The organism is Pelagibacterium nitratireducens (assembly GCF_037044555.1).
Taxonomy (GTDB): domain Bacteria; phylum Pseudomonadota; class Alphaproteobacteria; order Rhizobiales; family Devosiaceae; genus Pelagibacterium; species Pelagibacterium nitratireducens.
On sequence record NZ_CP146275.1, the window covers coordinates 2,638,432 to 2,694,039 of the forward strand.

Below are 55,608 nucleotides of genomic sequence, written 5' to 3' on the forward strand. Positions count from 1 at the left end.
AGACCTATTCGCGCGGCACGCCCAACATGTGGACCATCGCCGCGGCCGATGAGGAGCTGGGCCTGGTCTATCTGCCCCTGGGCAATTCGGCCGTCGATTATTACGGCTCGAACCGCTCGGACCTGGAAAACGAATACGCCACCTCGATCGTCGCCGTTGACGTGACCACCGGGGACGACGTCTGGCATTTCCAGACGGTCCATAACGATGTCTGGGATTACGATCTGGGCAGCCAGCCTGCGCTTGTCGATTTCCCCACCGGCGATGGCAGTGTCCCCGCCATCATCGTGTCCTCCAAGCAGGGCGATATCTACGTTCTCGACCGCGAGACCGGTGAGCCGCTGTTTGCCCCCGAGGAGCGCGAGGTGCCCCAGGGCGGCGTCGAACCCGAGTATCTTTCGCCCACCCAGCCCTTTTCGACCTATCACACGCTCGCCTTCGAGCCGCTGGAAGAAAAGGACATGTGGGGCATGACCCCGCTCGACCAGCTCTGGTGCCGCATCCAGTTCCAGCAGGCCCATTACGAGGGCATGTATACCCCGCCAACCTCCGATCAGCACTGGATCCAGTATCCGGGCTACAATGGCGGGCAGGACTGGGGATCGCTGGCCATCGACGAAGACCGCGGCATCATGATCGCCAATTACAATAACATGCCCAACCACAACCGCCTTGTCCCGCGTGAAGAGGCCGACGAAATGGGCGTGCAGGCCATTTTCGAGCCCGGCTGGGAGCGCGGGGCCGAAGGTCCGGGTCCGCAGCTCGGGTCGCCCTACGCCATCTCGGTCAATGCCGGCTGGCGTCAGTGGACCGGCCTTCTGTGCAGCGAGCCGCCCTATGGCGGCATCCGGGCCATCGATCTGGAGACAGGCGAGACCCTTTGGGACAAGCCCTTCGGCAGTGCCCGCAAGAATGGTCCCTGGGGCATCCCCTCCATGCTGCCCATCGATATCGGCACGCCCAACAATGGCGGCCCGGTCGTTACCGCCGGCGGTCTGATCTTTATCGCCGCCACCACCGACGATCTGATCCGGGCCATCGATATCGAAACCGGCGAAACGGTCTGGCAGGACACCCTGCCGGGCGGCGGGCAGACCACGCCCATCGTCTATGAAGTGGCCGGCCGCGAATTCCTGGTCGTCGCACCGGGCGGCCACCACTTCATGGAAACACCGGTCTCGGACGCCGTCATCGCCTGGGCCCTGCCCGAAACCGGCGAAGCGGTCGAGGGCGCCGCCAGCCAATAAACGAAAACACCACCCGCCTTGCCAGGCGGGTGGTCCCCCTGTCCTGTCCAGCCGCACAACCCGCTGACGCGTCCCTGCGCCACCAACGCCCCTTGACCGGCCCCATCAAATCCGATTTGGCTTGCCGCGCCCGAAATCACTTCAGGAACCTGTCCCAAGATGCGCGGCCAGCTCGCTCTCCTGCTCTCCTCCCGTCGTTGGGAGCAGTTCATCATCGCGGTGATTGTCATCAACGCCATCACCCTGGGGCTCGAAACCTCTCCCGAAATCATGGCCGCCATCGGCCCGGTGCTGATCGCGCTCGATGCGATCATCCTGACGATCTTCGTTGTCGAGATCGCATTGCGCCTTTACGCGCATGGGCTCAAATTTTTCCGCGACCCGTGGTCGATCTTCGATTTCGCCATCGTTGCCATCGCGCTCGTCCCGTCCTCGGGCCCGTTCACCGTGTTGCGCGCCCTGCGCATTCTGCGGGTGCTGCGCCTGATCTCGGTCATTCCCTCGCTGCGCAAGGTGATCGGCGGGCTCGTTGCCTCGCTGCCTGGGCTCGCTTCGATCTTTGTCCTGCTGCTGCTGGTGTTTTACGTTTTTGCCGTCATGGCGACCAAGCTCTACGGCCCGAGCTTTCCCGACTGGTTCGGCACGATCGGCGCTTCGCTCTATACCCTGTTCCAGGTCATGACGCTCGAAAGCTGGTCGATGGGAATCGTGCGCCCGGTCATGGAGGTCCATCCCGAGGCCTGGATGTTCTTTATCCCCTTCATCGCCTGCACCGCGTTCACCGTGCTCAACCTGTTCATCGGTGTGATCGTCTCGGCCATGCAGGAAGAACACGATTCCGAAGCCACCACGCAGCGCCAGGAACTGCGCGGCGAAACCGAACTCGTGCTGGCCGAAGTCCGCGCCCTGCGCGCCGAAGTCGCCGAGCTGCGCCGCGAGCGTTCGGCGGGGCAATAGCGGCGTCGGGCGCAAGTTTTCCACCGTCATTGAACCGTCACCGGCAGGTGACCTGACCGTCACACAAGCCAAATAGCGTCCGCATCGATCGAAACCCCATGGAGGCAACCATGTTTCGTCGGACGCTAGTGTCTACCCTTACCATCGCGCTTTGCGCATCCACCGCTCTCGCTCAGGACGTCGCCCAAAGCGGCAGCGAATATTTCACCGCCGGTCAGGACCAGATCGCCGAGCGGATCGCCGCAGAGCCCAATACCAACCAGGCCAAGAACGTCATCCTGTTCGTCGTCGACGGCATGGGCGTGAACACCAATTATGGCATCCGCCTGTTCCAGGGCCAGGAAATGGGCCTTCTGGGCGAAGAACATAACCTTCCCCATGATCTGTACCCGAACTCGGCGATCATCAAGACCTACAACATCAACGCCCAGACCCCCGATTCCGCACCGACCGCCGGCGCGATGAACACCGGCGTCAAGCAGGTCTTCAACACCATCAACATGGCCGACACCGTCATCCACGACGATTGCTCGACCGAAGCCCCGCTGACCCTGTTCTCGGAAATGCTTTCGGAAGCCGGCAAGTCGGTCGGCGTCGTTTCCACGGCCCGCATCACCCACGCCACGGGCGCTGCCGTCTACGCCAAGACCGCCAACCGCAACTGGGAAAACAACGCTCCCGAAGGCTGCGTTGATATCGCTACCCAGCTCGTCGACCAGATGGAAGCCGGCGTTATCGACATCGCTCTTGGTGGCGGCGCGCGTTCGTTTGCGCCCGAAGGCACCGAAATCGAAGTCGGCACCGGCAACCGCCCGGACGATGTGAACCTGATCGATCGCGCCACCGAAATCGGTGCCCAGGTCGTTTACAACGCCGAGCAGCTTTCTTCGACCGACATGACCGCTCCGGTCCTCGGACTGTTCACCAATTCGGACATGAACTACGAGCATGACCGTCCTGAAGGCGAGCCTTCCATCGCCGACATGACCGAAGCCGCCATCACGTCCCTGCAGGGCAACGAAGAAGGCTTCTACCTGATGGTCGAGCCGGGCCGCGTCGATCACGCCAGCCACGGCGGCAACGCCCACCGCACCTTCACCGACGGCGTCGCTTTCGCCGAGGCCCTCGCTCTGGCCGACGAAATGACCGATGACGAAGATACCCTCATCATCGTCACCGGCGACCACGAACACGCCATCGTCTTCAACGGCTATTGCGGCCGCGGCACGCCGATCACCGGTCTTTGCATGGACGTTGCCGCTGGTCAGGTCGAGCATTCGGGTGAACCCGTTCTCGCTGCCGACGGCAAGCCCTACACCGTCGTCGGTTTCGGCAATGGCGCCGGCTCGGTTCTGGTCGAACAGGAAGACGGCTCCTACTCGGGCGAACGTCCTGAACTGACCCAGGAAGAAGCTCAGGATCCCGATTACCTGCAGCAGGCGCTGATCCCGGCCTCCTCGGAAAGCCACTCGGGCGTTGACGTTGGTCTCTGGGCCAAGGGCCCCTGGGCGCACCTGTTCGGTGGCACGATGGATCAGGAAATGATCTTCCACGTCATGCACCACGCCACGCTGGATGCCGCTGCCGAATAACGGCCCCGATCACAAATTTCGGAGGGGCCGGATTTCCGGCCCCTTTTTCATTGGACTGTCACACAGCACGGCCCGCGACCTGTTAAAAGTGGTCTCGAACCGATTTCGTCCACTCCGGCACAAGGAATTTGAGTCATGAACAGACGCGGATTTTTTGCCACTGCCTCCGGCGCCGTTCTGGCCGCCCCCTTCATCGCCACGGGCGCCATTGCCGCCGAGCCTCAGGTGCGCCTGCGCGAACTCTATGAAAAAGACATGAGCTTTACGCCCTTCGCCCAGCAGAACGAGGGCGCGCGGGTCGCCATCGAGGGCTTCATGGCGCCCCCGCTCAAGGCCGATTCCAATTTCTACGTTCTGACCAACATCCCCATGGCGGTCTGCCCGTTCTGCTCGTCCGAAGCCGATTGGCCCAACGATATTCTGGCCGTCTATGCCCAGCGTGTGGTCGATACCATCCCCTTCAACGTCAAGATCATCACCCGTGGCACGCTCGAGTTGGGCACCTATACCGATCCCGAACTGGGCTTTGTCTCCCGCGTCCGCCTTGTCGACGCCGTGCAGGAACGCGCCTGACATGCGCCGGGCGCACCCAGCGCGGAGCGCGCCCGCCGGCTGGCTGACCGACGACATGCCGGCGCTCGTCGACATACCCGCATCGACCCCGCCCCCGCGCTTTCCGGGCGAGGGCCGGGATTCAAAGCCCGGTGCCCCTCTCAAACGGGTGCGCCGCCCGCAGCGTCGGGCCAGGCCCCTTTCGCCCTCCCGGCCCTTGTCCCTATCCGAACCGACCTGACCCCATGAGCATCGGCCTTTCCGTCAGCGGCCTCGAGGTCAAGGCACCTTCGGGCCGGACCCTTCTTGCGGTTCCCGATTTCGCGCTTGCCCCCGGCACCTGCCTGGGCGTGCGCGGTCCCTCGGGCGCTGGCAAATCGACATTTCTTTTCGCCCTTGCCGGTCTCGCGGAGAACGCCACGGGCTCGGTCGCCTGGGAGGCAACCGATCTGATGCCGCTATCGGCCGAAGCGCGCGCCAAATTCCGCCGCCACCATGTGGGCATGGTGTTCCAGGATTTCCTCTTGTTCGAGGAGCTCTCCGCCGCCGCCAACGCCGCCCTGCCCGGTGCCTACGCGTCCCGCGCCCGGCAGGCGGGCATTGCAAACACCGCCCGATCGGTCCTGACCCGCCTTGGCATCACCCATGGCGCGCGCACGGTCGAAAGCTTTTCGGGCGGCGAACGCCAGCGCGTCGCCATCGCCCGCGCCCTTGCGGCAAACCCGGAAATCATCCTCGCCGATGAGCCCACCGCCAGTCTCGACCGCAAGACGGCCGACGCGCTGATAAACGATCTGGTCGCCCTCGCCCGCGACGAGGGCAAGACCCTGATCGCCGTCAGCCACGATCCGGCCGTCTATTCGCGCATGGATCGGGTGATCGAAATCATCGATGGCCGCATCGCGTCGGACGAGGGCAATCCATGAAGCCCCTCGCCCCCCTTTTCCGCGCCATCGAATGGATGCCGGTGGTCTGGCAGGACGTTACAGTCCTTCTCGTCCTGCTGCTGCCCGCCCTCATTGTGGGCGCCCTTGTCCTGATCGGCTTTCGCCCCTTCACCCTGGTGCGCGCCATGCTGTGGCGCTTTCGCTGGACCAATGTGCTCTTTGTCACACTGATCGCCGTGTCCGTCGGCATCGGGGTGGGCCTGATCGCCCAGGAGCGGGGCCTGCGCCAGGGCACCGCGCGGGCCGCCGACCCGTTCGATCTGGTCGTCGCCGCACCGGGCAGCGAAATCACCATGCTGTTTGCAGCGGTCTATCTCCAGCCTTCGGACGTCCCCCTGCTCTCGGGCGAAATCTACGATACCGTCGCCACCGCGCCCGACGTATCGCTTGCCGCCCCCATCGCTTATGGCGACAGCTACAATGCCTTCCCCGTCGTGGGCTCGACCGCCCAGTTCGTCACTCACATGTCGGACACTCTTGCCGAGGGCGAAATGTTTGCCGCCCATACCGACGCTGTCATCGGCGCCCGCGTCGATCTTTCGATCGGCGACAGCTTCTCGCCCGCCCATGGCGTTGGCGATGCCGCCGAGGACGACGCGCACGCCCATTTCGAATATACCGTATCGGGCCGTATGGCGCCGACGGGTAGCCCGTGGGACCGTGCCATTATCGTGCCGGTCGAAGCGGTGTGGGAAATCCACGGCCTTGCCAATGGCCACGCCCCCGAAAATTCCGACCGGCTCGGCCCGCCCTTCGATCCCGATTATTTCCCCGGCACCCCGGCCATCCTGGTTTCCGCCGAACAGCTTTACGCCAATTACGCCCTGCGCGCCCAGTTCACCACATCGGAAACCATGGCCTTTTTCCCCGGCTCGGTTCTGGCCAGCCTGCACTCTCTGATGGGCGATGTGCGCCAGGTGATGAGCGTCATGGCGGTCGTCACCCAAATCCTCGTCACCGCCGGTGTCCTGACCGGCCTTGTCATCCTCACGCGCCTGTTCGCCCGCCGCCTTGCCCTCTTGCGCGCGCTTGGCGCCCCGGCCCGGTTCGTCTTTTCCGTCGTCTGGTCCTACGCGGCCACGTTGATCGTTGTCGGCGCCATTGGCGGTGTGGCCGTGGGCTATGCCGCTTCGGCGATCATTTCCCGCGTGGTGACAGAGCGCACCGATATTCTGGTCAATGCCACGCTGGGCTGGCCAGAATTCCATCTGGTTGCGGGCTTTGTCAGCCTCACGGTCATCCTGGCTCTCCTCCCTGCCTTCATCGCTCTGTCACGTCCCGTTGCTACCGATCTGCGCAGTTAAGATATAACATTCAGTCCCGGAGCCCGATCATGATCCGCGCCGCCCTCTTTTCCTTCGCCCTCATCGCAAGCCCGGCCTTCGCGCAGGAGGACCATGCCGACGAGCATCACGAAGAGCATGAGGACCGCGACGAGCACGGCCATGAGGATGGCGAACACGACGAACACGTCGCGCAAGCCAATGGCGTCCGCGCCATCCACGCCTGGGCCAACGCCACCGACGCCTCGGGTGCTCTTGTCTATGTCGATATCGAAAACACATCGGACGCGCTTGTGACCCTCGTCGGCGCGGAAACCGTCATCGCCACCTCAGCCGAAATCGTCGGGCTCGAAAACACCGGCGGAGAGCTCACCTTCACCGCCCTTCCCGCCCTGCCGATCCCGGCCGGCGCCGACATGGTCTTTGCGCCCAACGGTCTCGCCATCGCGCTTTCCGGTCTCACCGCGCCGCTTGCCGAAGGCGAGCATTTCGATCTCGAACTGGAATTCGAGAGCTTCCATCTCGACCTCGAAGTCGAAATCGAATCCGCCACCGCCACCCAGCACAGCCACGCCGGCCACAATCACTGAGAGGCAGCCGGTCTGCCCGTTTCGGCGATCACCGGATTTTCAGCCTGGTGATCGCGTCCCCATCGAGGGTGAACGAAAACGTCAGCTTGACCGGACTGCCGGCGAATTGGCCCGCCACCGGACCCTTGAGGATCCAGATTCCCGCCTCTTCGTGCGCTGTTTCCGGGGTGAATATCGCGCGCACCGCGATGGTGGCATTCTCTATCCATGCCGCGATTTCCGCCCTGCCCTGCGGATGGTGCCCGTCACCCGAATCGTCGACCACCGCATCCTCGGCGAAAGCGGCCGCCATGCCTTCGGCATCCAGCCTCTGGCCAGCGGCGATATAGGCGGCAATCGGGGCGGGCAAATCGAGGGTCATTTTCGTCTCCAGGTGGATCGGTGTTGCGGGAAAAAGAAGATGGCTCTAGGCTGTGCTTATGACAAGTACAGACGAAAAAGTAGGGTACTTACCAAAAGGTGAGCGTTATACCTATTCCGCGCTCAGCGGCGCCCAAAGCGTTCAGAACACGCTTCGGATCGTCGAGGGCCGCTGGAAGCTGGTCATTTTGTTCCAGTTGTTCGGCGGCCAGCGCCGCCGCTTTTCCGAACTCGAGCGGGCCATTCCCGGCATTTCCCAGAAAATGCTCATTCAGCAGCTTCGGCGGCTCGAAGAGGACGGGGTCGTGGCCCGCATCGTCCACCATCAGGTTCCGCCCAAGGTCGAGTATCACCTGACCGAATGGGGCCAGGCGCTCTGCCCGGCACTCGACGCGCTGCTCGTCTGGGCCGAAGGCGCACCCGAGGCCGTTCGCGATGCGCTGATATCGAGTGATCCAGCCTTGGCGCAAGAGGCCTGAAGTTCGCCCTGCGCGGTCCCCGGTTAACCCAGGCTGGGCGTGTGCAACGAAACAGCGGCCGGCCGTTTTCCCCTGCACACCGAACCTCACAAAAGGAGTTCGCGCCATGCAAGGCAAGAAAACCCACGAGCAGTTCAAAAGAAATCTCGAGCACAAATCCGACATGCCCAAACCGGGTGAGGTCGACCACCACCCCGAGCAGTCCCACGGCCGGGCTCCGCGCGACAAGGATGCCCGCGAGAGCGAGTACGCCGTCAGCCGCCACGGCATGGATCAGGAAGATCGCCAGCACAATTCAGGCGGCGATTCCTGAGGCCAATCAACTCGCTGGACGTTTGGCGAGGGTCAGCCCAACGCCAAGCGCAATCATAGCGCCCCCCGATCCCTGCCGCAGGCGGCGGATCAAGCCCGGATTGCGGGCGGCTCCGGTTCGTATGCCTCCGGCGGCGATGGCTACAAAGATATCGGCCAGTGTGTTGAGCGCAACCGATACGAACCCGAGCACAAGGAATTGCAGGGCTATACTGCCCGAAGCCGGGTCGACGAACTGCGGAATGAAGGCGAGGAAGAACGCCGCCGTCTTGGGGTTAAGCGCCTCGACCACCACCCCTTCGCGAAACGCCCGCCGCGGACCGACCGGAGGTTCGGCCGGGGCATCCGATAATGCCTTGGCCGCATCTCGGCGCGCCGAAAGAATGGTTCGGACGCCGATCCACACCAGATAGGCCGCGCCGATCACCTTCAGTAGGGTGAACAATTGGGCGCTGGCCAGCACGATTGCAGACACTCCCAAAGCGCCAGCCAGAACATGAACCATGCCGCCCAGCCCCGTGCCAAAACTCGAAGCAATCCCCTCGGCGCGCCCGCCAGCCAGCGTGCGCGCCGCAACGTAAAACAGTCCGGGTCCGGGCGTAATCGCGAGCAGGACGCACGCGCCGACATAAAGGGCAATCTGGGTCAAATCAGGCATCTCGGTCTGCACGCTCCATCACACGACAACTCGGTGGCCCTGCTCGCCAGAGCCACCGTCCATGCTAGGAGAAAATTGCGGGGGGCGAGACCTCCAGTTGCTGCAAATTTCAGGGAACCAGTTCGCACCTATTTTAAAGCGCCGAGGGGTGCCATTATTTCGCCTGTGATGCCCGGATCATCCCAATCCACCGCCCCCTGCATCCGCCAGAGCACAGCTCCTTCGCCATCGACCACCACAGTGCTCGGATACCCCAATATCGCGAACACGCCCCCCACATTCCCCTCGATCTGCTGATAGCTTTCCAACCCTACCCCCAGATCGTCCAGATACGTCGCGATCCGCTCATACCCGGCGGTATCGACCGAAACCACCACCAGTTCCCCCGGCTCCAGCCCCTGCGCGAAGGCATCGAGTTGCGGCAATTCCTCAAGGCATGGCGCACACCACGTCGCCCAGAAATGGATGATCGTCGGCCCGTCAACCAGATCGCCCAGCGCCGCCGTCTCCCCCGCCGCGTCGCGCACCGTGACCGCCGAAAGATCGACGCCCGTCTCCTGTCCCGCGGCAGGCGCCGGGACCGACATCACTCCGGCGATCAGCAGAAATCGAAAAATACTCATTGCCACACCCTACCCCTTCACCGTTTCACCCAAGTGACACACACGCCCATCGGCGCTATGTCGGGGACACGACGCGACCGAAGGCTTTGTCATGCACGAAATCATCCGCTCCATCCTCTCCTCGTCGGTCTATGACGTTGCGGTCGAGACCCCGCTCGAAAAGATGGGCCCGCTGTCCGACAAGCTCTCCCGTCCGGTGTTTCTCAAGCGCGAGGATCTCCAGCCGGTCTTTTCCTTCAAGCTGCGCGGCGCTTACAACAAGCTTGCCGCGCTCACCGATGCTGAGCGCGCAAAGGGCGTCATCTGCGCCTCGGCCGGCAATCACGCGCAGGGGCTCGCCTATTGCGCCACCCGCATGGGCACGCGCGCGGTCATCGTCATGCCCACCACCACGCCCTCGATCAAGGTCGAGGCGGTCAAACGCCTGGGCGGCGAAGTGGTGATAAAGGGCGACAGTTTCGACGATGCCCGCATCCACGCGCTGGCCCTGTGCGAAAAAGAAAACCTCACCTTCGTCCACCCTTATGACGATCCACAGGTCATCGCCGGTCAGGGGACCATCGGGGTGGAAATCCTGCGCCAGCACGGCGGCCCCATCGCCGCGATCTACCTGCCCATCGGCGGCGGCGGTCTTGCCGCCGGCGTCGCGGCCTACGCCAAATTCCTGCGCCCCGACATCAAACTGATCGGGGTCGAGCCCGAAGACGCCGCCTCGATGAAGGCCGCGCTGGCCGCCGGGCGCCCCGTGCCGCTCAACGAAGTGGGCATCTTTGCCGATGGTGTCGCGGTCAAACAGGCGGGCGCCCACACCTTCGAAATCCTCAAGGACACGCTCGACGACATCGTCACCGTCTCGACCGACGAAATCTGCGCCGCCATCAAGGACGTGTTCGAGCACACCCGCGCCATTGCCGAACCGGCGGGCGCGGTATCCCTTGCCGGCCTGCGCAAGCACGCCCCCGCCCTTGAAGCCCGCGGCGCGGCCATCGCCATCTGCTCGGGCGCCAACATCAATTTCGACAGGCTGCGCCACGTCGCCGAACGGGCCGAGTTGGGCGAGCGCGCCGAAGCGGTTCTGGCCGTTACCATCCCCGAAAAACCCGGCGCCTATCGCGCCTTCATTGGTCTTTTGGGTGACCGCGCCATCACCGAATTCAACTACCGGATCGCGCCGGGCAATTCGGCCAATATTTTCGTCGGCATCGGATTGAAGCGCGGCGAGGTGGAAAAGGCCGAGATCATCGCCATGCTGCGCGAGCATGGCCACAAGGTGCTCGATCTGAGCGACAATGAAGTCGCCAAGCTCCACATCCGCTACATGGTCGGCGGTCGCGTCGAGGGGCTGGAAAACGAACTTCTCTACCGCTTCGAATTTCCCGAACGCCCCGGAGCGCTGTTGCGATTCCTCGAGGGGCTGGCGCCCGACTGGAACATTTCTCTGTTCCACTACCGCAATCACGGCTCCGATTACGGCCGCGTCCTCACGGGCGTCCAGGTGCCCCCCGCCGAGCGCGAAGCCTTCGAGGCCTATCTCGATACGCTCGGCTATGCCCATTGGGACGAAAGCGAAAACCCCGCCTATGCGATGTTCCTCGCTGCCAGTCCGCCCTCGACTTGACCGGCCCGGCAATCTGATCCACACCCACCGCAGGGCTTCCGCCCGGCGCCAACCCCAGTCTTCCTATGTCCCTGACGTCACCATCACCCCCCTTGCGCGAACTCACCGGCCGCCAGCGAAGCTGGATCGGCGGCGGGTATCTGGCAATGTTTTCCTCGCTTGCCGGGCAGACCCTGTTCATTGCCCTTTTCGGCGCCGCCATCCGCGCGGAATTTTCCCTGACATCGGGCCAGTACGGGCTGATTTACACCGCGGCGACGCTGTGCTCGGCCATTGTCCTGATGTGGGCGGGCGGGCTGGCCGACAGGGTTCCGGCGGCCCATCTGGCTGCCGGCTCGGCCATCGGCGCCGCCATGATGTGCATCCTGATGAGCGTGGCGCCCAATGTGGCAATACTGGGGATCGCATTGTTCGGGCTGCGGTTTTTCGGGCAGGGCATGCTCACCCATGGTGCCGCGACCGCGCTCAGCCGGTGGTTCAACAGGTTTCGTGGCCGCGCGCTGGCCATTGCACAGCTGGGCCTGAACACGGGCGAGGCGGTTCTGCCGGTCCTTGTGGCGTTCGGGATCGCGGCGATCGGCTGGCGTCAGGTCTGGCTGGTCGCGGCCGCGGCACTGATCGTCGTGCTTGCACCGGTCATCGCCTATCTGTTCTCAAGCCCCCCGGACGGAAAACGCGCGCGGGCAGCCGGTGAGATCAATCCCGATCCCGCCGAAACCCACGCCACGGGAGAGCAGTGGACCCGGCGCAAGGTGCTCGCCGACCCCCTGTTCTGGCCGGTCCTGATCGGGCTTTTGGCCATGCCGGCGATTTCCACTGCGATCTTTTTTCACCAGTCGGTTCTGGTTGCCGAAAAGGGTTGGGGCCTTTTGACCTTCGCCGCCTTCTTTCCGGTCATGTCGGTCGCCTCGGTGATTTCCTCGATTGCCGGAGGCTGGCTCGTCGACAGGTTCGGCGCCTACCGGCTGCTGCCCCTTCTGCTGGTCCCGGCGAGCATGGCCTATATCGTCATCGCCACAACATCGGCCTTCTGGGCCATCCCGGCGTTCTTCCTGCTCTCGGGGCTGACCAATGGCGCGAATGGAACGGTGATGAACGCCATGTGGGCCGAACTCTATGGCACGCGCCATCTGGGGGCGGTGCGCGCCATTGCGACATCGGCAATGGTCCTGTCCTCTGCCGTCGGACCCGGGATCGTGGGCTTTTTCGTCGATGCCGGCGTTTCAATCGGCCAGCAGGCCCCCTTCTTTTCGGCCTATTGTCTGGGCGCTTCCCTGGTTTTCTTCATTTTGCAGAGCCAATTGGGTCGGCGCCGCGCTTCATTTATCGTTTGAAGGACCGGCCCCGGCGCAACACCGTCCCGGACGGGGCCTGCGCCCCGCCCGGTCCGTGATGGGCTCACCGCATAAGACCCGGCAAAAAGGTCACGATCTGCGGGAAGATCACCATCAGAATGGTAATCCCCATCGTAATCGCCACAAACGGCCAGATATCGACCTTGAACACCGAAATCTTGGCAATGTCGGCGGCGATGAACAATTGCAGCCCCACCGGTGGAGTAATCGTCCCCACCATGATGGTGATGATGACGATCATGGCGAACTGGAGCTGATCGATCCCGAAACCCGCCACGAGCGGCATGAAAATCGGCACGAAGATCAGCATGGCCGCCGTGCCTTCCACAAACAGCCCGATCACCAGAAACAGCCCGATGACGATCACCATGAACACCAGCGGATCGTCGGTCACCGCCCGCAGCCAGTCCTGCATCAAAAAGCCGAACCCCGAAGTGGTCAGCGCAAAGCCGAACACCGAGCCCGCCGCGATGATGAACACCGGCACCGCCGTTGCCTCGACCGTTTCGGCAAGGATGGGCAGCATGTCTTTGGGTTTGAGTTCGCGATAGACCACGAAACCCAGAAACAGGGCATAGGCGCACGCGATCACCCCGGCTTCTGTCGGGGTGGTGGCGCCGCTGAAGATTCCGCCCAGGATCAGCACCGGTGCCAGAAGCGCCGGGATCGCCGAAACCACAGGCCAGATACGCTTGGTCCAGGGCGTATAGTCGTCGCGCGGATAGCCCCGGCGCACCGCCAGAAACCACACCACCAGCATCATGCCGATGCCCACGATCAGCCCCGGCACGATCCCGGCCAGAAACAGGGCCCCGACCGAGATATTGGTCACCGACCCGTAGATCACCATGGTGATCGAGGGCGGGATGATCGCCCCGATGGTGGCCGAGGCCGAATTGACGCCGGCAGCAAAGCCCTTGTCATAGCCCTGCTGCTCCATATGCGGGATCAGGATGCGCCCCTGCGAAGCCGCGTCGGCGGTTGCCGAACCCGACATGCCGGCAAAAAAGATCGAGGCCAGCACGTCCACCTGTGCCGTCCCGCCCGGCAGATGCCCCACGAATACCTTGGCAACACCCAACAGCCGGTCGGTCAGCCCGCCCCGGTTCATGATGACGGCGGCGAAGATGAAAAACGGCACCGCCAGCAGCGTATAGGAGTTGACCGAGCCCAGCATGCGTTCGGCGACGATGGTGATGGGCAGCCCGCCCACAAACAGCGAGAGGACCCCCGATACCAGCATGGCGGCGGCCACCGAGGTGCCGGTGAGCAGCAACACGACAAAGGAGGCCAGAAGCACTGCGAGCTCCATCACAGCACCTCCATCTGGGTCGTCTCGGCCTTGGTGTGGCGGGTCATCAGCCCACGCACCACATAGACCAGCGCGATCAGCCCTCCCACCGGAACGGCGAGATAGAACACGACGCGGGGCACGCCCTGCACCGTATAAAATGTCGTCGTACGATACTGCCAGGCCACCAGCACGCCCGAATAGAGCATCATGACCATGGCCGCCAGCTCGACAAGTCGCCGGAATTTATCGAACACGCTCCATGGCCGCTCGGGCAACAATCCGACCAGCGCATCGAGACGGATATGGGAATCGCGTGAAAAGGCCACGGCGATGCCCAGAAAGGTAATCCAGACAAAAAGGTAGCGGCTGACTTCCTCGGCCCAGGCCTGGGGATTGCCGAAAAAGTAACGCAGGACAACCTGTATGAAGGTCAGAAGGACGATGGCTGCGACCAGCGCCGACCCGACCGCAAGGAGCAGCCGCACGGGGCGGCTGTCCTTTTTGTCGGAGACCGGCTCGGTCATTGGGCCGCCAGAAGGTCGAGCAGTTCGGCCGACCCGTCGCCACGGGCCCGGATTTCCTCGATCAGGGGGGCCATCGCATCGCGGAATTCCTGCGGATCGGCAGGATCGGCCACCGTCACGCCCGCTTCGGTCAGCCGGTCATAGGCCGCTTCTTCGGCCGGGATCGACACGTCTTGGTCGAGCCACAATGTCGTCTGCAATCCCGCTTCCTTCATGAGCGCCTGATCGTCTTCCGACAGCGCCTCGAATTTCTGCTTGTTCATGGCAAACAGCATGGCGCCGAACATGTGCCCGGTCTTGAGCAGGGAACCGGTCACTTCCTCGAAATGCATGTCGAGCGCCGTGGCGGGCGGAGAATCGAGCCCTTCGGCAACCCCGGTCTGCATGGCTGTATAAACCTCGCCCCAGGTCACCGGCGTGGGCCGGGCGCCCATCAACTCGAACATGCGGATAAAAACGTAGCTCTCGGGCGAACGGATGGTCATGCCGTCCATTTCGGCCATGGTGGTCGGCGGCGTATCGGCGGTAAACAGCAGATCGCGGAATCCGAGCCCGAAATAGCCAAGCACTTCGGTGTTGCTCGCTTCACGCAGGCCGTCGGTCAGCCTTTGACCGAATTCGCCGGCAAAGGCGTCCATGGCGTGGTCCCAGTCGCGGAACACGAAGGGCAGCGAGGTTATCGACATCGGCGCATAGGCGGAATCGATGATGCCGGTCGAGGTGATGGAAATATCGACCGCCCCCTGGTTGACCAGATCGTAGGCCTCGCGTTCCTGGCCAAGCTGTGCGGCGGGGAAAACCCGGATGGTGATCCGTCCGTCACTCATCTCCCCCACCAGTTCGGCAAAATGATTGGCCGCGAGATCGGCGGCGCCCCCAACGGCGTGGTGATGACCCAGCCGGAAGGTCTGGGCATTGGCCAGACCCGGCATCATGGCAGCAACCACAAGCGCGGCAGTGCCCAACAAGCGCGATAGACCCATGATATTCTCTCCTTTGATTTTGTTCTGATGTCCCATTCAAAAAGAGCCACGGCCCCTCAGCCGCAGCTCTTTGAAATTCAGTAGGTGATCGTCTGGCCGATCACGGGAAGCTCCCGTGGTGCCAGGCCGAGTGTGAGGAGCCTGAAGCCGGTATCGGTCACCACCAGAAGGTCTTCGGTGTGATACATCGCTCCATCCTCGTCTCGGGTGCCGGGCTCGATGTTGATGACCATGCCCGGCTTGAGCGGCGTCTTGTCGCCCGGTCGCAGCATCGGGGTTTCGTGCAATTCCACCCCGAAGCTATGCCCGATATGGGGCATGTGGAAAGGGATGCCGTGCTTGTCGAACTCGGCAACGCACAGGTGAAACAGATCTTCGGCCAGAACGCCGGGTTTTACCGCTTCGATTGTCGCCTTCTGGGCATCGCACAATGCGGCATAGGTCTGTTTCTGCATGTCGGAGGGTGAGCCGGCCGAATAGGTGCGGGCGAAATCGCTCGCATAGGCGCCATACGTGCCGCCCACGTCGAACCGGATCGTTTCGCCTTCCTGGGGGAATTTGTCGATCTCGGCGATGTGGTGCGGCTCGGCGGTGCGTTCACCGCTCGAAAAGCACATGAACAGCGTGCCGTCGGCGCCGCCCTGGATGATGTTGGTGGCGATCCGGTCGGCCATCCGGCGCTCGGAATCCCCGAGCTTTGCCGCGGCCATGGCATCGAGCACGGCCTGGTGGGTCTGCTTTGTGGTCTTTTCGAGCAGGTCCACTTCCATGTCGGTCTTGATGGCGCGGACGGCGGCGATCTCTTCTGTGGTGTTGACCAGCGTCAGCTCCGGCAGCGCCGCCATCAGCCGCGCATGCGAGCTGGCGGGCAGATAATCGAGGTCCATGCCAAGCCGCCCCTTGCCCAGGCCGGCGCCCTTGAGCGCCTCGATCAGCATGTCGATGGGATTGTCGGCAAATTCGATATAGGTGCGCAGGTCGGTGATCCAGCTTTCCGACCGGGTGGTTCCCTCCTCGATCTTGCAGATCACGGCGAAGGGGTCGGCGTTGACCGGCAGCACGGCGAAGGCCTGGCGCGGTCGGATCTGCTTGACGGTCAGCACATAGGCGCCGGTCACGTAGGTGAAATTTTCCGGGCTCATGGCAATCAGGGCATCAAGGCCATGTGCCTTTGCCAACTGCATCAAACCATCCCGGTTGGGTACAAACTTCATAGTCACTTTTCCTCGCTTTGCGACCCGAAGGCCGTGTACCTCCTTACGCTTGCATCATTCTAAATACATTTCAACGGTAATTTGCATTCAATAAGTGCCCAATATAGGTGCATAATGCTTATTGATTGCGCACCAAAAACAAACATTGTATGGCAGCGCAAACCACAAAAAATCTGCTAGAGGAGATGGTAAGTGTTAATCAGCCTGGAGGGTGTGATGTCTCCGAAGTCCGACCTGGACACCGATGCCGTGATCATGGAAAATTCCCAGCTCATGACCCAGTTCGAGCAGGCGCTCAGCGTCTCCAAGAACGCTTTCGAGCAGTGGGTCGTGCGCTGCGGCGCTGCGGCGGGGATGAAGGGCTATTCGGCTCTCGAACTGCTTGTATTGCACAAGGTATCGGGCAAGGAGCGTCCCAAGCGGATCGCCGACATCTGCTTTTCGATCAAGATCGAGGACACGCATCTGGTGTCCTACGCCCTGCGCAAGCTGGCCAAGGCCGGCTACGTCCAGAGCCGCAAGCAGGGCAAGGAAACCTTCTATTCGGCCACGCCGGCGGGCGGCGAGGTGATCGATCGCTACAAGGCCGTGCGGCGCAAATATCTCATCCGCTCGCTCTCGATGCTGTCCTCGAGCGAGGTCGATCTCGAACATCTCGCCTCGATCCTGCATGCACTTTCGGGCATTTACGAACAGGCCGCCCGCAACGTCGAGTATTCGCTTTAGCGTTTCAGCACAAAAAAGCCCCGCCGGAATTGCCGGCGAGGCTTTGTCGCTAGAGCGTGTCCAGCAAAAGTGGAAACGGTTTTGCGGTTCGGACACGCGATAAAACAAGGGTTTAGAGCAAAGGATTTGAGTCAATCAAATCCTGAACGGCTTGTCTTATGACAGATCCGGCTCTTGTGCGATTAAAGGGCCAGTGGGCGCCATCTGCTTTATGGCGCGCACTGGCGGCGGTTGGATCGGTGATGGCTTGGTCGTGATGGACCGTTTTAGAGTGTGATCGACCGCCGTCTTCGCCTGAGGCCTGAACGGATACAGAGCGGCGTAAAGCCCTCTAGGACAAGCATAGGACACGCGAAGATGACCAAGGATAGCATCGGCATTGATATCTCGAAAGCCAATCTCGACGCCCATCGCGCCAAGACCGGTGAGACGGCCCGGTTTGCCAATTCCCCCACCGGTCTGCGCGCCCTGCGCAATTGGATTGGGGCACAACGCCCCGATCTGATCGTCTATGAAGCGTCCGGTCCCTATCACGCAGTCTTCGAGCGCGCATTGGCCGCAAGCCTGCCCCTGGTCAAGGTCAATCCCCTGCAGGCACGCCGATTTGCCCAGGCACGGGGAACCCGGGCCAAGACCGATGCCGTCGATGCGCGTATGCTGGCTGCCATGGGCGTCGCATTCGATCTTATCCCCAATGGACCCCAGCCTGAAAATCAACACGTTCTCAAAGAATTGCAGATCGCGCGCATGGCGCTTATCAAGGACCGTACACGCCTGTTGAACCGGCAAAAGACACAGACCTTGGCCCTGACCAGGCGCCAGACCAAGTCAAGGCTCGATCAGATCAAGCGGCAACTCGCCGAGTTGGACGGTGAGGTGCTACGGCTCGTGCGCCAGTGCCCCAACCGGGCCCGGGCCTTCGATATCGTGCGGTCCATTCCCGGAGTGGGGCCGATCACCGCGGCTGCCATCCTGGTCGAATGCCCCGAAGTCGGAACCATGACCTCAAAACAGGCCGCAAGCCTCGCAGGTCTCGCCCCCATGACACGGCAGTCGGGACAATGGCGCGGAAAGGCCTTCATTCAGGGTGGACGCAAGATCCTGCGGGACGCCCTCTATATGCCAGCTCTGGTCGCAGCCCGATACAATCCCGACCTCAAACAAAAATACAACGCCATGATCGGTGCAGGAAAACCCCCAAAACTCGCCCTGACTGCCCTGATGCGAAAGCTCATCGAACTCGCAAACGCTCTCATCAAACAGGACCGCAACTGGCAGCCAAAAAGCGCTTGATCAAGACGGATACTCTAGACATGGTTCGCGATCAGCCCTCGGCGATCAGCCGCCGGATCTTGCCCAGCGCCGCATCGGGGTTTTCCTGATAGGCGATGGTGCCGAACAATTGCCCGGCACTGTCGATCAGGAACACGGACGCCGTGTGGTTGACGTTATACCCGCCGCCCTCGAGCGGCGCCTTTTCGGCAAACACGCCCCAGGCATCGATGATCTTGTCGACTTCCGCGGGCTCGCCGGTGATCCCGGTGATCCGCTCGGATACCCAGCCCACATATTCGCCCAGCACCTCAGGCGTGTCGCGTTCGGGATCGACCGAGACGAAAAAACCGTTCACCGCATCGGCGTCGTCGCCCAGTTCGGCGTACCAGTGCTGCATGTCGGCGAGCGTGGTCGGGCACACATCGGGGCAATGGGTGAACCCGAAAAACACCATCGAGGGCTTTCCGGTAAACACCGTCTGGTCCACCGGCGCCCCGGTATGGTCGACAAGCTGGTAGTCCCCGGCTCCGTATTGGCCTTCGGGCGCCGCCGCCAGCTGGGTGGAGGGGCCGGGACGCATCTGGGTCGAATACCACAGAACCCCTGCCCCGGCGGCCGCAACCACGACAAGGGTCCAGAGCACGATCCGCACTGTGTGAAGCATCGAATTGGCCATCGGATCAGTGCCCCTCATGGCTGGACATATCCATGCCCGATGCCCCGAAGGCCTGCACCGCCAGGTCGATCTCGACCGCCCCGGCCCTATCGAACACCAGCGTCACCGGCACGCTCTCGCCTTGAACGAAGGGCTGGGAAATGTTCATGAACATCATGTGCAGCCCGCCCGGGGCCAGCGTCACCGTCTCACCGGCCGGAATCTCGAGCCCCTCGGGCAATTGCCGCATGTCCATCACGTCGTTGACCACCGCCATTTCGTGGATCTGCACATCGGGCGAAAACGACGATTGCGCCGAGACCAGCCGGTCGGCCTCGTCCCCCGTGTTGGTGATCGTCACATAGCCCCCGCCAACCGGCGCGTTGGGCAATGTGGCGCGGGTAAAGGCGCCGGACAGTTCCAGAGCGCCAACCGTGATGGTGTCGCCGCCATGGTGTCCGTGATCGGCCGGTGCGTCGCCCAGGCTCACCGCCGGCTCCCATCCCAGCGCGACATCGCCACACATCTGCTCGACGGCAAACAGAATATCGGTCTCGGGCAGATCGTCCGCGAACGTGCCGGTAAAGGCGAAGGTCTCGTGCCCGTCATCGGGCACCGCACCGCCTGACCAGACGATCTGGCTGACGTCGCCATCATTGCCAGGCGTTTCCAGCGTCCAGCCGTCCTTGGCCTCGGCGCTCACATCGGTAAAGCCGTGAGGCAGCGTGACGCGAATTGTATCGGTTGGTGCGCCGTCGCAACCATGGGGCAGAACCAGCACACCCCGGAACTGTTCACCGGGCGCCGATTGCGCGGTCTCGAAACTCATATGCGCCATGGCGGGCGATGCGATGGCAAGTGCGGAAGCGGCGGCAAGCGCCGCGCGGGAAGCGATGCGGATCATGAGTGATCTCCAGCATAATAGAGGACTGAACGGTATTTTTGGGTTCAGGCCAGAGCCGGCGGCGCCCGCGACTTGTGGATCGAGAACGGGTGCTGTTCGACCACCAGATCGTCGGCAAGCGTAAATCGAGCCCGCGCAAACCGGGCATAGGCAGGCTCGGACACGCAGGGCACCGGCGGCAGATCGGCGATGCCGGCCCGGCAGGCATGGCATGGCGCGTGGCCGCCGCCGTCTTCGTCGGGCGCTCCGCCGCAGAACGAAAGATCGGCCACCGAGACTGAAAAACCGTCATCGGGCACGTCGAGAACAATGGGCTGATGGGCGAACGAGAGAAACACCACCGCCAGCACGGCCAGCGCCTTGATGATTTCTGTGCCAATGTCGCGTGCAAGGCCCATGCCCACGCTTTCCCGCCATTCCGATCCCAGCGCTTTTACAGCAAAGGCGAAAAAAGCCAATGCGGCTTTTTGTGCCCGCATCCCTGCGCTTGCGCGCTCAACGGCGCGACCAATTTAGTCATACTTTTTGACCTATTTTTGGCCTTTCCAATCGCTTTCCTCCTCCGTCTTCGGCGGCCCATGCCGGCCGCTATGGGCAAAATGTAACCGATAACAGGCCGCAATTCCGGGCTTTAATGTTCCCCGGTGCACAAGTTTTTCGGGCTTTACATATAGTAATACTATATGCAATCTTCCTTTCCGCGGCACGGCCAGGGGGAGGCTCTGGTCGGCGCCATCAGGAGGAAAAATTCATGAAATTGTTCAAGCAGCTTGCGCTCGGCGTGAGCACATTTGCCCTACTGGGGTCCGCCGCCATGGCGCAGGAAGGCCTTGAAGGCATGACCATCGGCTTCTCGCAGATCGGCTCGGAATCGGGCTGGCGCGCCGCCGAAACCTCGGTCACCCGCCAGCAGGCCGAAGAATGGGGCGTCAACCTGCAGTTCTCGGACGCCCAGCAGCGCCAGGAAAACCAGATTCGCGCCATCCGCTCGTTCGTCGCGCAGGGCGTCGATGCCATCCTGCTCGCCCCCGTGGTCGCCACCGGCTGGGAAGAGGTTCTGAGCGAGGCCAAAGACGCCGACATTCCCGTGGTGCTGCTCGACCGCGGCATCGAGGCGCCCGAAGATCTCTATCTCACCTCCGTCGCATCCGATCAGGTCCTTGAAGGGCGCGTTGCGGGCGAGTGGCTGGCCGAAACGGTCGGTGACGAAGACTGCCGCGTCGTCGAACTTCAGGGCACCGTGGGCTCCTCGCCCGCCATCAACCGCAAGCAGGGCTTTGAAGAAGCCATCGCCGAACACGACAATATCGAGATCGTGCGCTCCCAGACCGGCGATTTCACCCGCGCCCTGGGCAAGCAGGTGATGGAAGGCTTTTTGCGCGCCGAAAACGGCGGCCAGGACATCTGCGCCCTTTACGCCCACAATGACGATATGGCCGTGGGCGCCATCCAGGCCATCAGCGAAGCGGGCCTGAACCCGGGCGAAGACATTCTGGTGGTCTCGATCGACGCCGTCCCCGATATCTTCACCGCCATTGCGGCGGGCGATGCCAATGCCACGGTGGAGCTCACCCCCAACATGGCCGGTCCCGCTTTCGAGGCGCTGGCCGCCTATCTCAACGATGGTGTCGAACCCGAAAAGTTCATCATCACCGAGTCCAAGCTCTATACGGCCGAGGACGATCCTGAAGGCGAAGCCGAACGCCGCCGCGATCTGGGGTATTGATCCCAAGCGGGGGAGCCCTTCGCTCCCCCGCCCACACCTCGCCCGAGGCGAAACAGAGGTCCGATGAGGAGCGCGGCGCCCGCTCTTACGGCCAATGTCCAAATACGAGACCCTTATGCCCCAACCCGCCCCCATCCTCGCCGCCTCGGGAATTGCGAAATCCTTTCTCTCCCACAAGGTCCTCGACGAGGTCGGCATCGAACTGTTCCCCGGCGAGGTTCATGCCCTGCTCGGCGAGAACGGCGCGGGCAAATCGACCCTGATCAAGATCCTCACCGGCGCCTACACCCATGACGCCGGCACCATCACGCTCGATGGCGCCCCCATTCATCCGCGCGATACCCGCCACGCGCAGGAAATGGGCATCGGCACAGTCTATCAGGAGGTCAACCTCCTCCCCAATATGAGCGTCGCCGACAATCTCTATATCGGCCGCCAGCCCATGAAATGGGGACTGCTCGACACAAAAAAGATGCAGCGCGACGCCCGCGCCCTCCTCTCCCGCTACGATCTGAAAATCGATCCCGGCGCCCAGCTCGACAGCTTTTCAGTCGCCGTCCAGCAGATCGTCGCCATCGCCCGCGCCGTCGATATTTCGGGCAAGGTTCTGATCCTTGACGAACCGACCGCGAGCCTTGACCAGCACGAGGTCGAAATCCTGTTCGAGATCGTCCGGCAGCTCAAATCCCAGGGCATGGCGATCGTTTTCATCACCCACTTCCTCGATCAGGTCTATGACATCGCCGACCGTGTCACGGTGCTGCGCAATGGCCGCCGCGTCGGTTCGCGCCCCATCGAAGGGCTAGGCCGCATGGACCTTGTCACCATGATGCTGGGCGAGGCGCTCGAACACGAGGACGCCATGCGCATCGGGGTCACCCGCCAGCCCGGCGAACTTTACGCCTCGTTCAAGAACTATTCGCTTACCGGCAAGGCTGCCCCGTTCGATCTCGATCTGCACAGGGGCGAAATCGTTGGCGTTGCGGGCCTCCTCGGGTCGGGCCGCACGGAAATGGCGCGCCTGTTGTTCGGCATCGACAGGCCCGACAGCGGCCAATTGACCGTCGCGGGCCAGCCCGCCACGCTGCGCGAACCGCGCGACGCCATTGCGCTCGCCTTCGCCTTTGCGCCGGAGGATCGCAAGCTCGACGGCATCGTGGGCGATCTCACCGTGCGCGAAAACATCATGCTGGCGCTCCAGGCCCATCGCGGCTGGACCAGGCCCATGAGCCGCACCGAACAGGCCGAGTTGGCCGATCGCTACATCAAGGCGCTCGATATCCGCTGCACCGGCCCCGAACAGCCGGTCAAATTCCTTTCGGGCGGCAATCAGCAAAAGGTGGTCCTCGCGCGCTGGCTGGCGACAAATCCCAAGCTCCTGATCCTGGACGAACCCACCCGCGGCATCGACGTCGGCGCCCACGCCGAAATCATCAAGATGATCAACAGGCTGTGCGATGACGGCATGAGCCTGTTCGTCATTTCCTCCGAGCTCGACGAAATCACCGCCTATTCCTCCCGCGTTCTCGTCCTGCGCGAGCGCGCCATAGCCGGGGAGCTGACGGGCGAGGCAATCAACACCAAGGCGATCATGGAAATGATCGCCAGCGAGCCCGAGGCAAGGCCCCAATGACCCGCTCGATCTTTTCGGTCGTCAAACCGCAATTTGTTGCGCTGATCGCCATCCTGCTCATCAACTGGATCCTGTTTCCCGGGTTCTTCAACCTCTTCATCCGCGATGGCCGGGTCTATGGCTCGCTGATCGACGTGCTCAATCGCGGCGCCCCGGTCGCCATTCTGGCCATCGGCATGACCGCCGTCATCGCCACGCGCGGGGTCGATCTTTCGGTCGGGGCGGTGATGGCCATTGCCGGGGCGGTCGCCGCCACAATGGTGCAGGGCGATGGCAATGCGCTCATTGTCGTGGTTGGCGCCGCGCTCGGCGTCGGGCTTCTGTGCGGGCTGTGGAACGGCGCCCTTGTCGCCGTGCTCGGCCTGCAGCCGATCATCGCCACTTTGATCCTCATGGTCGCCGGGCGCGGCATCGCCCAAACCATCACCGAAGGTTTCATCGTCACCTTCAACGATCCGGGCCTGATCTTTTTAGGCTCGGGCTCCATCCTCGGGCTGCCGACCCCCATCATCATCATGTTGGTCCTTGCCCTCATCACCACACTGGTCATGCGCCTGACAGCTTTGGGCCTGTTCATCGAATCGGTCGGCATCAACCGTTCGGCCTCGTCCTATGCGGGCCTGCGCGCCCGTTCGCTGCTCATTGGGGTTTACGCCTTCGCCGGCTTCTGCGCGGCCATTTCCGGCATCATCGCCGCCGCCGACATTCGCGGCGCGGATGCCAACAATGTGGGGCTCTGGCTCGAACTCGATGCCATTCTCGCCGTGGTCATCGGCGGCACATCGCTGATGGGTGGGCGGTTTTCCATTCCCATGTCGGTGATCGGCGCGCTGATCATTCAGGCCATGAACACCGGCATTCTGGTCTCGGGCTTCCCGCCCGAATTCAACCTTCTGGTCAAGGCCGCGCTCATCATCATCATCCTGATCGTCCAATCGCCGCTGGCCGGTCGCCTCTGGCACTTCGCCACCCGCTCCCGCACCAAACGCCCTGAGGTCAGCTCGAGATGAACCCACGCTACTGGCCGCTGATCGCCACCATCACCATTTTCGTCCTCGCCTATGGGCTGGCCGTCATGCAGTTCCCGGCGCTGTTTTCCACGCGCGTTCTGGGCAATCTCCTGACCGACAACGCCTTTCTCGGCGTCGCTGCGGTCGGCATGACCTTCGTCATTTTGTCGGGCGGCATCGATCTGTCGGTGGGCTCGGTCATCGCCTTTTCCTCGGTGCTGATCGCGGTGCTGGTCACCCAGCTCGGCATCCACCCCCTGCCCGCCTTCGCCATAACGCTCTTGGCCACCACCCTGTTCGGCGCGTCGATGGGCGCCATGATCCATTATCTGGAAGTCCCGCCCTTCATCGTCACCCTGGCCGGCATGTTCCTGGCGCGCGGGCTGACGTTCCTGCTCACCCAGGATTCGATCTCGGTCAGCCATGATTTCTACACCTGGGTGCGCCAGTTCTATTACGTCATGCCCGGCGGCGGGCGCCTCACCTTCAATGGCGGGCTGATGCTTTTGGTCTTTGCCATCGGCATCGTGGTCTGCCACCGCACCCGGTTCGGCGCTTACGTTTATGCGCTGGGCGGAAATGCCCAGTCCGCCGCCCTGCTCGGTGTCCCCGTGGCCCGCACCACCATCGGGATTTATGCCGTTTCGAGCTTTCTCGCCGGGCTCTCGGGCGTGGTCTATTCGCTCTACACCTCCTCGGGCTACCCGCTGGCCGCCGTCGGTGTCGAACTCGATACCATCGCCGCCGTGGTCATCGGCGGCACGCTGCTGTCGGGCGGGTTCGGCTTCATGCTCGGTTCGCTGGTTGGCGTCTTCATCCAGGGGATGATCCAGACCTACATCGTTTTCGACGGGACGCTCTCGAGCTGGTGGACCAAGATCGTCATCGGCGGATTGCTGTTCGGCTTCATCGTCCTCCAGCGCGTCATCATCGCCGCCTCCAAACGCGACTGGCGCAAAAAGAAGGTGGAAGCCGTCCGGGCGTAGAGCGCCTGCCCTGGCCCCCGACACCGCCAACCCTTCCCTGTCACCCCGGCCCTGAGCCGGGGTCCAGTACACTCGGCGGCTATGACCGAACCACTGGCTCTGCCGGTCACCGGATCCCGGGTCGAGCCCGGGACAGCGAGGGGGTGTTACCGGTTTTTTATTCCCGCATCGTACCCCCGCACCACATCCTGCCATTCGGGATGGCGTTCGATCTGGGCCTTGGCGAACGGGCACAGCGGGATGATCTTGACCCCCTCGGCGCGCGCGTCCTCGATGCCGCGCAGCACCAGCGCCTCGCCCACCCCGCGTCCCCGCAGGGCATCGGGCACGCCGGTATGGTCGATAATCCGCTGGCGCGTGCCCACCATGGTATAGGTCATCTCCGCTTCATGCCCGTCGATGCGGACCACATAGCGCCCCTTGCCCTCACCATCCTCGCGCTCGATGGTAAATTCGCTCATTTGAAAGTCCTTTCAGATCGCCCGGATGGGCGTCGGAAAACAAGGCGGGATAATCGATCCCCCAGGATTTGGCGATGAAGATGCAGAGCCGCGGTCATCGGGTACACTCTTTTCGATTTCAGGAGCCGATTTTGCGCAGGTTGCAAAGGCGAGGGCAAGTCCACGGCCCGGCGCCGGCCTTGTGGAAAACCCGCCGCCGAATGCGTATCGGGCGCCATGATTTCCCCAGCCCGGAGCCCCCCGGATCGATAATTGAAGACTCCTGCGACAATTTGCGCTTAACTTGTCGTTAAGGGGTCAAAATGGGTATGCCGGGCTGTTGCGGATAATAGAAAACCAGATGGCGCCCTGTTGCGGCGCGAAGCCCCCTTCATCCGATCCGTACTTGTGCTGGCGAGTTGAGGGGAAAATGGATGTCGGACATCTATATAGTGGGCTTCGACGGGACCGAAGCTTCGGGGCGCGCCGCTGATCTTGCGGCCGATCTCGCCAAGACCTCGGGGGCCACGCTGCATCTTGTGCTGGTGCTCGAATGGTCACCTTACAGTTTCCTGAGCCAGGAAGAATTGGCCGAGCGTCACAAGCGGCGTGAGGAGGAACTGGTTCGCGCCGCCAAGGTCGTCGAGCCCATTGCCGCAAAATACCGCGCCATGAGCATCACCACCACCCATGAGGTGCGCTACGGCCATGCCGGTGAAATCATATCGGACATCGCCGCATCCTCGGGGGCAAAGCAGATCTTTGTCGGCCGCCAGGGTTCGCGAAAACTCACCGACCGCCTTTTGGGCGGGTTGACCATGGCGCTCGTCCAGATCGCCACGGTGCCGGTCACCGTGGTTCCGTAAGCGGGACACCCAAGACAAAACCAGACTTCGCCCGCGGCCGACGGCAAAACGGCCCGGAGTGAGCGTTCAAGGGGACATTGAAATGAGAAAACTGCTTTTGGCACTGGCGCTGCTGCTGCCGCTGTTCGCCCTCCCCGCCTTCGGGCAGGAAGCGGCCGGGGAGGCCGCTGAAACCGCCGTCGAGGCTCAGGAAACCATCGAGGAAACCACCCGCACCGTCGACATGATGGTCAACGACGCCATTTCGCCGATCTCCAACGCGGTCGTCAGCGTCATCTTCTATTCCGTGCCCATCGCCGGGGTCGACTTCCCCCTCATCGTGGGTTGGCTGGTGGTCGCTGCGACCATCTTCACGGTCTATTTCGGCTTCATCCAGTTCAGGGTGTTCGGTCACGCCATCGCACTTGTGCGCGGCGATTATTCCGATCCCAAGGATGCCGGCGAGGTCTCCCACTTCCAGGCGCTCGCCACCGCGCTGTCGGGAACGGTGGGGCTGGGCAACATCGCCGGGGTCGGCGTTGCCATCGCGGTCGGGGGGCCGGGCGCCACCTTCTGGATGATTCTGGCCGGTCTTCTGGGCATGGCGTCCAAGTTCACCGAGTGCACATTGGGCGTCAAATACCGCAACGAGCTGCCCGACGGGCGCGTCTCGGGCGGTCCGATGTACTATCTGTCCAAGGGCCTGGCCGAGCGCGGCATGGCCGGGCTGGGCAAGTTCTTCGCCATCTTCTTTGCCATCTGCTGCATCGGCGGGGCGCTGGGCGGGGGCAACATGTTCCAGTCCAACCAGTCCTTCCAGCAGCTCGTCAACATCACCGGCGGCAACGATGTCAGCCCGCTCGCCGGCTTTGGCTGGCTGTTCGGCATCATCATGGCGCTGATCGTCGGCGCCGTGATCATCGGCGGCATCAAGTCGATCGCCAAGGTCACAGAAAAGATCGTGCCTCTCATGGGCGTTCTCTATGTGGGCACGGCGCTGGTCATCATCTTGATGAACATCGGCTCGCTCGGCTGGGCCTTCTCCCAGATCATCGGCGGGGCGTTCTCGCCCGAAGGCGTTGCGGGCGGGGCGATCGGTGCGCTGATCCAGGGGTTCCGCCGGGCGGCGTTCTCCAATGAAGCAGGCATCGGCTCGGCGGCCATCGCCCACTCGGCGGTGCGCACCAAGGAGCCGGCCACCGAAGGCATCGTCTCGCTGCTCGAGCCGTTCATCGATACGGTGGTGATCTGCACGATGACCGCGCTGGTCATCATCTTCACCGGCGCGCTGAGCACCGGGCTTACGGGCGTGGAGCTGACATCGGCGGCCTTTGGCGCGCAGTTCAGCTTCTTTCCCTATCTGCTGGCTCTGGCCGTGCTGTTGTTCGCCTTCTCGACAATGCTCAGCTGGTCCTATTACGGGCTCAAATCGTGGACCTATCTGTTCGGCGAGGGCAAGACGAAGGAAAATGTCTTCAAGATCATCTTCTGCGTCTTCGTGGTGATCGGCGCCTCGATGAGCCTTGGCCCGGTCATCGATTTCTCGGATTCGATGATCTTTGCCATGGCCCTGCCCAACATCATCGGGCTCTACCTCTTGATGCCGGTCGTCAAGCGCGAGGTGAACCAGTACTTCGCCAAGATCAAATCGGGCGAGATCAGGAAGGTGAAGGGGCACTGAGCGAGAAAACGCCGGCCTCATAAGAGGGTTGCGAGGGGCGGGACAACACCCGCCCCTTTGCCATTGCATCAGCGCTCCTTGTAACGGCAGCGTCCGATCACCATATATTGCAATACGCTGTGCCGCTCATCGGAGCGCAATTCTGTCCGGCGTTGTCTCTTTGCGATCAGAAATAGATTTGATTGGTTTTCCTGAGACAGGAAACGCAATCGTTGTGCTCCAGGGTTTCGACAGCTGGGGGCGGCGATCTGTAGAGGTACGCCTGATGATCGCCTATTTTGTGCTGGTTCACCGTTATCCCGCGCAGTTCAAACGTCTCTTCAAGGCGATTTACCTGCCTGGCAATCAATATGTCATTCACGTGGACAAGAGTTCGGGCCCTGAGTTGGCAGAGGACATCGCAGCGTTCCTCAAGCCCTATCAGGACGTGGAACTGCTCGAGGCGCAAGATGCCCTCTGGGGTGGATACAGCCTGGTCGATGCAGAACTGCGTGGCATGGCCCGCCTGCTCGAAATGGACGGCCACTGGACCCATTACATCAATCTCTCTGGGCAGGATTTTCCGCTCAAGAGCCAGAATTACATCCGCGAGTTCTTCGCCGCCAATCCCGGCAAACAGTTCATTCGCGCGCTCGATCAGCGCAAGGAACGTCCCGACACTCTCAACCGCATCAGCCATCTCTTCGTCGAAGAGCAGGGAAAGATGACCGCAACCGGCGTTGCCCGCCCGTTCCTGTCAAGCGATACGCCGTTTATTGGGACTCAGTGGAAAGCCGTCACCCGCAGCTTTTGCGAATTTGTCTGTCATGATCCCCGGGCCGACCGGTTCAAGACGTTCTATCGGAACAGCTTCATCGCGGACGAAGCGTTTTTCCAGACCGTGATCATGAACAGCGGCGACCAGGGCATCGTCATGAACGACGATTTGCGCATGATCGACTGGGTTCCCGATGGCGATATCAAGCTGCGCCCGCGCAATTACGGCGAGAAAGATCTCGACCAACTCCAACAAAGCCCCGATCTTTTCGCGCGCAAATTCGATGCAGAGGACGACACAGCAATCCTTTCCCTGCTCGAACGCCATCTGCAATCGCCGGCGGCCAATACTTACCGCATCCCGGCGCCGGCACCCAGGACACCTTCCTATTCGAACACGGTGGACATGGCCTTCGTTGATCGGCCGACCCGTGATGATCGAGTGCACCCGTCGTCATTGACCAACTGATTCCAGTTGTGTCGCCTCTGGCATGAATGCCGGCGTTGGGGGCAAATTGTGCGATTGTTCCCTCGCCAACGGCCCACGCCTTCAAGCTTTCCATGCCTTGACGCTGCGCCGGTTTCAATCGCAACCGTCCGCGGCGGCGTATTTCAGGCTGGGATGCTCGAGTTCGGGTGGATCACCGTGCGAGCCTGCATTGATCCATTCGATTTTCTCATCAAGGTAGCGGGCGAGTCGCAGCAGGTCTTCGCCGCGCGCCCGCAAATCGTCGCGGCGCTCCTTGAGGATTTCGAGCTGGCTCTCGTAAGGGGCATGCAAGACCGCGGAAATTTCCTTGAGCGACATCCCCAGCGCCTGGCCAAACCTGATGACGTCGGCGACCCGGATGTCGGCCTCTGAGAACTCCTGATACGGGTTCCGCCCGCCCCTGGTGCCTTGCTGAGGCGTCATCAGGCCGGCCCGGACGTAATAGCGGACGGTGTCGACGCTGAGCGCCGTGCGGCGGGCAAATTCGGAAATAAGCATTTTCTTCCATTGACCATGGACCTTACTCCTGGGTTACTAGCTGGTCTCCAGTCCCGCCGCAAGGCCAATGGAGATCAGCATGCAACATCAACAGACCGTCATCATCACCGGGGGCAATTCAGGACTGGGCCTGGCGTGCGCCAAAGCTCTTCTAGCCAATTCACCCGACCTGCACGTGGTCATTGCCGCCCGGGACGCAGTGCGGGCCCGCGCTGCGGTCGAAGCGCTGCGGCAGGCAGCGCCGCAGAACGGCGCGAATGTCGAAGCGATGATGCTCGATCTGGCGTCGTTGGCTTCGGTGCGCGCCTTTGCCGAAGAACTGGATCGCCGGCTGGCGGCGGGCAGTTTGCCGCCCGTCAAAGGGCTCGTCTGCAATGCTGGCTTTCAGGGCGCTCGCGGGCTGACGGCAGATGGCTACGAGAGAACATTCGGCGTCAACCACCTGGGCCATTACCTGCTGGTCAATCTGATGCTTCCCCTGCTCGCCCCCTCGGCGCGCATCGCAATCGTGGCCAGCGGCGTGCATGATCGTGCCCAACTGGCGACCCTTCCGTCTGCCCTTGCAGCCACAATGCCCGGTCCGGCATGGAACGAACCCATAAAGCTTGCCCATGGAGAAATGGGTCCCGAGGCCGGAAATGACGATGAAGCCGCCGACCGGGGCCGGCGCTACTCAACCTCAAAGCTTGCCAACATCTACTTCGCCTACGAACTTGCACGGCGCCTTCCGGCTGGTACGACAGCGAACGCATTCGATCCGGGGCTGATGCCCGGTACGGGCCTTGCCCGCGAATATCCGGCGCCGGCCCGCTTTCTGTGGCGGGTGGTGCTGCCCAGGCTCCTGCCCCTCATGCGCCGGCTCGTCACACCCAACATCCATTCCACCACGGAATCGGGCGCAGCCCTTGCCCGGCTCATTGTCGATCCCGCCCTGGAAAACACCAATGGCCGCTACTTTGAAGGCCTGCGGGAAATCCGCTCCTCGACAGAATCCTACGACCCACAAAGGGCCCGGGATCTGTGGGACACCAGCGCTCTTCTGACCGGTCTGGCCCCCGTTCCGGCATAGGGGTCAAGAGCCGTTGACCCTGCTCAGTCAGGCGCTGTTGAGGTGCAAAATGTTCCCGTCGGGGTCCTTGAACCAGACCATCTTGAACCCGCCCGCGCTGTGGATGCCGTCCTTATAATCGACGCCCATATCGGGATAGTGCTCGAAGGTGACGCCCTTGTCGCGCAGGTCGGCGACAATCGCCTCGATATCGCCACCGCAATCGAACACCACCGCGTTGGCCTTGTTGGTACCGGCAAAGTCCGAAGGATAGACGAGCAGGTGGGTGCTGCCGGTCCTGTAGACCAGAACGCCGCCCATTCCGTCCTCCTTTAGGTCGAGGCCGAGTGTTTCGCTGTAGAATGTGCGCGCCCGTTCGATGTCGCTGACCGCGACGATGGCCGACGAAACCTTGTCTTTGAGCTGGGCCATGATGGTTCTCCTGTGTGATTACCCTTCAAGGACGCAGAGTGCAGGACCGTTCCGACACGGACCAAAAAAAAGGCGGGATCGCTCCCGCCTTTCAGAACTGAGGTTCAAAAGCGTTCCGCCTCAGCGGGCCGCCGCAACGTCTTCGGTGGTCAGAATACCGAAATCATTGCCGAACGAATTGCGGATATAGGTGCCGATCTCGGCGATGTCGTCATCGCTGAGCTGGTTGCCGAAGGCGGGCATATAGCCAAAGCCGTGAACGATGGTGTTGGCCACAAAGCCGGCATCGGCGAGTTCGCCATTGCCAGCCAGGACCGCACCGGCGCCACCCTGCCCGGCAGGACCGTGGCACATGGCACAGTTGGCCGCGAATTTGGGCGCTCCCAGATTGGCGACTTCGGCAACGTCGGACTCGCTGGTGATGCCCGTGGCAGCCGCTTCGTCGCCCGAATCATCCTCGGCCGGCGCAGGTTCGTTGCCCGTGTTGGGATCTTCGAACTCGGCCGGGCCCGCTTCAGCCTGCGGGCTCGCGTTGAAGTCGTTGCCTTCGACAACGCCGCCCAGGCCGCCGCCCTCTTCACCATAGGTGAACATCAGGATCGAGCCGGGGTTGTGCAACACCGAGGTGTTGAGACCTTCGCCGAACTTCTGTGCGGCCGAACCGAACGCATCGGTTGCGATGAACACGGTCTTGTTGTCGGGCGAAATGATGACGTCGCGATAGCGGTTCTGGGTCGAGAGCCAGGCTGTCGGCAGGCCATCGGCCTCGGTTCCGTCTTCGCTCAGCGCCTGCACATAGAGCGTGCCGTGCTTGAGGGTCGGGATCAGCACCGAATTGTCCCATTCGGTGATGCCGTCTTCACCCGCGTCGTAATACAGGATCGAGGACGGTGCGATGGTGGGGTCGCAGATATAGCCGCAGATCTCGCCGATCGGATAGTCGTCTTCGACGGCAAAATAGGCAGCCAGCGGATCGACCATGTCGCCTTCGAAATCGCTTTCCTCGAACTGCGGCACGCTGTCGGGCAGCGGGTCGGTATTCTGGTCGACGTCTTCGGGAGCTTCGCTCCAGTTGATGTAGGTGTAAGCCTGATCGTCGATGAAGCCGGACACATTGGGCCAGCCATAATTGCCACCGGGCTCGATGATGTTGAGCTCATCGCCGCTGGCCGGACCGTGCTCGGCCTCATAGAGCGTGCCATCGGGGCCGAACGCGATCCCCTGCGGGTTGCGGTGACCGTAGCTCAGGATGTGGCTCTTGACGCCATCGATCTCGGGATTGTCCTCGGGGATCGAACCATCGAGGTTGAGCCGAAGGATCTTGCCCGAATAGGTGTGCCAGTCCTCGCTCTCGACCTCGTCCTGGGTGGGAAGGGCCTGGGCCAGGTTGGGCCGGCGGAAATTGCGGCCGAAATTGGCGCCCTGTTCACCGATGGAATAATAGATCTTTTCGTCGGGACCGAACACCACGCGACCGGCATTGTGGTCGTTCCAGGCCGGCAGTCCCTCGATCAGGATCATCGGATCGACCAGCTGCTGGAGGTTTTCGTCATAGGTATAGCGCACGATCTGGGCCGAGGGATCGGGCTCTTCGGCAGTGCCGTTGTTGATCGTATAGCCGATATAGACGTAGTCGTTGCCTGTGCCTTCGAGCAATTCGGGATGCAGCGCCATGCCGAGCAAACCCTCATGCTGGGGGCCGGTATAGACGTCCTCGAGAGTGAGGAGCACCTGTTTGGCGCCCGAAACCGGGTCGACACGCGTGACTTCACCGCCGGTGCGCTCGGTCACCCAGATCATGTCATCGGGGCCCCAGCGCAGTGCCCATGGGTTGTCCAGACCGGTGGTCAGCACACGCGAGGAAAACAGCGAATTGTCGCCGCTTTCGATCTCGACCGGCGTCACCTGGGCAGCAACCATGCTCGTGGAAAGCATAAGGGCTGCGGCGACCGCGCCTCCCATTAGAACTTTCGCAATAGGCGCCCTGCCTTCGCGTCCCGTTTGTCGCGTAGCCATGAGCAATCTCCTGTAAATTTTTGAAAATAGTCTGTGAGGATGCGGCCGCGAAACAGTGCGGCTGCCCGCGCAGGAAACGCACATGCGGCCCGCGCGTTCCACAACAATCAGACTTTAGTTCTATCAAACAAATGTGACAATCGCGAACTGCCCTACCACCCGCATGCCTCGCGGACCGGCTGCAGCGCGGCCTCGATTCCCTCGAGCTGAAAACTGACCGTCACCGAACGCTGGGACTGCGGCGTGGCCCGGACCAGAAGGCGCTCGCTCTGTCGCAATTGTCCGATCACCGCCCGGGCGGCTTCCGTCTCGAAAAATCCGACGGCCAGCCGGTCGGGGGCAAGAGCGACCGATTGGGTCCGGGGCGGCTGGCGGTCGTATTGCAGCGTGAGTGCGGCGCTGTTGGATGTGGGAGTGCCCATCGCCGAACCGGCGAAGCCGAACTGCACGGTCGTCTCGCCATCGAGGCACAATATCGTCAGCCGCGCCGGTGCGCGCCCACCGGCCAGGGCGGGGATAAGCTGCTCGGATTCGAGCGTGGCGAACGGCACTTCGGTCCCCTCGATCTGCGAGACCTCGATCCCGCTCGTCCAGAGCCCCTGGTCGGCATCGGTCCGACTGCCGCCGCCGGTAAACTGGCCCGAGCGGAAAATCGAATCATAGCATGCCAGTCTCTCGCTGGCCGGTCCGATGGCGGCACAACGTTCGGGCGACGTCTGGGCCAGAGCGGGCACCGGCGCTGCCGAAAATCCGGCCAACGCCATTATCGCCGCCAACCCAAATCTATTCATCCGCCCGGTCTCCCGCGATATTTCTCATTGTTGGGCAATGTGGTGGCCCCGAACGCTCAAGTCCATACATTTTCACGACATTGTTTGGGGGAGGTTGGCAGCGGCCATGCCCGCTCCTACATTGGCGCACACGTCCCGCCCAAGAGGAGCCCTTCATGCCGCACCATCCCGCCTTTGAGCTGATCGCCGAGGAAAAGATCAACGAGATCAATTCCTTGGCGCGCCATTACCGGCATAAAAAGACCGGTGCGGAAGTGCTTTCGCTCATCAATGACGATGAAAACAAGGTGTTCGGCATCTCCTTTGCCACGCCTCCCCAGGATTCGACCGGTTTGCCCCATATCCTGGAACATTCGGTCCTTTGCGGCTCGGAAAAGTTCCCTGTCAAAAAGCCGTTCGTGGAGATGCTCAAAGGCTCGCTGCACACCTTCCTCAACGCCATGACCTTCCCCGACAAGACGGTCTATCCCGTGGCCAGCCAGAACCTTGCGGACTTCTACAATCTCACCGAAGTCTATATGGACGCAGTGTTTTTTCCGCTCCTGACCCGCGAGACCTTCCAGCAGGAAGGCTGGCATTACGAGATCGAGAACCCGCACGATCCCATGATCTTCAAGGGCGTGGTCTTTAACGAAATGAAGGGCGGGTTCTCATCACCCGACCAGGTCAATTACGCCTACGCCCTGCAATCACTTTTCCCCGATGCGGTCTATTCGAACTATAGTGGTGGCGATCCGCGGGTGATGCCCGATCTCACATACGAACAGTTCAGGGATTTTCACAAACGCTACTATCACCCCTCCAACGCCCAGATCATATTCTACGGCGACGATGATCCCGAAAAGCGGCTCGAACTGCTCGACGCCGTGCTGTCACGCTTTGAAAAAGGCGAGAAAGCACAAGCACATACGCCGCAAAAGCGCTTCGATTCCCCGCGCCGGTTCGAAAAGACCTATCCGGCAGAGGACACCAACAGACGCTCGTCTTTCGTCACGCTCAACTGGATGGTCGATCCCACCGACGACATCGAGGAGCAGCTGGCCCGCACCGTGATGCGCCGTGCGCTGGTCGGCAATTCCGCAGCGCCGCTGCACAAGGCCCTGATCGAATCCGGGCTGGGTGAAGCCATCATCTCGTCGGCCATCGAACTCTCCCAGCCGGTCCTCAATTTCGGGCTGCGCGGCGCCGATGGTGACGACGCCGACCGGATCGAAACGCTGATCCTGAACACCCTCGCCCACCTTGCCGAGCACGGCATTGATGACGCGACCATCGAAGCCACACTCAACTCGCTCGAGTTCGAACTCCGAGAGCAGAACACCGGCGGCTATCCTCGCGGAATCGCTTACTTTTTCGGCGCCCTGAACAATTGGCTCTATGGTCGCGATCCCCTTGACGGACTGCGTTTCGAAGCGGCGCTGGCCAGTCTCAAGACCCGCATCGCGTCGGGCGAGAAGGTCATTGAAAATCTCATCCGAACCACCCTTCTCGACAACCCCCACCGCACCACGCTGGTCCTGCGGCCCGATCCCCAACAGGCAGAGCGCGAGGAAGCCGCCGAACGCGCCCGGCTCGATGCAGCCCGCGCCGCGATGAATGACGACGACGTCGCCGCCGCCATCGAGACAACCAAAAAGCTCAAGGCTCTCCAGAACGCCGCCGACAAGCCCGAGAATCTGGCGAAAATCCCGACCCTGACCGTCGCCGACCTGCCGCGCGAAGGGATGACCATTCCCACCGAGGAGTTGGCCGTGGAGGGCGTGCGAACGCTGGTTCACGACCTCCCCACCAACGGCATCGTCTATCTCGATTTAGGCTTTGATCTCAAAACCTTGCCGCGCGATCTGCTGCCCTATCTGCCCGTGTTCTCCCGGGCGCTCAAGCAGACCGGGACCTCGAGCGCCGATTTCGTCGCGCTCACACAACGCATCGGCCGCTCGACCGGCGGCATCGGGATTTCCCGGATCAATTCGCCCATCCTCGATAGCGCCGAAGCCGCTGCGTTTCTGATGGTCCGTGCCAAGGCCACGTCCGAAAAGACCGGTGAAATGCTTGATATCGTTCACGATATCCTGACAGATGCCCGGCTGGACAATCGTGACAGAATCCGCCAGATCGTCGCCGAAGACAAGGCGCGGACCGAGGCATCCCTGGTCCCCTCGGGCCATCAATACGTCTTCACGCGTCTGCGCGCTGCGCTCCATGAAGCCGACTGGCTGTCCGAGCAGACCGGCGGCGTCACCCAATTGCTCTTCCTGCGCGAATTGGCGCAAAAGATCGATAATGACTGGGCTTCGGTGCAATCAGCACTCGAAGACATCCGCGCTCATCTCATCAACGCCAATGCCGCCATTGCCAATGTGACCACCGATGGATCAGCGTGGCCCGGCTTTGCCGATGAGCTCAAGAGTTTCATCGGACGCCTCCCGCGTCACGATTTCGTCCGCGCCGACTGGTCGCCCCTGCCCCATCCGGCCAATGAAGGACTGACCATTCCGGCTCAGGTCAACTACGTGGCCAAGGGGGTCAACCTCAAGGCGCTCGGCCATGAGCCGTCCGGCGCGCTGTCGGTGGTCACCAAATATCTCGGCACCACCTATCTCTGGGACAAGGTCCGCGTCGAAGGCGGCGCCTATGGCGGGTTCGCAAGCTTCAATCCACTTGCCGACACCTACGCATTCGGCTCGTACCGCGATCCCAATCTGGTGGCTACGCTCGACGTTTACGACGCCGCTCCGGCCTTCCTGCGCAAAGGCGTTTCAAAGGCCGATATCGCCCGTTCCATTATCGGCACGATCGGCGATCTCGATCCCTACCTTCTGCCCGATGCCAAAGGCTACACGGCGCTGATGAGGATCCTTACCGGCGTTACCGAGGACTATCGGCAGAAGCGCCGCGAACAGGTGCTGTCGACTTCGGAAGCCGATTTTGCCAAGGCGGCAGATCTCCTCGACGAAGTGGCCCGCAACGGACACATCGTTGCCATGGGATCGGAAAAGTCCATAACCGCCGCAAACCGCGAGCGGAACGGATTCCTTAGTGTTTCCAAGGTGCTCTGAGGTGTCGGCCGGCATGTTTCATAGGAAGGGGTTCGACGATTTCGTCGCGACCCTGGCAGGCACTTCACTTGTCGATCAATGGGACGCCCACGTCGCCAAGGTCGGTGGCAAGGTGTTCGTTCTGCTCAGCGCAGACGAGGGGGGAGCAGCCCTGACCTTCAAGTGCAGCGAAGAAAGCTTTGAGCTTCTGACCACGCTCGATGGCATCGGACAGGCTTCGTACTTCGCCAAGCGCAAATGGGTTACAGCCGCAGAACGCGCGCCCCTATCGGCCACCGAACTCGAAGCCTATGTGAAGCGCTCCTACGAACTCGTAGCAGCAGGCCTGACGCGCAAGGCGCGTCAGGCCCTTGGGATCGACGGTTAGGCCGCTGTTACACGCCAGACGATGTGACCGACGTCGTCGGCGACCAACAAGGCACCGTCCTTGGCGACAGTGACGCCGACCGGGCGGCCATTGGAGAACTTCTCGTCTTCCGAAAGGAAGCCACCGAGAATTTCGATTGGCTCGCCGGAGGGCTTTCCACCCTCGAACGGCACCAGAATGACCCTGTAGCCGGAGAGTTTCGAGCGGTTCCACGAGCCATGCTGCCCGATCACCATGCCCTCTGGAAGGCCCGGCAGCGTGCCCGCCGGAAGCCAGCACAGGCCCAGCGACGCGGTATGTCCGCCCAGCGCATAATCGGGCGCCGTGGCCCTGGCAACCAGGTCGGTCCGCTGTGGCTGCACACGGTCATCGACCGTGTTGCCCCAATAGGAATATGGCCAGCCATAAAAGCCGCCATCCTTGACCGAGGTCAGATAGTCGGGAGGGGTTTCGTCGCCCAGACCGTCGCGTTCGTTGACCACGGTCCAGAGGTCCCCTCCAGTCGGCTCCCAGGCCATACCGACCGGGTTGCGCAAGCCACCGGCAAATTCGCGGTTCTGGCCCGTCTCCAGATCGAGTTCGACAATGCAGGCGCGGCCCTCCTCGGTTTCAAAGCCTTCTTCGGCAATGTTGGAAAGCGAGCCGATAGCGACGTAGAGCTTGGTCTCGTCCGCGCTGGCAATAACGTTGCGGGTCCAGTGGCCGCCATCCTTCATCGTGAAGATTGTCTTGCCCTGGGCTGCGATGGTGGTCTGGCCGTCCTCATAGGGAAACGCCACGACACTGTTGGAGTTGCCGACATAAAATGTCGAACCGATCAGGGCCATGCCGAAGGGCTGGTGCTGGTCCTTGAGGAACACTTCACGGATTTCGGGCACACCATCGCCGTCGGCATCGCGCAAGAGCGTGATCTGATTGGCGTTCGGAAAGGTCGCGCCGGCCCGCTTCATCGTCCGGTTCATGGCATAATCCATAAAGCCCGAGACCTTGCGGGGAATGGTTGCGGATTCGGCAACGAGCACATCACCATTGGGCAGCGCATAGACCCAGCGCGGGTGTTTGAGCTTTTCGGCGAATACGCTGACCTTAAGACCGGGAGCGGTCCGTGGCTTGGCGCCACCCTGCCAGCCCCGCGCCGTAGGCATCTTGAGCATGGGAACCGCGCCCTGCGGCTTTGCGGACGGAATGGCTGGCTTTGTGCCAAATTGTGGCGCATGCGTTTTGACACGCGTGGTCCACCACACGTAGCCACCGCCGATAATGACGACCGCAAGGATTGCGATCACCAGCAAGATTGTCCAGACCGACATAGGGCCCTCCCAGAGGCGAAACTTCCAAAAGGCGATCTATTGCGCGATCCGGACGGTCCGGGCAACCGAGCAGCGCAACTTTTTGCCGTACCGTACGTTACGGTACGGTTTATCTTTACACTGCGTGCCAGCGGCGTTAGAGATAGGACATGGTTTCGGCAGCGCCCGAGGAGACGCTGGCCGGAACGGGCCAAGAGCCGACAATTTTTCTTTTCCGCAGGTGACCTCATGCCCGCATATCGTTCACGTACAACCACCCATGGCCGCAACATGGCCGGTGCCCGCGGCCTTTGGCGCGCCACCGGCATGAAGGATGGCGATTTCGGCAAGCCGATCATTGCCGTCGTCAATTCGTTCACCCAGTTCGTGCCGGGCCATGTGCATCTGAAAGACCTCGGGCAGATGGTAGCGCGCGAAATCGAACGCGCTGGCGGTGTAGCCAAGGAATTCAACACCATCGCGGTCGATGACGGCATCGCAATGGGCCATGACGGAATGCTCTATTCCCTGCCCAGCCGCGAAGTGATCGCCGACAGTGTGGAATACATGGTCAACGCGCACTGCGCGGACGCCATGGTGTGCATTTCCAACTGCGACAAGATCACGCCGGGCATGCTGAACGCGGCAATGCGACTCAACATTCCCGTGGTGTTCGTTTCGGGCGGACCGATGGAAGCCGGCAAGGTCGTCCATCGCGACAAATTGCAGGCTCTCGATCTGGTCGACGCCATGGTCGTTGCTGCCGACGACAGCTATACCGACGAGGAAGTGACCGCCATCGAGGAGGCTGCCTGCCCGACCTGTGGATCCTGTTCGGGAATGTTCACCGCCAATTCGATGAACTGCCTCACCGAGGCACTTGGTCTGTCGCTGCCGGGAAATGGCTCGACACTGGCGACCCACGCCGACCGCAAGCGGCTGTTTCTGGAGGCAGGGCATCTGATCGTCGATCTCGCCCGCCGCTATTACGAACAGAACGATGAAAGCGTGCTGCCGCGTTCGATCGTCACCAAAAAGGCCTTCCAGAACGCCATGGCGCTCGACATTGCCATGGGTGGTTCGACCAACACCGTGCTGCACATCCTGGCCGCTGCCTATGAAGGCGAGGTCGATTTCACCATGGACGACATCGACGCGTTGTCGCGCAAGGTGCCGGTGCTGTGCAAGGTGGCTCCCGCCAAGCAGGACGTTCACATGGAAGACGTCCACCGCGCCGGCGGTATCATGAGCATTCTGGGACAGCTCGATCGCGCCAACCTTCTGCATCGGGAGTTGCCGACCGTCCACAGCGCAACCCTGGGGGATGCGCTGGATCGTTGGGACATTTCGCGGACCAATTCGGAAAGCGTGCGACAGTTCTTCATGGCGGCACCGGGCGGCGTGCGCACGACGCAGGCGTTCTCGACCGAAAACCGCTGGGCCGAACTTGATCTCGACCGCAAGGATGGCGTGATCCGCTCCACCGAGCATGCCTTTTCCAAGGATGGGGGCCTTGCCGTTCTCAAGGGCAATATCGCGCTCAATGGCTGCGTAGTCAAAACGGCTGGCGTTGACGAATCCATTCTCAAATTCACCGGCAAGGCTGTGGTTTTCGAAAGCCAGGACGATGCGGTCTCGGACATTTTGACCGGCAAGGTAAAGGAGGGCGACGTGGTCGTCATCCGCTACGAAGGCCCCAAGGGCGGGCCGGGCATGCAGGAAATGCTCTATCCGACCAGCTATCTGAAGTCCAAGGGGTTGGGGAAGGCCTGCGCCCTGGTGACCGACGGGCGGTTTTCCGGCGGCACCTCAGGGCTTTCCATCGGACACGCCTCGCCCGAAGCGGCGCAGGGCGGGGCCATCGGGCTGGTGGAAAACGGAGATACCATCGAGATCGATATCCCGAACCGCACGATCAACCTGCTGATTTCGGACGCCGATCTGGCCGCCCGCCGCGCGGCCATGGATGCCAAGGGTCCCGATGCGTGGAAGCCGGAAGCGCCGCGCAAGCGCAAGGTGACCACCGCGCTCAAGGCCTATGCGGCCTTTGCGGCAAGCGCCGATCTGGGTGCTGTCCGCATCCTTCCCGAATAGAGAGAATGCCGGCTCTGGGAGCCGGCATTTCCGTTTCATATGCGGCACAGTGCTGCATATGAAATGGCCCCTTGCATAGCGGTGCAATTGGGCTAGGTTCGGCCCTACCCTCCCGTTCCTGCCAGGCGTGCTTCATGTCCAGTTCGACCGTCGGGCACCAGGATCGCCGTTTGTTTGCGATCGGCCTGGCGCTTGTCACCTATATTTTCTTCACGATCTGCGACACCTGCGCCAAATGGATGGCACTTTCGGGGATGCCGCCCACCCAGGTGGCGTTCGGGCGCTATTTCGTGCAGTTCGCCTTTATGGCCGGACTGCTGCTGCCGCAATTGGGTCTGGCCAGCTTCAAGACACGGCGTCCCGTTTTACAAATCCTGCGCGGGTTCGGGCTTTTGGGCATGACGGCGTTCAATTTCTTTGCGCTGCTCTACCTGCCGCTGACCGTGACGTCCTCTATCATGTTCGGCATGCCACTGCTGATCACCGCCCTGTCGGTACCATTTCTGGGCGAACAGGTCGGCTGGCGACGCTGGATGGCCATCCTCGTGGGGTTCGTGGGTATCGTCATCATCATCCAGCCGTGGGACGCGAGTTTCCATTGGGCGATTTTCCTGTCTCTTGGCAGCATCCTGTCGGCCGGGCTTTATTTCATTCTGACGCGCAAGCTGACGGAAACCGAAACCACGGCCAGCCTGCAACTTTATGCCGGTTTGGTTGGCACTGTTTGCCTGTTGCCGTTTGCGCTGGCCAATTGGACCTGGCCCGAAGGCCCGCTGACCTGGATCATCTTTCTGGGCGTTGGACTGGCCGCCATGACGGGTCATCAGATTTCGATCATCGCCCATCGCTACGCGCCGGCATCAATTCTCGCGCCGTTTGGTTATAGCCAGATCATCTGGATGACGCTCTCGAGCTGGCTGATCTTTCATCAGCCGCCCACGCTGTGGCTGTTTGTTGGCGGGCCCATCGTGATCGGGTCTGGGCTTTATATCTGGCTACGCGAGCGCCAACTGGCCAAGAAGGCCGTCCGCCCCGTCACGACGGCCGATGCCGATATCGCCGCTGAGAAAAAGGACGCAGAAGGCCATCCGGCCTGACCGAGCGATCGTCGTTTTCGGACAACCCTTCCCCATGTGGCAAATTTTTCTACCCAAAGGCTCTTGGCGAGACATTTTTTCGCATCTATAAGAAGTGCTCGTTTGGCGCAAACCTGCAAGGAGGCGTTGCATTGACCAGTATCACCGCACCCTCCCAGGGTTATGAACGCCACCGTTAGGTTGCCGGCCATGCCCCGCGTCCGCCGCCTCTAGAGGCCGCTGCGCATCTTCCTTAAAGTTCAAGCGACCGTCACACGGGCACCAGTCCGTCTGTCGTTCGTCCATACCATTTCCAGTTCATAGGACCGGCGCGCCTGCATGCTTGCGGCAACCGGTATCGGGACCATGACTCGCAAGAAACTCGATATGAAGGGAACGACTTATCGGTCCGTTCTCGGCTACACTTTCAGACATTGGCAACGCCAGCCCTGGCGCATCGCCGCGATTTTGGGCTTCATCACGCTGGCGACGCTGGCCGATGTGATGACGCCCTATTTCGCGGGCCGGCTTGTCGAGGCTATTGCCTCGGGTTCGGTGGGAAACGAAACCACGCTTGAGGCGGCATTTTCGGCCCTGGCTATTCTTGTCGCCCTTGGCGCAACGGCGGTCGTCCTGCGGTTTGGCGCGTTCCGCAACATCATTCGGCTAACGCTTTTCATGATGGCGGACGTGGTCAACGAGACCTTCCATCGCGTACAGCGCTTCTCGACCGACTGGCACGCCAACACCTTCGCCGGCTCCACCGTGCGCAAGATCACGCGCGGGATGTGGTCGCTCGATCTGTTGAACGACACGCTGCTTGTCGCTCTGTTTCCCTCGACGATCATGCTCGTGGGTACAACGGTGCTGCTGGCCTCGTTCTGGCCAATCATGGGGCTGGTAATCGGGCTTGGATCGCTGCTCTTTATCGCCGGAACCATAGGCATCACCGTCGCTTACGTCTCGCCGGCGGCTTCGCTTTCCAATGCCTGGGATACCAAGGTGGGCGGTGCCTTGTCCGATGCCATCGGCTGCAATGCCGTGGTCAAGGGCTTTGGCGCTGAAGCGCGCGAAGAAACCCGGTTGGGCGGCGTTGTCGCCAAATGGCAGAAGCGCACGCTGCGGACCTGGAACCGCTACAATCTCAACGGGGTCGCCCAGGATACTGCCCTGCTCATTCTGCGCGCCACCATCCTGGGAACCGGTGTCCTGCTCTGGCTGCAAGGCGTGGCAAATGCAGGCGACATCACCTTCGTTCTGACCTCGTTTTTCGTGCTTCAGGGGTATCTGCAGGACGTGGGGATGCATTTCCGCAACCTGCAGCGCTCGGTCAACGAGATGGAGGAGCTGGTCGAACTCGACGCGGCACCCTATGGCGTTGCCGACGTGGCCGGAGCCACGCCGATCCGTATTGGCGCCGGAGCCATCGATTTCGACAGGGTGACATTCCAGTATGGCGGACACGAATCCCCGCTCTACAAGGATTTTTCCGTGACGATCAAGTCAGGCGAGCGTGTCGGTCTCGTGGGGCATTCGGGCTCGGGCAAAACGACATTCGTCAAGCTCATCCAGCGCCTCTATGACATCAATGACGGCCAGATTCTGATCGATGGGCAGAACATTGCCGAGCATGAACAGGCCAGTCTTCGCAGCCAGATTGCCATCGTGCAGCAGGAGCCGATCCTGTTCCACAGGACACTGGCCGACAACATTGCCTATGCGCGCCCCGGTGCAACGCGCGCCGAAGTGATGGATGCGGCCAGAATGGCCAACGCCCATGACTTCATCGTCTCCCTGCCGAAAGGCTATGAGACCATGGTGGGTGAGCGCGGGGTGAAGCTCTCCGGCGGTGAACGTCAGCGGGTGGCCATTGCGCGGGCCTTTCTGGCCAACAACCCGATCCTGATCCTGGACGAAGCCACATCGAGCCTGGATTCGGAGAGCGAGTTGCTGATCCAGCAGGCCATCGAACGCCTGATGACCGGTCGCACGACGCTGGTCATCGCGCACCGTCTCTCGACAGTTCGCGCCCTCGACCGGATTCTTGTGTTCGACAAGGGCCGAATTGTCGAGGAAGGCGATCATATGGCGCTGATCCGCCGCGAAAGCGGCATCTATCGCCGTCTGTTCGAAAAGCAGGCTCTGGAATTGACCAAGGGACTGGTCGCCTAAAATTGCCCAAACCGCTCGGCCTCCTCGTCAGGGCCGAGCGGCGAGCCCGCGCCAAGCGAGGACAGGTAGGCGTCGATGCTGGCCGATACGCCGTCGGACGCCGCGGCAAAGCCGTCCGTCACACCTCCGGCCAGGGCCAATTCAACCTGGTATCCCGCCCCCCGGTCGCACGCGACCCCGCTCAGGCTCTCGCTCGGGTCCTGGTAAGCAAAACTGCGGCAAAAGCCCTGATCGAGAGGATAAGAACCAAGGACCGTGAGTTGGCCGTTTTCCAGCGCCGTTGGCACACCGGCAGGCGCGGTTGCGATGATCGAGGCAATCTCGGCGGTGCTGGAAAACGGGCCGGGCGTCGCCCCCCGTCCCAGCAGATAACCGCCACCGACCCCGAGGGCCAACACGACGCATGCAGCGAGCGGCAGGGCGGCGCGGACCCAGTTGCGGGCCGGAAACGGCAGTACCGTGCTGCGCGACCCATCCCGGACGGCTTCGACCAGTTTTGTTGGCGGCGGGGCCGACAAGATATCGGCAAAAGCCATGCGTGCCGCGTTGGCGCTGGCAGAAAAAGCCTGCGCACGCTCGGCGAGCACCGGGTCGGCGGCAATCGCATCGGCGATGGCCCTGCTGGTCGCCGCGTCGAGTTCCCCGTCGATGTGAGCCATAAGCATTTCGTCGGTCACTTCCTTGGATTCGGTCATTGTCTTTCCGCCGTTCTGGTCGCCGAAATATCGGTTTGGCTGAGTTCATCGGCCAGTCGCAACCGAGCCCGTGCCAGCCGGCTCATCACCGTGCCCACAGGAATATCGAGCACGTCCGCCGTATCGCGGTAGCTCAGCCCCTCGACGCAAACCAGCGTCAGGACGCTCCGTTGTTCTTCGGGCAAGGCCGAGACCAGGCGCCAGGTGCGCGCAAGTTCGGACCGGCTTTCAACAAGCGCTCTGCCATCGTCGCCCAACCTGTCGTTTATGGGATCGGTGGTATCCTCGAGCGTTTCGCGCCGCCGTTTGCGGTAGACGTCGATCCACAGATTGTGGATGATCCGCATCATCCACGCATCGAGCCGCGTGCCGGGCGCAAATTTTTCCGGTGCCCGCAGCGCACGCTCGCAGGCAGCCTGGACAACATCGTCTGCATCGGCCGGGCCGCGCGTCAGAGACAACGCAAATGCCCGCAACCGTGGAAGCAAATCGACTATCTGATCACCGATATCGGGCGGCACCAATATCTCCCGTCGTCATGACACTGCGGCGCTAACGGTTCAGGGTCCGACTTATTCCACGCGGCGTTCACTTTTTTACGCGGGCATGAATAATTTTCCATACGCGACGTTATAACGGCATGTTCCGTTCCAGATGGTGAGGTCCGATGCCGGCCCGTCAAATTCTCAGTCTTGTTTTTGTTCTCCTGGCGCTGGCTTACGGCGCACTGGGCACCAGCCTCGCCTGGACAGGTCTGCCTCTGGTTTCGATGGCAATGGCGCAAGAAGAAGATGACGATGAGGACGATGAGGACGACGAAGAGGACGAAGACGAAGACGACGATGAGGACGATGAGGACGACGGCGGCCGTCGGAACAATGATCGCGACGACGATGATGATGAGGAAGAGGGCGAACGAGGCAATCGGATGGTCCGCACCGTTTTTGTGCCCGCGCCACCCGCTTTTTTGCCCTCGCGTCCCCAGCCCTCCCCCGAATTGCTGATCACGCTGTCGGAAACGCTTACCGTCCGGCAGATCGAAAGTCTGGGCTTTAATGTTCTGGCGACTGAAACGATAGATCTTATCGGTCGCACTGTGGCTCGCTTGGCTCTGCCGGAAAACCTCCCGGTTTCCGAGGCCCGGCAACTCCTCGCCGAACTTTCCACGGACACGCGACCCGTCGAGAATACGCTCTATGCGCTTCAGGCCTTGCCCTGCACGCCCGAGGGGTGCGCATCGCTCGATATGATGGGCTGGAACCCCGGCAGTACGTGCGAAGCCAGCCCGCGTATCGGCATGATCGATACGCCTGTTGACGCCGCGCGCACCGGGCTTGAAGGAGGTCGGATCGAGACGTTCTCTGCACTGTCGTCCGACAGGCAACCCGCGCCCTCCGACCATGGCAGCGCGATTGCCGCGCTGATGGTCGGGCAGCCCGGCAGCGCCGCGCCGGGGCCGTTACCCAACGCAGAACTGATCGCGGCGGGCGCCTTTCATCGCGGGGAATTCGGCGCGATTTCCGCCGACGCGTTCGATATCGTTCGCGCCCTCGATACGCTGTCCCGGCGCGATCTTGACGTGCTCAACATGAGCCTGGCGGGTGAGGAAAATGCGCTCGTTGCCGCCGCAATCGATGAGATGCTCGCCAGCGGCGTGCAGGTCGTGGCAGCGGTCGGAAATCTCGGCCCTGCCTCGCCACCCCAGTTTCCGGCAGCCCAGGAGGGCGTGGTCGCTGTAACGGCAGTCGATGCGGAGTACCGGATTTACCGTCAGGCGCTCCATGGTGAACATGTGGATTTTGCGGCGCCGGGCGTGGACGTTTGGGTCGCAGACCCAGAGGGCGGCAACCTGCGGTCGGGAACTTCTTTTGCGTCCCCGCTGGTTGCCGCTGCCCTGGCGCTTGGCGCATCTCCCGAGGACCTCTCCGCGGATGCCATTGATCTGGGAGAAACAGGCCGGGACCCGGTTTTTGGATACGGCCTGGTCCAGTTTCCCGGCTGTTGAGAGCGAGCATGATAACAAGAGCCCTCCCGAGCGTTCGCCGGGAGGGCTCTGTCAATGACTAGTGATCAATCCTCTTCGTCATCGTCATCGTCATCGTCATCGTCATCGTCATCATCATCGTCATCGTCGTCGTCGTCATCGTCGTCATCGTCGTCGTCACGATCATCATCGTCGTCATCGTCACGATCATCGCGGTCGTCTCGGTCGTCATCATCGTCATCGCGATCATCGTCGTCGTCGTCGCGATCGTCGTCGTCATCCCGCCAATCGTCGTCGTCGAAGTCAAAGCCGCGGTCTTCGCAGAGGTCTTCGGCGAAACCGATGCTGGTGCCCAAAAGGGCCCGGGCACGACCTTCGGTGGGATCACCGCTCAGGTCTTCGCAGGTGCTGCGAATATCAATAGGCGATTGCGCCTGGGTCGGCAGTGTCAGCAGTGAAACGCCGGCGAGCAGTGCAGTTGCAGTTATGAGGGCGCGGGTTTTCATCTCTACCTCCTTGGGTGTGGTTGGCCATCGGCCGTTTACAAAGGAGCTAACGGATGAAATCTGTTCCTATTCCCCGAGGTCACATCCGGATGAGGACCATTGCCTCAAAAATTGCGATGAGGTGCAGCGTTGCACCGGTCACAACGAAGGCGTGCCAGAGCACGTTCTGGAAGGCGAGTTTTTCCCAAAGATGGAAAATGACACCCGCCGAATAGGCCACCCCACCCGCGACCAGCAGCCAAAGGGCAGTCGCCGGGAGAGCGGCTGCCAGTGCCTGGAAGGCCAGAATGCCGCTCCAGCCGATGGCGAGATAAAACGGTATGGCCAGCCGGCCGAAATGTTGCGGCACCAAAAGCTTGAGAGCGATGCCGATCAGGGCCGTTGCCCAGACGAAGATCAACAGCTTGTCGGCTACCGCGACATCGCCCAGCGCAATCAGCAGTGGCGTATAGCTTCCTGCGATGAACAGGAAGATCGCCGCCTGATCGATGCGCGCGAGCCATGCCTTGATGGGTCCCATCGGGCAGAGATTGAAGGCCATCGACGCGCTGAGCAAGGCAACGAACGAGCCAACATAGATGGCCACGGCGGCAATTTCCGCGCCGGTCGCGTGAACCACCGCAAGGGTTATCAGTACTGTACCGGCAACAATTGCGACCAACAGGCCCACGCCGTGGACGATGCCGTCGGCAATCAGCTCGGCCAGCGTGAAGGCCCGCCTGTGTCTCAGGACGTATGCCCTGGCGTTGCGGCGCAAATTTGAGCCCATGCCTGCCACCTCCTGGTGCCTTTTCCAGCCTGCCATTTATCCTGGCACGACTATTATAACGCCTGGTAAGGCAGAATGGTGAACCGGCCGGTGAGATTTTGCCGGAACGGAGGATGCGGGCGCTTGTGTCGCAGCCTGGGTTTCAGTGCATGCCCAGGGGGCGAATGGGATCACCCTCTTCCGATACCGGATCGGTGGCTTGTGGCAAGGCTGCAAAGCTGACGCAGTTGCGGCCGGCCTTTTTTGACTCGTAGAGCGCAATATCGGCCTGGGCGAACCACTGGATGGGCGAGCGTAATCGGGAATCGAATGGGGCAATGCCAAAGCTGGCGGTGACGGATACGACCTTGCCCGAGTACCGAAAGCGCAGCCCACTGATTTCTTCACGAAGGCGTTCGGCACACTGGCTGGCCTCATAGGCCATCGTCTCGGGCAACAACATGCCGAATTCTTCTCCGCCCAGCCGGCCCAGCCGGTCGGTGGTCCGGAGGCATTCGGCGGCGCGGTTGGCGACCGATTTGAGCACCTCGTCGGCGATTTCGGCGCCGAAGGCCGTGTTTACCCGGTGAAATCCGTCGATATCGACGAAAATCAGCGTGGCCGGCCGGTCATAGCGCAGCGCCCGCGCGTATTCGCGGTCGACCTCGGCCCTGAAGCTCCTGCGCGTCAGGGCGCCAGTGAGATAGTCCGCTTCACCCGGTTGGTGCGATACAAGTTCGGACATGACCAAGTCGGCAAGGTGGCCAGCAAGCGCCATCTCCCGTTCACCGAACACACGCGCGTTGTTATCCATCACCTGGAGCGCACCAATGACATATCCATCGGCGGTTTGAAGGGGTGCGACAAGGCAGGAGCCGACAGACGCTCCGCCAGGGCTGCATTCCAGACTGGAGCAACGGGGGTCGGTGGCCACATTTTCGATGGCCAGCGGCTGATCCAGCCCGATGCTCAGCGTCGCAAGAGACCGGTCGCGCTCGACGCGCCGGTAGCTCAGGCCCGTAGCCGCGAGGACGATTTCGGCATGCCGGTCCACGATGGAAATCGCCACCATCGGAGCGATGCTGATCCGCGCGAGTTCCAGAATGTGGTCCAGGGATTCGATCGGGGCGACCAAAGCGGCGGTCAGCCGATTGAGCGCCGCCAACCGTCCCTCTTCGCTCGTCGATACTTCCATAACCATGGGACGGTCCTCTTGCCCTCCGGGTCAACGTGAGACATTACCTCAAATTGTGCATTTTATGGTGTTTCACCGGGTTGGATGGTTACCCAATCCTCACTTTCGCGAATTCTAGCGCAGTGCGGAAAGCAGGCCGCTTGACGCGTGACCATCGGCCAGAAGCCCGGCAGCGCGCTGGAAGGCGATAATGCCCTGTCGGGTTTTGGGGCCAACGACCCCATCGGGTGTGCCGACATTGTATCCGCGGCGGTTGAGGAGGCTTTGCAGTTCTTCGCGCTGTGATCGCGTCAGGCCCGTCTCATTGGCGGGAAACGAGCGGATGAAGGGACCGACGCCAAGGATGCGGTCGGCCAGATGGCCGACGGCGAGGGCATAATTGTCGGAATTGTTGTAGCGCTTGATGACGTCGAAATTGGCAAGCAACAGGAAAACCGGACCACTGCCGCCCGACGGCATGAAAATCCGTCCCATGTCCCCGGAGCGCGGAAAGTTTCGCCCGCCGGTGCGGCGAACACCCATGGCTTCCCATTGGCCAAGGGTCTGGCGCCCGATATCCCAGGCGCGGCCATAATCGAAACCGGAGGGGAGTTGGACTTCGTAGCCCCAGGTCTCGCCGCTCCGCCAGCCATGCGATTTGAGATAGTTGGCGGCCGACCCCAATGCATCGGGCACGGAGTTCCAGATGTCGCGCTTGCCGTTGCCATTGTAATCGACGGCGTAGGCCATAAAGCTCGACGGCATGAACTGGGTGTGCCCCATCGCCCCGGCCCATGACCCGACCATTTGCGGCGCAGCAACATGGCCCGCCTGCAGGATCTGCAGCGCGGTCAGCAATTCGCTCTTGAAAAAGTCGCGCCGGTAATTGCCATAGGTCAGCGTTGCCAGCGCATGGATGACATTGTTGCCGCCCATGTAGGATCCGTAGTTGGTTTCCATGCCCCAGATGGCAAGGATGATTTCGGACTGGATGCCATAGCGCTGCTCGGCTCCACCCAATGTCTGGGCCCACTCCCCGCGCATGCTCCGACCGTTGGACACGCGCGTGGACGATACTGCGTCGGCAACATACTGACCCGTCGTCTTGACCGTTTCGGGCTGGCTGCGCGTGAGGCTCATGATGCGGTCGGACGGCGTAAAGCCTGCAAAGGCCTGCTCGAATATGGCGCGGGAAACGCCACGCGAGGACGCTTCGGGCCAGACCGAGGCAACGAAATCGGAGACATTGGCAAAGGCAGGGCGCGGCAGAACGAGCGCTGCGCCAGCGCCCAACCCGAGCGCGATTGCACGACGGCGCGAAAGAACGGGGAAATCAGTCGTGGGGGCGGTGCTACGCATGGAGGGACCTTTTCCGCTTCCAATCGCCAGTTATCCTGTCACGCCTTTATGGCGAGACGCTGTCCGCCCCCAACGGACAGCATGGGATGACTTGGCGCTAACAAAACAAACTCAACGGCACAAAATCTGCCAGAAGGGACTTAAGGTCGTGTTAAGCACGTTGGCGCACGGCGCTCTGATGCTTAAACTCATGTTCACTCTATCGTGAGCGTCCGCATGTCCGACTTTCTATCCTGCGCCGATCTTGTCACCGATCTCTCCCAAATCGGGGTGCGTGCCGGCGATATCGTTATGGTCCACGCCGCCATGAGCACCGTGGGGAATCTCATCAATGGACCCGATACACTGATCGATGCGCTCCTGAGGACGGTTGGACCCAGCGGCACCATCATGGCCTATACCGACTGGGATGCCCGCTACGAAGCGCTGCTCGATGAGACCGGTCGCGTGCCCGCCGTGTGGCGAGACAGGATTTCCGGGTTCGATCCGCAGCGCTCACGAGCCGTCCGGGACCATGGCGTGTTGCCCGAGTTTGTCAGAACCACCCCTGGCGCCCTGCGCAGCGAAAATCCCGGAGCGTCGATGACGGCTATCGGGGCGCGGGCCGATTGGCTGGTTGCCGATCACGCGCTCGATTATGGCTACGGGCCCGCCTCGCCGCTGGCCAGGCTGGTTGAGGCCGGTGGCAAGGTGCTGATGGTCGGCGCGCCGCACGATACGATGACGCTGATCCATCATGCAGAACATCTGGCCGACATTCCCAACAAGCGCATCAAGCGCTGGGCGGTACCGTTTGCCGGCCCGGACGGAACGGTATGGCGGATGTGCGAAGAGTTCGACACCTCGGACGCCGTTGCCCCCCAACTCGATGGTATCGACTATTTTACCGCGATCGTGACATCCCATCTCGAAAAGGGACGCGGGCGGCAAGATAAGATCGGAGCGGCAGGAAGTTTGCTGGTCGATGCCAAACAAATGCTCGAGCACGCCGTGGCGTGGCTCGAGCGGAATGGTCAATAACGCCATGCGCGTTCAGAGCGTCTTGGCCAGCGCTTCGAGTTGATCGGCGCATATGCCCCAACCCTCGTGGAATCCCATCTGCTCGTGTTGCTGCTTGTCTTCCAGCGTCCAATGCTTGGCCCGGGCGATATAGCGGGTCTTGCCGCCTTCATCGGCGAAGGTCAGCTCGCAGGTGAAAAACGCCTTGTCGGTCGGTTGCCATCCGGCGGTAAAGGCATCGGTGAAAACCAGTTTTTCGTTGGGAACGACTTCGAGATAGATGCCGGGATTGGGATATTCGTTGCCTTCGGGGTCGGCCATCGTGACCGTATTGGCGCCGCCCGGACGAACGTCGATCTCCACCTTGGGCGTGGTCCAGGGCTTGGGCGCGAACCACTGCTTGATAAGGTCTGGCTCGGTCCAGCAACGATAGACCTTGTCGCGCGGCGCATCGATCAGGCGATCCAGCACGAGTTCCTTGTCGGTGTTGGGCGTGGCGGGCATTTGTCGTCTCCATTTGCAGCATTGATGCATACAGGACGTGTCAGTTTGGTCCGATCCGACAAAATCGGCAAATTTTTTGCCCAGCCGCCAGGCTGTGCATATTGACTCGCAAAGCGACTTTATATAACTAATTGGATATCAATCTATACGGTTATGAAATGACGGAATCCGAACGCCTCGACGCCACATTTATCGCCCTGGCCGACCCAACGCGGCGCGCCATTCTGGCGCGGCTGATCGAGGGTGAGGCAACGGTGATGGAACTGGCGGCGCCCTTCGATATGAGCCAGCCTGCCATTTCCAAGCACATAAAGATGCTGGAGCGAGCCGGGCTGGTATCGCGCAGCCGCGACGCGCAAAAGCGCCCGGTCAAGATCGAAGGCATTGCGCTCAAGGAAGCCACTGACTGGCTGGAGAATTATCGTCAGATCTGGGAAGCCAATTTTTCCCGGCTCGACACCCTGCTGGACGAGTTGAAGGCTCAACGCAAAAAGGAACGGAACTGATGAGCTTTTCCACTACCCTTACCGTTTCGACACCAAGCGATCTCGAAGTGGTCATCGAGCGCCTGTTCGATGCCCCGGCCGATCTGGTTTTCGATTGTTATACAAAGCCCGATCTCGTTCGGCGCTGGATGACCGGGATGGACGACTGGTCGCTTGCCACGTGCGAGATCGACCTGAGGCCCGGCGGTACGTATCGCTACGTCTGGTCGGGACCGGATGGGGCCAGCATGGGCCTCAAGGGAATTTTCCACGAGATCGAGCCCCCGGCCCGCCTTGTGACCACCGAGACGTTCGATGACGATTTCGGCATGGGAAAAATGCTGATCGAGTGCGCGTTTCAGGCCGAAAACGATCGCACGCGGCTCAAACAGACAATCACATATGAATCCAAGGGCCAGCGCGATGCATCACTGGCAACCGGCATGACCGATGGCATGGGCATAAGCTTTGCTTCGCTCGACGCTCTGCTCGCCGACCTCACCGGCAAGTAGAACGAGAAAACGACGGGCTTAGAGCGTGTCCAGCAAAAGCATGTCCTCGACGCGATCGGGGATGGAAACGGTTTTGCGGTTCGGACACGCGACAAGACAAAGGTCTGGAGCCGAGGATTTGATTCAATCAAATCCTGGACGGCTCTAGCGCCGCCAGAATGCAGGGCTGAACAGAACCAGAATTGCAAGGATTTCAAGGCGCCCAGCCAGCATTGCAAAGATCAGGGCCCATTTGGCCAGCGGCTCCAGCGAGGAAAAATTGCCCGCCGGGCCGATGATTTCACCGAGGCCGGGGCCGACATTGGTGAGGGCGGTAAGCGCTCCGGTGAAGGCTGTCAGGGTATCAAGGCCCGTAAAGCCGAGAACCAATGTGACGGCCAAAAGGAGCGCGAGGAACGCTGCGATGAAATGGTGCACCGATTTGATGGCCTGCCAGGGCACTTCGCGACCCTCGTAGCGCACCACGAATATGCCGTGGGGATAGATCAATTCCTTGAGCCCGTTGCGCAGCGACTGGTAAATTATGATGAGCCTGTAAGTCTTTATTCCACCGCTGGTCGAGCCGGCGGCCCCGCCCAGGAAGGTGGCGAGCAGAAAGACGGTGTTCACGAACGGCCCCCAGAGCGTGTAGTCGGTCGAAGCAAACCCGGTGGTTGTGACCACCGAGACGATATTGAACGCCGAATGGACCCCCAGTGACCTCAGGTCCGACGGCCAGTGGGCGAGTGCCGAAAGGAACACTGCAAAGCTCAAGACCGCCAGAATCGAGAGCAGCACTGGCACTTGTGCCTCAAAGGCTGCAGAAATCCGTCCGGTGGTGACCGCACGCAAAATCGCGATGAAGGGCATCGCGCCGCTAATCATGAAGACGATGCCGACGACGAGAACGGGAAGGCCAAAATGACCCATCGAGGAATCGTGGGTGGAATAGCCGCCGGTCGAGACCGTGGTCATGGCGTGGTTTACGGCATCGAAGCTGGACATGCCCGCCACCCAATAAGAAAGGGCGCAGGCGAGCGAAAGGGCGAGATAGAGCCCCACCATCGCCCATGAGAATTTTGTGAACCGCGCGAAGGGTGAATCGGCCTGTGTCGAGGATTCGAGCTTGTAGATCTGCATGCCGCCCACCCGCAGGAAGGGGAGGAGAAGCAGCCCCATCGCGATGATGCCCAGCCCGCCGAACCATTGCGTCATCGAGCGCCACAGCAGGAGGCCCGGAGGCATGTCGTCAAGGCCCGCAAGTATTGTCGATCCCGTGGTGGTTATTCCCGATGTGGCTTCAAAAACCGCATCGGTAAAACTGATCGAGAGCCCGGAAAGGAAAAGCGGCAATGCGGCGACGATCGAGGTGGATGCCCAGATCATGTTGACGAGCAGAAAGCCGAATTTCAGGCTGAAGGGCGGAAGCTCACGCCTTGTGGCGAGCGCAAGGAACCCCGAAGGCACGCCGGCGGCGAGCGCGGAGATGAGGAAGGCTTGCCAATCGGGGTTGCCGACGGAGAGATCGGCCAGCATTGGCACAAGCATCATGCCGGCAAGAACGAGCGTGAAAAACGCGGTGACGTAAGCGGTTGCACCAAGCATGTCCCGGCCCCTCCAGCGTGGCGCGGGATCGTTTACGCCTATGAATGTCGGAAATCAACGCTTTGAAGTATGTCACACGCCCCGGGGAACGGCGCCCGTACCCAAACGGTCGAGTACGGACACCGGATCGGAACCGGGGAATTACCAACCGAAGACCAGGCCCAGACCTGTCTGGCCGCCCGACTGATTGACGTGGGCATCGGTCCCTTCACCGAACTGGAACAGGCCGTAGCTGTTGTTCCCGCCCTGCTGGTTGAGGGTGCCGTTGTGGTTGTTGCCTTCCTGATGGACAATGCCGAGGTTGCCGCCGCCACCCTGGGTCAGACCGGCCATGTTGTTGACGCCATCCTGGGTGATCGAGCCGTTCTGGATGCCGTTGTAGAGGGCATAAATGCCGAGCCCGGCCTGCATCATCTGCTGCTGTTCGGCATTGGCGGGGTTCAAGTTGATCGACACCTGCCCGGCGTTGGCGGGGGCCGTGAATGCGCCCATTGCGATAAT

General features: G+C 61.7%; 55 protein-coding genes (2 of these 55 cut by a window edge). 30 read left to right on the forward strand and 25 right to left on the reverse strand.

Annotated elements, in window-relative coordinates; translation table 11 throughout:
* The 7 genes from V6617_RS13005 to V6617_RS13035 all read left to right on the forward strand — a co-directional run.
* Positions 1–1,247 carry the 3' end of a PQQ-binding-like beta-propeller repeat protein gene (locus tag V6617_RS13005; protein WP_338607382.1) on the forward strand. The gene continues 1,387 nt to the left of window position 1, outside the view, so the window shows 1,247 of its 2,634 coding nt (coding positions 1,388–2,634); its start codon lies beyond the left edge, outside the window; its stop codon occupies positions 1,245–1,247.
* A gap of 159 nt (positions 1,248–1,406) precedes the next feature.
* Complete coding sequence (locus V6617_RS13010; protein ID WP_338607383.1) at positions 1,407–2,204, forward strand: ion transporter; 798 nt, start codon at positions 1,407–1,409, stop codon at positions 2,202–2,204.
* A gap of 128 nt (positions 2,205–2,332) precedes the next feature.
* A complete protein-coding gene (locus V6617_RS13015; RefSeq protein ID WP_338607384.1) occupies positions 2,333–3,796 on the forward strand; it encodes an alkaline phosphatase in 1,464 nt (487 codons plus the stop codon).
* Between the two features lie 135 nt (positions 3,797–3,931).
* Positions 3,932–4,369 (forward strand): hypothetical protein, encoded by a 438-nt coding sequence (locus V6617_RS13020; RefSeq protein ID WP_338607385.1) that lies wholly within the window; start codon positions 3,932–3,934, stop codon positions 4,367–4,369.
* Positions 4,370–4,593: 224 nt separating this feature from the next.
* Positions 4,594–5,274: an ABC transporter ATP-binding protein gene (locus tag V6617_RS13025; RefSeq protein ID WP_338607386.1), complete on the forward strand. Its 681-nt coding sequence runs from the start codon at positions 4,594–4,596 to the stop codon at positions 5,272–5,274.
* Entirely contained in the window at positions 5,271–6,599 is a 1,329-nt protein-coding gene (locus V6617_RS13030) for an FtsX-like permease family protein (protein WP_338607387.1), read from the forward strand. The genes V6617_RS13025 and V6617_RS13030 overlap by 4 nt, the downstream gene beginning before the upstream one ends.
* Positions 6,600–6,628: 29 nt before the next feature.
* Complete coding sequence (locus tag V6617_RS13035) at positions 6,629–7,168, forward strand: copper chaperone PCu(A)C (RefSeq protein WP_338607388.1); 540 nt, start codon at positions 6,629–6,631, stop codon at positions 7,166–7,168.
* Between the two features lie 28 nt (positions 7,169–7,196).
* On the opposite strand, the gene V6617_RS13040 is transcribed toward V6617_RS13035, so the two are convergent.
* Positions 7,197–7,529 carry a nuclear transport factor 2 family protein gene (locus tag V6617_RS13040; protein WP_338607389.1) on the reverse strand — a complete coding sequence of 111 codons (333 nt, stop codon included), beginning with the start codon at positions 7,527–7,529 and terminating at the stop codon, positions 7,197–7,199.
* A gap of 58 nt (positions 7,530–7,587) precedes the next feature.
* Between V6617_RS13040 and V6617_RS13045 the strand changes: the two genes are divergently transcribed.
* Complete coding sequence (locus tag V6617_RS13045; RefSeq protein WP_338607390.1) at positions 7,588–8,007, forward strand: helix-turn-helix domain-containing protein; 420 nt, start codon at positions 7,588–7,590, stop codon at positions 8,005–8,007.
* A gap of 106 nt (positions 8,008–8,113) precedes the next feature.
* A complete protein-coding gene (locus V6617_RS13050; protein WP_338607391.1) occupies positions 8,114–8,320 on the forward strand; it encodes a hypothetical protein in 207 nt (68 codons plus the stop codon).
* Between the two features lie 6 nt (positions 8,321–8,326).
* Here the strand turns inward: V6617_RS13050 and V6617_RS13055 are convergent, their stop codons facing one another.
* Together V6617_RS13055 and V6617_RS13060 are read right to left on the reverse strand one after the other, a co-directional pair.
* Positions 8,327–8,977: a LysE family translocator gene (locus V6617_RS13055; protein ID WP_338607392.1), complete on the reverse strand. Its 651-nt coding sequence runs from the start codon at positions 8,975–8,977 to the stop codon at positions 8,327–8,329.
* A gap of 128 nt (positions 8,978–9,105) precedes the next feature.
* Entirely contained in the window at positions 9,106–9,600 is a 495-nt protein-coding gene (locus V6617_RS13060) for a TlpA disulfide reductase family protein (protein WP_338607393.1), read from the reverse strand.
* A gap of 91 nt (positions 9,601–9,691) precedes the next feature.
* On the opposite strand from V6617_RS13060, the gene ilvA reads away from it, so the two are divergent.
* Together ilvA and V6617_RS13070 are read left to right on the forward strand one after the other, a co-directional pair.
* Positions 9,692–11,218: a threonine ammonia-lyase, biosynthetic gene (gene ilvA / locus V6617_RS13065; protein ID WP_338607394.1), complete on the forward strand. Its 1,527-nt coding sequence runs from the start codon at positions 9,692–9,694 to the stop codon at positions 11,216–11,218.
* A 92-nt stretch (positions 11,219–11,310) separates the two neighbouring features.
* Positions 11,311–12,552 (forward strand): MFS transporter, encoded by a 1,242-nt coding sequence (locus V6617_RS13070; protein WP_338607395.1) that lies wholly within the window; start codon positions 11,311–11,313, stop codon positions 12,550–12,552.
* A 64-nt stretch (positions 12,553–12,616) separates the two neighbouring features.
* On the opposite strand, the gene V6617_RS13075 is transcribed toward V6617_RS13070, so the two are convergent.
* From V6617_RS13075 to V6617_RS13090, 4 genes are all read right to left on the reverse strand, one after another.
* A complete protein-coding gene (locus V6617_RS13075) occupies positions 12,617–13,885 on the reverse strand; it encodes a TRAP transporter large permease (RefSeq protein ID WP_338607396.1) in 1,269 nt (422 codons plus the stop codon).
* Entirely contained in the window at positions 13,885–14,391 is a 507-nt protein-coding gene (locus V6617_RS13080; RefSeq protein ID WP_338607397.1) for a TRAP transporter small permease, read from the reverse strand. The genes V6617_RS13075 and V6617_RS13080 overlap by 1 nt, the downstream gene beginning before the upstream one ends.
* Positions 14,388–15,374 carry a TRAP transporter substrate-binding protein gene (locus V6617_RS13085; protein WP_338607398.1) on the reverse strand — a complete coding sequence of 329 codons (987 nt, stop codon included), beginning with the start codon at positions 15,372–15,374 and terminating at the stop codon, positions 14,388–14,390. The genes V6617_RS13080 and V6617_RS13085 overlap by 4 nt, the downstream gene beginning before the upstream one ends.
* 77 nt (positions 15,375–15,451) lie before the next feature.
* Entirely contained in the window at positions 15,452–16,588 is a 1,137-nt protein-coding gene (locus V6617_RS13090) for a Xaa-Pro peptidase family protein (protein ID WP_338607399.1), read from the reverse strand.
* Positions 16,589–16,804: 216 nt separating this feature from the next.
* Between V6617_RS13090 and V6617_RS13095 the strand changes: the two genes are divergently transcribed.
* Together V6617_RS13095 and V6617_RS13100 are read left to right on the forward strand one after the other, a co-directional pair.
* The gene (locus V6617_RS13095; RefSeq protein WP_338607400.1) at positions 16,805–17,314 is read left to right on the forward strand and encodes a winged helix DNA-binding protein; all 510 of its coding nucleotides are present in this window, start codon (positions 16,805–16,807) and stop codon (positions 17,312–17,314) included.
* 357 nt (positions 17,315–17,671) lie between these two features.
* Complete coding sequence (locus V6617_RS13100) at positions 17,672–18,607, forward strand: IS110 family transposase (RefSeq protein ID WP_338607403.1); 936 nt, start codon at positions 17,672–17,674, stop codon at positions 18,605–18,607.
* Positions 18,608–18,638: 31 nt separating this feature from the next.
* Here V6617_RS13100 and V6617_RS13105 read toward each other — a convergent pair whose 3' ends face one another.
* Genes V6617_RS13105 through V6617_RS13115 form a run of 3 tightly spaced genes read right to left on the reverse strand, consistent with a single transcriptional unit; the run spans position 18,639 to position 20,627 of the window.
* Positions 18,639–19,283 (reverse strand): SCO family protein, encoded by a 645-nt coding sequence (locus V6617_RS13105; protein ID WP_338607404.1) that lies wholly within the window; start codon positions 19,281–19,283, stop codon positions 18,639–18,641.
* Entirely contained in the window at positions 19,270–20,148 is an 879-nt protein-coding gene (locus V6617_RS13110; RefSeq protein ID WP_338607405.1) for a copper chaperone PCu(A)C, read from the reverse strand. The genes V6617_RS13105 and V6617_RS13110 overlap by 14 nt, the downstream gene beginning before the upstream one ends.
* Before the next feature lie 44 nt (positions 20,149–20,192).
* Positions 20,193–20,627, reverse strand: coding sequence for a hypothetical protein (locus V6617_RS13115; protein WP_338607406.1), 435 nt, complete (start codon positions 20,625–20,627; stop codon positions 20,193–20,195).
* A 272-nt stretch (positions 20,628–20,899) separates the two neighbouring features.
* Here V6617_RS13115 and ytfQ point away from each other — a divergent pair, with 272 nt between their 5' ends.
* From ytfQ to yjfF, 4 genes are all read left to right on the forward strand, one after another.
* Complete coding sequence (gene ytfQ / locus V6617_RS13120) at positions 20,900–21,874, forward strand: galactofuranose ABC transporter, galactofuranose-binding protein YtfQ (protein WP_338607407.1); 975 nt, start codon at positions 20,900–20,902, stop codon at positions 21,872–21,874.
* 115 nt (positions 21,875–21,989) lie between these two features.
* Complete coding sequence (locus V6617_RS13125; protein ID WP_338607408.1) at positions 21,990–23,507, forward strand: sugar ABC transporter ATP-binding protein; 1,518 nt, start codon at positions 21,990–21,992, stop codon at positions 23,505–23,507.
* Positions 23,504–24,517 (forward strand): ABC transporter permease, encoded by a 1,014-nt coding sequence (locus V6617_RS13130; RefSeq protein ID WP_338607409.1) that lies wholly within the window; start codon positions 23,504–23,506, stop codon positions 24,515–24,517. Before V6617_RS13125 ends, V6617_RS13130 begins: the two co-directional genes overlap by 4 nt.
* Positions 24,514–25,503: a galactofuranose ABC transporter, permease protein YjfF gene (gene yjfF / locus V6617_RS13135; protein WP_338607410.1), complete on the forward strand. Its 990-nt coding sequence runs from the start codon at positions 24,514–24,516 to the stop codon at positions 25,501–25,503. Before V6617_RS13130 ends, yjfF begins: the two co-directional genes overlap by 4 nt.
* Before the next feature lie 146 nt (positions 25,504–25,649).
* Here the strand turns inward: yjfF and V6617_RS13140 are convergent, their stop codons facing one another.
* Complete coding sequence (locus tag V6617_RS13140) at positions 25,650–25,964, reverse strand: GNAT family N-acetyltransferase (RefSeq protein ID WP_338607411.1); 315 nt, start codon at positions 25,962–25,964, stop codon at positions 25,650–25,652.
* Positions 25,965–26,377: 413 nt separating this feature from the next.
* Here V6617_RS13140 and V6617_RS13145 point away from each other — a divergent pair, with 413 nt between their 5' ends.
* The 3 genes from V6617_RS13145 to V6617_RS13155 all read left to right on the forward strand — a co-directional run bounded on the left by V6617_RS13145 (position 26,378) and on the right by V6617_RS13155 (position 29,694).
* A complete protein-coding gene (locus V6617_RS13145; protein ID WP_338607412.1) occupies positions 26,378–26,809 on the forward strand; it encodes a universal stress protein in 432 nt (143 codons plus the stop codon).
* A gap of 82 nt (positions 26,810–26,891) precedes the next feature.
* Complete coding sequence (locus tag V6617_RS13150) at positions 26,892–28,469, forward strand: alanine/glycine:cation symporter family protein (RefSeq protein ID WP_338607413.1); 1,578 nt, start codon at positions 26,892–26,894, stop codon at positions 28,467–28,469.
* A 265-nt stretch (positions 28,470–28,734) separates the two neighbouring features.
* Positions 28,735–29,694, forward strand: coding sequence for a beta-1,6-N-acetylglucosaminyltransferase (locus V6617_RS13155; protein ID WP_338607414.1), 960 nt, complete (start codon positions 28,735–28,737; stop codon positions 29,692–29,694).
* A gap of 114 nt (positions 29,695–29,808) precedes the next feature.
* Here V6617_RS13155 and V6617_RS13160 read toward each other — a convergent pair whose 3' ends face one another.
* A complete protein-coding gene (locus tag V6617_RS13160) occupies positions 29,809–30,213 on the reverse strand; it encodes a MerR family transcriptional regulator (RefSeq protein ID WP_338607415.1) in 405 nt (134 codons plus the stop codon).
* Positions 30,214–30,292: 79 nt separating this feature from the next.
* Here V6617_RS13160 and V6617_RS13165 point away from each other — a divergent pair, with 79 nt between their 5' ends.
* Complete coding sequence (locus tag V6617_RS13165) at positions 30,293–31,282, forward strand: SDR family NAD(P)-dependent oxidoreductase (RefSeq protein ID WP_338607416.1); 990 nt, start codon at positions 30,293–30,295, stop codon at positions 31,280–31,282.
* 27 nt (positions 31,283–31,309) lie between these two features.
* Here V6617_RS13165 and V6617_RS13170 read toward each other — a convergent pair whose 3' ends face one another.
* From V6617_RS13170 to V6617_RS13180, 3 genes are all read right to left on the reverse strand, one after another.
* Positions 31,310–31,693: a VOC family protein gene (locus V6617_RS13170; protein WP_338607417.1), complete on the reverse strand. Its 384-nt coding sequence runs from the start codon at positions 31,691–31,693 to the stop codon at positions 31,310–31,312.
* A gap of 120 nt (positions 31,694–31,813) precedes the next feature.
* Complete coding sequence (locus V6617_RS13175) at positions 31,814–33,709, reverse strand: glucose/sorbosone family PQQ-dependent dehydrogenase (protein WP_338607418.1); 1,896 nt, start codon at positions 33,707–33,709, stop codon at positions 31,814–31,816.
* 152 nt (positions 33,710–33,861) lie between these two features.
* Entirely contained in the window at positions 33,862–34,500 is a 639-nt protein-coding gene (locus V6617_RS13180) for a type VI secretion system-associated protein TagO (RefSeq protein ID WP_338607419.1), read from the reverse strand.
* Between the two features lie 155 nt (positions 34,501–34,655).
* On the opposite strand from V6617_RS13180, the gene V6617_RS13185 reads away from it, so the two are divergent.
* On the forward strand, positions 34,656–37,559 hold the full coding sequence (locus tag V6617_RS13185) for an insulinase family protein (RefSeq protein WP_338607420.1): 2,904 nt from the start codon (positions 34,656–34,658) through the stop codon (positions 37,557–37,559).
* A gap of 13 nt (positions 37,560–37,572) precedes the next feature.
* On the forward strand, positions 37,573–37,926 hold the full coding sequence (locus V6617_RS13190) for an MmcQ/YjbR family DNA-binding protein (protein WP_338607421.1): 354 nt from the start codon (positions 37,573–37,575) through the stop codon (positions 37,924–37,926).
* On the opposite strand, the gene V6617_RS13195 is transcribed toward V6617_RS13190, so the two are convergent.
* Positions 37,923–39,236: a sorbosone dehydrogenase family protein gene (locus tag V6617_RS13195; protein ID WP_338607422.1), complete on the reverse strand. Its 1,314-nt coding sequence runs from the start codon at positions 39,234–39,236 to the stop codon at positions 37,923–37,925. The genes V6617_RS13190 and V6617_RS13195 overlap by 4 nt on opposite strands.
* A gap of 228 nt (positions 39,237–39,464) precedes the next feature.
* On the opposite strand from V6617_RS13195, the gene ilvD reads away from it, so the two are divergent.
* From ilvD to V6617_RS13210, 3 genes are all read left to right on the forward strand, one after another.
* Positions 39,465–41,309 carry a dihydroxy-acid dehydratase gene (gene ilvD, locus V6617_RS13200; protein ID WP_338607423.1) on the forward strand — a complete coding sequence of 615 codons (1,845 nt, stop codon included), beginning with the start codon at positions 39,465–39,467 and terminating at the stop codon, positions 41,307–41,309.
* 134 nt (positions 41,310–41,443) lie between these two features.
* The gene (locus tag V6617_RS13205; RefSeq protein ID WP_338607424.1) at positions 41,444–42,406 is read left to right on the forward strand and encodes a DMT family transporter; all 963 of its coding nucleotides are present in this window, start codon (positions 41,444–41,446) and stop codon (positions 42,404–42,406) included.
* Between the two features lie 345 nt (positions 42,407–42,751).
* Positions 42,752–44,557 (forward strand): ABC transporter ATP-binding protein, encoded by a 1,806-nt coding sequence (locus V6617_RS13210; protein ID WP_338607425.1) that lies wholly within the window; start codon positions 42,752–42,754, stop codon positions 44,555–44,557.
* Here V6617_RS13210 and V6617_RS13215 read toward each other — a convergent pair.
* Both V6617_RS13215 and V6617_RS13220 read right to left on the reverse strand, forming a co-directional pair.
* Positions 44,554–45,252 (reverse strand): hypothetical protein, encoded by a 699-nt coding sequence (locus V6617_RS13215; protein ID WP_338607426.1) that lies wholly within the window; start codon positions 45,250–45,252, stop codon positions 44,554–44,556. The genes V6617_RS13210 and V6617_RS13215 overlap by 4 nt on opposite strands.
* The gene (locus tag V6617_RS13220) at positions 45,249–45,713 is read right to left on the reverse strand and encodes an RNA polymerase sigma factor (RefSeq protein WP_338607427.1); all 465 of its coding nucleotides are present in this window, start codon (positions 45,711–45,713) and stop codon (positions 45,249–45,251) included. Before V6617_RS13220 ends, V6617_RS13215 begins: the two co-directional genes overlap by 4 nt.
* Positions 45,714–45,919: 206 nt before the next feature.
* On the opposite strand from V6617_RS13220, the gene V6617_RS13225 reads away from it, so the two are divergent.
* Entirely contained in the window at positions 45,920–47,257 is a 1,338-nt protein-coding gene (locus V6617_RS13225; RefSeq protein WP_338607428.1) for a S8 family serine peptidase, read from the forward strand.
* Between the two features lie 65 nt (positions 47,258–47,322).
* On the opposite strand, the gene V6617_RS13230 is transcribed toward V6617_RS13225, so the two are convergent.
* The 4 genes from V6617_RS13230 to V6617_RS13245 all read right to left on the reverse strand — a co-directional run bounded on the left by V6617_RS13230 (position 47,323) and on the right by V6617_RS13245 (position 51,023).
* Complete coding sequence (locus tag V6617_RS13230) at positions 47,323–47,742, reverse strand: hypothetical protein (RefSeq protein WP_338607430.1); 420 nt, start codon at positions 47,740–47,742, stop codon at positions 47,323–47,325.
* Between the two features lie 79 nt (positions 47,743–47,821).
* Complete coding sequence (trhA, locus tag V6617_RS13235; protein WP_338607431.1) at positions 47,822–48,511, reverse strand: PAQR family membrane homeostasis protein TrhA; 690 nt, start codon at positions 48,509–48,511, stop codon at positions 47,822–47,824.
* 142 nt (positions 48,512–48,653) lie between these two features.
* Positions 48,654–49,691, reverse strand: coding sequence for a sensor domain-containing diguanylate cyclase (locus V6617_RS13240; RefSeq protein ID WP_338607432.1), 1,038 nt, complete (start codon positions 49,689–49,691; stop codon positions 48,654–48,656).
* A 108-nt stretch (positions 49,692–49,799) separates the two neighbouring features.
* Positions 49,800–51,023 carry a lytic murein transglycosylase gene (locus V6617_RS13245; RefSeq protein ID WP_338607433.1) on the reverse strand — a complete coding sequence of 408 codons (1,224 nt, stop codon included), beginning with the start codon at positions 51,021–51,023 and terminating at the stop codon, positions 49,800–49,802.
* A gap of 216 nt (positions 51,024–51,239) precedes the next feature.
* Here V6617_RS13245 and aac(3) point away from each other — a divergent pair, with 216 nt between their 5' ends.
* Positions 51,240–52,043, forward strand: a complete 804-nt coding sequence (aac(3), locus tag V6617_RS13250) for an aminoglycoside 3-N-acetyltransferase (RefSeq protein WP_338607434.1) — start codon at positions 51,240–51,242, stop codon at positions 52,041–52,043.
* A gap of 12 nt (positions 52,044–52,055) precedes the next feature.
* Here aac(3) and V6617_RS13255 read toward each other — a convergent pair whose 3' ends face one another.
* Complete coding sequence (locus V6617_RS13255) at positions 52,056–52,526, reverse strand: SRPBCC family protein (protein WP_338607435.1); 471 nt, start codon at positions 52,524–52,526, stop codon at positions 52,056–52,058.
* Between the two features lie 158 nt (positions 52,527–52,684).
* Here V6617_RS13255 and V6617_RS13260 point away from each other — a divergent pair, with 158 nt between their 5' ends.
* Positions 52,685–53,032, forward strand: a complete 348-nt coding sequence (locus V6617_RS13260) for a metalloregulator ArsR/SmtB family transcription factor (protein ID WP_338607436.1) — start codon at positions 52,685–52,687, stop codon at positions 53,030–53,032.
* A complete protein-coding gene (locus V6617_RS13265; RefSeq protein WP_338607437.1) occupies positions 53,032–53,523 on the forward strand; it encodes an SRPBCC family protein in 492 nt (163 codons plus the stop codon). Before V6617_RS13260 ends, V6617_RS13265 begins: the two co-directional genes overlap by 1 nt.
* A 144-nt stretch (positions 53,524–53,667) precedes the next feature.
* Here V6617_RS13265 and V6617_RS13270 read toward each other — a convergent pair whose 3' ends face one another.
* Positions 53,668–55,107, reverse strand: a complete 1,440-nt coding sequence (locus tag V6617_RS13270; RefSeq protein ID WP_338607438.1) for a TrkH family potassium uptake protein — start codon at positions 55,105–55,107, stop codon at positions 53,668–53,670.
* Positions 55,108–55,248: 141 nt separating this feature from the next.
* On the reverse strand, positions 55,249–55,608 hold the 3' portion of the coding sequence (locus V6617_RS13275) for a curlin (protein WP_338607439.1). 45 nt of this gene lie beyond the right edge of the window; 360 of the gene's 405 nt are visible here — the last part of the coding sequence; its start codon lies off the right edge, out of view — the gene reads right to left on this strand; its stop codon occupies positions 55,249–55,251.

Bases quoted from the DNA above. Each gene is read 5' to 3' on its own strand.
- V6617_RS13010 (WP_338607383.1), top strand. From the start codon at position 1,407: ATGCGCGGCCAGCTCGCTCTCCTGCTCTCCTCCCGTCGTTGGGAGCAG.
- V6617_RS13020 (WP_338607385.1), top strand. From the start codon at position 3,932: ATGAACAGACGCGGATTTTTTGCCACTGCCTCCGGCGCCGTTCTGGCC.
- V6617_RS13025 (WP_338607386.1), top strand. From the start codon at position 4,594: ATGAGCATCGGCCTTTCCGTCAGCGGCCTCGAGGTCAAGGCACCTTCG.
- V6617_RS13030 (WP_338607387.1), top strand. From the start codon at position 5,271: ATGAAGCCCCTCGCCCCCCTTTTCCGCGCCATCGAATGGATGCCGGTG.
- V6617_RS13035 (WP_338607388.1), top strand. From the start codon at position 6,629: ATGATCCGCGCCGCCCTCTTTTCCTTCGCCCTCATCGCAAGCCCGGCC.
- V6617_RS13040 (WP_338607389.1), bottom strand. From the start codon at position 7,529: ATGACCCTCGATTTGCCCGCCCCGATTGCCGCCTATATCGCCGCTGGC.
- V6617_RS13045 (WP_338607390.1), top strand. From the start codon at position 7,588: ATGACAAGTACAGACGAAAAAGTAGGGTACTTACCAAAAGGTGAGCGT.
- V6617_RS13050 (WP_338607391.1), top strand. From the start codon at position 8,114: ATGCAAGGCAAGAAAACCCACGAGCAGTTCAAAAGAAATCTCGAGCAC.
- V6617_RS13055 (WP_338607392.1), bottom strand. From the start codon at position 8,977: ATGCCTGATTTGACCCAGATTGCCCTTTATGTCGGCGCGTGCGTCCTG.
- V6617_RS13060 (WP_338607393.1), bottom strand. From the start codon at position 9,600: ATGAGTATTTTTCGATTTCTGCTGATCGCCGGAGTGATGTCGGTCCCG.
- ilvA (WP_338607394.1), top strand. From the start codon at position 9,692: ATGCACGAAATCATCCGCTCCATCCTCTCCTCGTCGGTCTATGACGTT.
- V6617_RS13075 (WP_338607396.1), bottom strand. From the start codon at position 13,885: ATGGAGCTCGCAGTGCTTCTGGCCTCCTTTGTCGTGTTGCTGCTCACC.
- V6617_RS13080 (WP_338607397.1), bottom strand. From the start codon at position 14,391: ATGACCGAGCCGGTCTCCGACAAAAAGGACAGCCGCCCCGTGCGGCTG.
- V6617_RS13085 (WP_338607398.1), bottom strand. From the start codon at position 15,374: ATGGGTCTATCGCGCTTGTTGGGCACTGCCGCGCTTGTGGTTGCTGCC.
- V6617_RS13090 (WP_338607399.1), bottom strand. From the start codon at position 16,588: ATGAAGTTTGTACCCAACCGGGATGGTTTGATGCAGTTGGCAAAGGCA.
- V6617_RS13095 (WP_338607400.1), top strand. From the start codon at position 16,805: ATGTCTCCGAAGTCCGACCTGGACACCGATGCCGTGATCATGGAAAAT.
- V6617_RS13100 (WP_338607403.1), top strand. From the start codon at position 17,672: ATGACCAAGGATAGCATCGGCATTGATATCTCGAAAGCCAATCTCGAC.
- V6617_RS13105 (WP_338607404.1), bottom strand. From the start codon at position 19,283: ATGAGGGGCACTGATCCGATGGCCAATTCGATGCTTCACACAGTGCGG.
- V6617_RS13110 (WP_338607405.1), bottom strand. From the start codon at position 20,148: ATGATCCGCATCGCTTCCCGCGCGGCGCTTGCCGCCGCTTCCGCACTT.
- V6617_RS13115 (WP_338607406.1), bottom strand. From the start codon at position 20,627: ATGCGGGCACAAAAAGCCGCATTGGCTTTTTTCGCCTTTGCTGTAAAA.
- ytfQ (WP_338607407.1), top strand. From the start codon at position 20,900: ATGAAATTGTTCAAGCAGCTTGCGCTCGGCGTGAGCACATTTGCCCTA.
- V6617_RS13125 (WP_338607408.1), top strand. From the start codon at position 21,990: ATGCCCCAACCCGCCCCCATCCTCGCCGCCTCGGGAATTGCGAAATCC.
- V6617_RS13130 (WP_338607409.1), top strand. From the start codon at position 23,504: ATGACCCGCTCGATCTTTTCGGTCGTCAAACCGCAATTTGTTGCGCTG.
- yjfF (WP_338607410.1), top strand. From the start codon at position 24,514: ATGAACCCACGCTACTGGCCGCTGATCGCCACCATCACCATTTTCGTC.
- V6617_RS13140 (WP_338607411.1), bottom strand. From the start codon at position 25,964: ATGAGCGAATTTACCATCGAGCGCGAGGATGGTGAGGGCAAGGGGCGC.
- V6617_RS13145 (WP_338607412.1), top strand. From the start codon at position 26,378: ATGTCGGACATCTATATAGTGGGCTTCGACGGGACCGAAGCTTCGGGG.
- V6617_RS13150 (WP_338607413.1), top strand. From the start codon at position 26,892: ATGAGAAAACTGCTTTTGGCACTGGCGCTGCTGCTGCCGCTGTTCGCC.
- V6617_RS13155 (WP_338607414.1), top strand. From the start codon at position 28,735: ATGATCGCCTATTTTGTGCTGGTTCACCGTTATCCCGCGCAGTTCAAA.
- V6617_RS13160 (WP_338607415.1), bottom strand. From the start codon at position 30,213: ATGCTTATTTCCGAATTTGCCCGCCGCACGGCGCTCAGCGTCGACACC.
- V6617_RS13165 (WP_338607416.1), top strand. From the start codon at position 30,293: ATGCAACATCAACAGACCGTCATCATCACCGGGGGCAATTCAGGACTG.
- V6617_RS13170 (WP_338607417.1), bottom strand. From the start codon at position 31,693: ATGGCCCAGCTCAAAGACAAGGTTTCGTCGGCCATCGTCGCGGTCAGC.
- V6617_RS13175 (WP_338607418.1), bottom strand. From the start codon at position 33,709: ATGGCTACGCGACAAACGGGACGCGAAGGCAGGGCGCCTATTGCGAAA.
- V6617_RS13180 (WP_338607419.1), bottom strand. From the start codon at position 34,500: ATGAATAGATTTGGGTTGGCGGCGATAATGGCGTTGGCCGGATTTTCG.
- V6617_RS13185 (WP_338607420.1), top strand. From the start codon at position 34,656: ATGCCGCACCATCCCGCCTTTGAGCTGATCGCCGAGGAAAAGATCAAC.
- V6617_RS13190 (WP_338607421.1), top strand. From the start codon at position 37,573: ATGTTTCATAGGAAGGGGTTCGACGATTTCGTCGCGACCCTGGCAGGC.
- V6617_RS13195 (WP_338607422.1), bottom strand. From the start codon at position 39,236: ATGTCGGTCTGGACAATCTTGCTGGTGATCGCAATCCTTGCGGTCGTC.
- ilvD (WP_338607423.1), top strand. From the start codon at position 39,465: ATGCCCGCATATCGTTCACGTACAACCACCCATGGCCGCAACATGGCC.
- V6617_RS13205 (WP_338607424.1), top strand. From the start codon at position 41,444: ATGTCCAGTTCGACCGTCGGGCACCAGGATCGCCGTTTGTTTGCGATC.
- V6617_RS13210 (WP_338607425.1), top strand. From the start codon at position 42,752: ATGACTCGCAAGAAACTCGATATGAAGGGAACGACTTATCGGTCCGTT.
- V6617_RS13215 (WP_338607426.1), bottom strand. From the start codon at position 45,252: ATGACCGAATCCAAGGAAGTGACCGACGAAATGCTTATGGCTCACATC.
- V6617_RS13225 (WP_338607428.1), top strand. From the start codon at position 45,920: ATGCCGGCCCGTCAAATTCTCAGTCTTGTTTTTGTTCTCCTGGCGCTG.
- V6617_RS13230 (WP_338607430.1), bottom strand. From the start codon at position 47,742: ATGAAAACCCGCGCCCTCATAACTGCAACTGCACTGCTCGCCGGCGTT.
- trhA (WP_338607431.1), bottom strand. From the start codon at position 48,511: ATGGGCTCAAATTTGCGCCGCAACGCCAGGGCATACGTCCTGAGACAC.
- V6617_RS13240 (WP_338607432.1), bottom strand. From the start codon at position 49,691: ATGGTTATGGAAGTATCGACGAGCGAAGAGGGACGGTTGGCGGCGCTC.
- V6617_RS13245 (WP_338607433.1), bottom strand. From the start codon at position 51,023: ATGCGTAGCACCGCCCCCACGACTGATTTCCCCGTTCTTTCGCGCCGT.
- V6617_RS13255 (WP_338607435.1), bottom strand. From the start codon at position 52,526: ATGCCCGCCACGCCCAACACCGACAAGGAACTCGTGCTGGATCGCCTG.
- V6617_RS13260 (WP_338607436.1), top strand. From the start codon at position 52,685: ATGACGGAATCCGAACGCCTCGACGCCACATTTATCGCCCTGGCCGAC.
- V6617_RS13265 (WP_338607437.1), top strand. From the start codon at position 53,032: ATGAGCTTTTCCACTACCCTTACCGTTTCGACACCAAGCGATCTCGAA.
- V6617_RS13270 (WP_338607438.1), bottom strand. From the start codon at position 55,107: ATGCTTGGTGCAACCGCTTACGTCACCGCGTTTTTCACGCTCGTTCTT.